The sequence below is a fragment of the Acidobacteriota bacterium genome, assembly GCA_028875575.1.
Taxonomy (GTDB): domain Bacteria; phylum Acidobacteriota; class Terriglobia; order Versatilivoradales; family Versatilivoraceae; genus Versatilivorator.
Genome location: JAPPDF010000005.1, coordinates 1 through 57,671 on the forward strand (window position 1 = coordinate 1; position 57,671 = coordinate 57,671).

The window sequence follows — 57,671 nt, forward strand, 5'->3', positions numbered from 1 at the left end:
GAATCACTCCCCCCTTGAGGGGGAGTCGCAGAAGCCGAGCCGCAGGCGAAGGCTGATGCGGTGGGGGGTAAGGTCGGCTCCGGATCGTGCGACGGCGTCAGAGGATGAAGCCCACCCGCGCTCCCGGGTGGCGCCTCCTTTCATCCCTCCTGCTCCTCCAGGGGGGATTGATTGAGATTCTTGCCCAGGCTGCAACATCCCTCATTCCTGAGCCGGCACATAGGCGCCGTCGCCGCTACGCGCTCCCGGAGCCCCTCCGTCGTTGACTACCCCATAGGCCAGGAACGGGTTCTCCCCGGAGACCTTCAGGATCCGGACATAACCCTGCCGGGTCTCGGGAGCATAGTTTCCCAGGATGCCGTCGAACTGATGCCAGTGCCCGGCCGGAATCGGCCTGGTAACCACGGTCTGCGCCAGCAGCCCCGTCTCGCCGTCGTAGATCTCGATAAGGAAGACGCTCTCACTGTCTCCCACTTCCCCGGTGTTGACCAGAGCCAGGTTGCTACGGTTTTCCTCGTCCTGCTTCAGGCCGTACACCCATGCGGTTTCTTCGAAGCCCTCACCCGCGGGCACCGCCGTGTAGAAGACGCTGTACTGCCCGCCTCCTCCTTGAGATCCCGTCCTGGCCCCGATCACGACGCCGCTCATATCCCCGCCCTCCGCCTCCGCAAACAAAGGCCCCGCGTAGAAGCCTCGAGTCGATCCCAACCCGGCTACACCCTGACGGCGCAACTCATTCACTACATCCGCAATGATCGCCTGTTGGCCGGCATTCAGGGTTATGCCGAAGCCGGTCGTCATGTCGTCAGTCCGAATCCCCTCTGCCACAAAGCGGAAAAAAAGCGTCCTGAGCTCCTCGGAGAAGTTCGTCACCGTCAGCTCGCTGGTGAACTCGCTTGTCTCCACAATTACCGGCAAGGTCTGCCCCGCGGTCCTTTCCAGAGAGCCGGCCGTGACCGGAAAGACGAACGAGCCGTCCGAGTTCGCCTGGTCGTTAATAACCCCGTAGGCGTAGAAGGACGCCGTACCTTCCACACGCTCCACCTTCACGTAGCCGTTGGCGGTACTGCCCAGCACACCCAGCACCTTATTGAACTGGTGGAACTCGCCCGGTGCCAGCCTCACGTCCCTCAGCACGCGGGGTCTCCTGTCGGATACATCCCCCGAATACACCGTGGTTCTCAGGGTGATCGCTCCCTCTTCCGGCGCCCCCATGTTCTGGAAGGCCACATTGGAGCGATCCTGTTGATTCTGACGCAGACCGCACAGATAGACCGCTTCCTCGAATCCCTCCTCCTCCGGGATCCCCAGATAGGCCAGCCCGGCGCGGCCGTCGGGAACATTGGTGGTGGTCCGGACCAGCACGCCTACATTGGATGAAACAGGCACCTCCACTCTCAGCGTCCCGAGACGTTTCCCATGGCGCGGCACGGGAATTCCGAGGTTGTTGAGGTGCTCGAAGGCATCGGGCACAATTTTCTGGCGGCCGGGAGCAATCACCTCGGAAGCCCTCCCGCTGCCTCCTCCCGCATGGGCCGTATACAGGTAATTGAGTGCGACCTGGTCGGACCCGCGGTTGATCAAGGTAATCTCGGAAGTGAAGAACGAGGCATTCACTCCGCCCAGGGACAGTATGACGGGGACGAACACGGCCTTCACCGGACCGGTATCGGTGCGGGCAACCGTTATGGTGTGCACCGAGCCCGTTTCAGGCCGCTCCAGGAGGGTTTCGGATCCGAGGTATGGAGCGTCGGAGCCCGTCCCGTCGGAGCGACGCAACCCGATGTCGGAGAGATTTCCCAGGGTCAGGACGACAGTCTTGTCTTCGATCCCGGCACTGGCTCCAAGGGTCAGGACGATTTCCGTGTCGGTCGATCCGGCGCGAAACAGCAGACCTTCGGAAGGAGAGGGGGACAGGTGGGTGTAGTCGTCGCTGCCGGCGCTGCCGCCCAAGTGATACGGCACGCGCAGGGCCACCGGCAAGGCCCGGCTCAGCCTTACCTTGACCTCCACTGTGGTTCCCGCGCCGGCAGTCTGTGCGGTCGAAGCGAATGCCAGGCTGGCCTTCAGAGAGGAATCCAGCAGGAGTCCCGCGGAACCGGGTGTCGAACCCAGAGTGCCGAGCATGTCGTCGAAGATCCCTGAGGGCAAGCGCGTCAGGGAGTTGCCGTTCAACCACAAGTTTCTTACGTCGCTCAGCCCGCGGAAGAGCCCCGCCGGCAGGGTGTACAGGGAATTGTGATCCAGCAGCAGATTCCGCATGGAACTCAGACCGTTGAAGGTGCCCAGGGGGAGGTCGCTGAGTGCATTGGAGGACAGCACCAGGTTCTGCAGTTTGCTCAGTCCCTGGAAGTCCTGCGGTTGAAGGGTACTGATGCCGGAATCGGATAGTTTCAGTTCCGTCACCTGGTCCAACTGTTCGGCGGTCACCTCCTCGCATTGCGGAGACGCCGTGATCTCCAGCAGCTTGTCCCGTACCTGAGTCGTGCGATCACAAATGCCTCCCTCGGTATCCTGGATGGTGACGACTTGCATGGATCCCTCGGCGGGACGGACGAGCAGCGATTCTCCGTCAAGGTGGGGAGCGTCAGGCCCGGTGCCGTCGGCTCGCCTCAAAGCGATATCGGAGAGTTCTCCCAGGGTCAGGACGAGGGTTTCCTCCTGGTTGTCATCGTTCTCCATCAGTGTGAATGTGATCCCCTTGCTAGTCTCCCCGGCCAGAAACAGGAGTCCGTTCTGCGGAGCAGGAGACAGCCCCTCGTAATCGTCTTCGGTGGCACTGCCGCTGAGACTGTAGGGCACGCGCACGGCTACCGGCAGCTCCCTGCTGAGAGTTGCGGTCACCTGCACGGTTGTTCCTTCGGAAGCAGTCTGTGCAATCGAGTCGAAGGCCAGGCTGGCCATCAGGTGAGGGTTCAGAAGGAGTCCCGTAAGAACGGGTGCCAAACCCAGAGTGTCGAGCACATCGTCAAAGATCCCCGCAGGTAAGCTGTTCAGGGAGGTCGCGGCGAGTTGCAATGATTCGAGCGAGTTCAAGCCGTTGAAAACCGACACGGGTAAGCTGCTCAAGGGGTTGCCATTGAGATCCAGGTTTTCCAGATTGCCCAGACCGCTGAAGATACCCGCGGGCAAGGAATGCAGGGAGTTGCTGCTTAAGTGCAAGTATCTCAGGTTGTTCAGACCACCGAATACTGACTCGGGCAATTGACTCAAGGAGTTGCCAGTCAACCCCAACCGCACGAGGTTCCCCAACCCGCTGAAGATCCCCTCGGACAGACTGCCGAGTCGATTGCCGCCCAGGAACAGAAACTGCAGCGAGCTCAGACCGCTGAAGATCCCATCAGGTAACGTACTCAGCCGGTTTGAGCCCAGATTCAGCTGTTGCAGATTGCTCAGTCCGCTAAACACCCCCAGCGGCAGAGTGCGCAGGGAGTTGACGTTTAACAGCAGGGTTTCCAGCGAAACCAGTTCGTTGAAGACACTCACCGGCAAGCTGCGGAGTTTGGTATTGGTCAGGTCCAGGAACTGCAGGGAGCTGAGGCCACTGAAGATTCCCTCGGGCAAGCTGCCAACTTTATTTTTTTCCAGGTCGAGAACCTGCAGCGAAACCAGTCCCCTGAAGTCTTCCGCCTGAAATGCGGTGATTCCGGATTTCCTGAGATCCAGACCGGTCACCTGGGCCAGTTGCTCTACTGTCATTTCGGTGCAAACAACCACTCCGGTGATCTGCAGCAGCTTGTCCCGCACCTGGGGCGTGCGATCGCAGAACCCTTCAACCAACTCACTATCGGAAATGGTGACGGTGTGCTCGGAGTTCCCAGCGGAGCGGATGAGCAATCGTTCGGTATTCAGGAAAGGAGCGTCCGTCCCGGTGCCGTCGGATCGCCGCAGCCCGATGTCGACGAGTTCGGCCAGGGTCAGGACCAGGGATTCCTCCTGGTCGTCGTCCTCCTCCGACAGGGTGAATGCGATCTCCTTACTGGTCTCCCCGGCCAGAAACAGCAGCCCGCTGTCCGGAGCGGGCGACGGCCCCACGTAATCGTCTTCGGTGGCGCTGCCACCGATGGTGAAGGGCACTCGCACCGCTACCGGTAGTGCACGGCTCAGAGTCGCTCTCACGCGTACGGTTGTTCCTTCGTAACCGGTCGAAGCGGTCGAAGCAAAGGCCAGTTCGGCCCTCAGGGATGAATCCAGTTGGAGTCCGGTGGATCCGGGTGTGGAACCCAGAGTGTCGAGCAGGTCGTCGAAGATCCCCGCGGGCAACCGGGTCAGGGAGTTGTTGTTCAGCCACAGATTCCTTAGGGCATTCAGACCGATGAAAACTCCTGGCGGCAGGGTTTGCAGTGAGTTGTGATCCAGCAGCAGACTCTGCAGGCCGCTCAGTCCGTTGAAGATTCCTGCAGGGAGGCTGCTGAGCGCATTGGAGGACAGGAATAGCGTCTGCAGTTTGCTCAATCCCTGGAAGTCCTGTGGTTTCAGGGAGGCGATGCCGGAGGCGGACAGTTTCAGTTCGGCCACTTCGGCCAGATGATCCTCGCTCACGTCTGCACAGAGCTCTACTCCGGTGACTTCCAGCAACTCGTCCCGTACTTGCGCCGTGCGGTCGCAAATGCCCTCCGTATACCGGGAAATGGTGACCGTGTGGGTGGCACTGGCGGCCGAACGGATGAGAAGACGATGGGTCTCCAGGTGGGGAGCATCGGCCCCGGTTCCGTCGGATCGGCGCAGACCGATGCCGGAGAGTTCGGCCAGGGTCAGAACCAGGGTTTCCTCCTGGTTGTCCCTGTTCTCCAACAGGGTGAAGCCGATCTCCTTGCTCGTCTCCCCCGCCAGAAACAGAAGCCCACTGTCCCCAGCCGGCGACAAGCCCTCGTAATCGTCATCGGCGGCGCTGCCCCCGATGGTGAAGGGCACCCGCACCGCCACCGGCAGCGCGCGGCTCAGAGTCGCGCTTACCCGGACGGCTATCCCCTCGGATGCTGTCTGCCCGGTCGAAGCGAAGCTCAGGGTGGCCTTGAGATCGGCATCCACCTGCAGCCCGTTGAGGCGCGGGTCGGAACCAAGCGTGTTCAGGACGTCGTCGAAGATTCCCTTGGGGAGGGTCCCCAGGGAGTTTCCGCCCATCTGCAACGTTTTCAGTTTGTGGAGCCCCCTGAAGATACCGTCGGGCAGTTGGGTGAGTCCGTTGCTCGCAAGCAACAGGGTTTCCAGATTGCTCAGGCCACTGAAGATGTCCCCAGGCAGGGTTCTGAGGGAGTTGTTGGCACCCAACTCCAGCCGCCGAAGGTTCCCCAGTCCGCTGAAGATTCCCGCGGGCAAGGTGTTGAAGCGGTTGTCACCCAACCTCAGCCACTCCAGTTTGCCCAATCCGCTGAAGGTGTCCTCGGGCAAGGTGCGGAGAGCGTTGCGATGAACACCGATAAACGTCAGGTTGCTCAGACCTCTGAAGATTCCCACGGGCAAGCTGGGCAGGGAGTTGTTCCACAAACTCAGTGATTCCAGGCTGCCCAGCCCTTGAAACATCCCCTGAGAAAGCGCGCTCAGAGAGTTTTCGCTCAACTCCAACAGCTTCAGACGACTCAATCCGCTAAAGAGTCCCTCGGGGAGCATGGTCAGGGAGTTATCGTTGAGCAGCAGTTCTTCCAGTCTGGTCAGCCCACTGAAGTCCTCCGCTTTAAGGGCGCTGATGGAGGAAAGCCCAAGATCCAGCCTGGTGACTCCCTCAAGATGGGTGGAGGTGACCTTCGCGCATCCCGAAACGCCGGTCAGCTCCAGCAGCTTGTCACGCACCTGGGTCGTGCGGTCGCAGATGCCCCCTGCAGGCTCGGGTATGGTGAGGGTGTGCGTGGAGGTGGCCGCCGAGCGGCTGACAAGACTTTCGGTCTTCAGGTGAGGAGCATCCCTCCCGCTGCCGTCCGATCGTCGCAGCCCGATGCCGGAGAGTTGGGCCAGCGTCAGGACCAGGGTCTCCTCCTGGTTGTCATCGTTCTCCGACAGGGTGAAGGCGATCTCCTTGCTCGTCTCGCCCGCCAGAAACAGCAGCCCGCTGTCGGCAGCCGGCGACAATCCCTCGTAGTCGTCATCGTCGGCGCTGCCGCCGATAGTGAAGGGCACCCGCACCGCTACCGGCAGCGCACGGCTCAGAGTTGCACTCACCTGCACGGCTGCACCTTCGGAAGCGGTCTGCGCGGTCGAAGCGAAACCCAGGGTGGCTTTCAGGGAAGAGTCCAGGTAGAGCCCGTCCACGCCGGAATTGCCGCCCAGGGTATCCAGCAAGTCGTCGAAGATCCCGGAGGACAAGCTGCTCAGGGAGTTGGATCGCAGGTCCAGTTCCTGCAGACGGCTCAGCCCGCTGAAGATCCCTGCGGGCAGAGTGGTCAGGGAGTTGTTGTCCAACTTCAGACGGGTCAGTTGAGTCAGTCCGCCGAAGTCCCCTGCCTGAAGGGAACTGATGGAGGAATTGGAAAGATCCAGGCTGGTCACTCCCTCAAGATGGGTGGAGGTGACGTTCGCGCATCCCGAGACGCTGGTCAGCTCCAACAGCTTGTCCCGCACCTCGGAAGTGCGGTCGCAGATGCCCCCTGAAGCCTTGGGAATGGTGACCGTGTGTTCGGAGCTTGTGGCTGAACGACTCAGAACACCTTCGGTCTCCAGGTGGGGAGCATCGCTCCCGCTGCCGTCCGATCGTCGCAGCCCGATGCCGGAGAGTTGGGCCAGCGTCAGGACCAGGGTCTCCTCCCGGTTGTCATCGTTCTCCGACAGGGTGAAGGCGATCTCCTTGCTTGTCTCCCCGGCCAGAAACAGCAGTCCGCTGTCGGCAGCCGGTGACAATCCCTCGTAGTCGCCATCGTCGGCGCTGCCGCCGATGGTGAAGGGCACGCGTACGGCCACCGGCAGCGCACGGCTCAGAGTTGCACTCACCTGAACGGCTGCACCTTCGGAAGCTGTCTGTGCGGTCGAAGCGAAGCTCAAGGTGGCTTTGAGCGAAGAGTCCAGGTAGAGCCCGTCCACGCCGGAATTGCCGCCGAGTGTATCCAGAATGTCGTCGAAGATTCCCGGGGGCAAGGCGCTCAGCGAGTTGGACCGCAGGTCTAGTTCCCGCAGACTATTCAGTCCGCTGAAGATCCCTGCGGGCAGGCCGGTCAGGGAGTTGTCGTCCAACTTGAGACGGGTCAGTTGAGTCAGTCTGCTGAAGTCCCCCGCCTGAAGGGCGCTGATGGAGGAATCGGAAAGATCCAGGCTGGTCACTCCCTCAAGATGGGTCGAAGTGACGTTCGCGCATCCCGAGACGCCGGTCAGTTCCAGCAGCTTGTCCCTCACCTCGGAAGTGCGGTCGCAGATGCCCCCTGAAGGTCTGGGTATGGTGACGGCGTGCGTGGAACTGGTGGCTGAACGGTTGAGAAGGCGATGGGTCTGCAGGTAGGGAGCATCGGCCCCGGTGCCGTCGGACCGGCGCAACCCGATGCCGGAGAGTTGGGCCAGGGTCAGGACCAGGGTCTCCTCCCGGTCGTCATTGTTCTCCGACAGGGTGAAGGTGATCTCCTTGCTCGTCTCCCCCGCCAGAAACAGCAGCCCGCTGTCGGCAGCCGGCGACAGCTCCTCGTAGTCGTCATCGCTGGCGCTGCCGCCGATGGTGAAGGGCACCCTAACCGCTACAGGCAACGAACGGCTCAGAGTTGCGCTCACCTGGACGGCTGCCCCCTCGGAAGCTGTCTGCGTGGTCGAAGCGAAGCTCAGGGTGGCCTTCAAGGAGAGGTCCATGGAGAGCCCGACGACACTCGAATCGGCACCGAGCGTATCCAGGATGTCGTCGAAGATCCCCGCGGGCAAGCTGGTCAGGGAGATGGCACCCATCTGTAGGTTTTCGAGAGAATCAAGTCCGTTGAAGACCGTCACGGGTATTGATGTCAGTGGATTGCCCGAGAAATGCAGACGTTCCAGGTTGCCAAGACCGCTGAAGATCGAAGCCGGCAGGCTGGTCAGGGAGTTGCTGCCTAAATACAGCGTTTGCAGGTTGCTCAGTCCGCTGAAGATCGAAGCCGGCAAGCTCGTCAGGGAGTTGCTGCTCAACCCCACTCGAATCAGGTTGCTCAACCCGCTGAAGATCCCTGCGGGCAAGGTGCTGAGCCGGTTGTTGGTCAGGGACAGAAACTGCAGGGCACTCAGACTGCTGAAGATGCCCGCGGGTACGGCGCTCAGCGAGTTGGATCGCAGGTCCAGTTCCTGCAGGTTGCTCAGCCCGTTGAAGATTCCCACGGGCAAGCTCGTCAGGGAGTTGTTGTCCAACTTCAGATTTATCAGTTGAGTCAGTCCGCTGAAGTCCCCTGCTTTGAGGGAACTGATGGAGGATTGCGAAACAATCAGGCTTGTGACTCCCTCCAGATGGGTCGAGGCGACATTCCCGCATCCCGTGACGCCGGTGAGCTCAAGCAGCTTGTCCCGAATCTCGGCAGTTCGGTTGCAGATGCCCCCCGCAGGCTTGGGTATGGTGACCGTATGGGTGGAACTGGCGGCTGAGCGGCTGAGAAGACTTTCGGTCTTCAGGTGAGGAGCATCGGCACCGGTGCCGTCGGAGCGCCGCAACCCGATGCCCGAGAGCTGGGGCAGCGTCAGGACCAGGGTCTCCACCTGGTTGTCATTGTTCTCCGACAGCGTGAAGGTGATCTCCTTGCTCGTCTCCCCCGCCAGAAACAGCAGCCCACTGTCGGCAGCCGGCGACAACTCCTCGTAGTCGTCATCGCCGGCGCTGCCTCCGATGGTGAAGGGCACCCGCACGGCCACCGGCAGCGCCCGGCTCAGAGTCGCGCTCACCTGCACGGCAGTCCCTTCGGAAGCGGTCTGTGCGGTCGAAGCGAAGCTCAGGGTGGCTTTCAGGGAAGAGTCGACGGAGAGACCATTGCCGCTGGTATTTGAACCAAGCGTATCCACGACGTCATCGAAGATTCCGGCGGGTAGGTTATTGAAACGGTTTCCATTCAGGCGCAACAGTTCCAGGGCGTCCAGGCCGCTAAAGACGGTCGCGGGAAGTTGGGTCAGATCGTTGTCATAGAGTGAGAGTTGTTTCAGGTTGCCCAGTCCGCTAAAGAGGTCCTCGGGGAGAGTGGTGAGGGAGTTCTTGAACAAATTCAAAATACGGAGTTTGGATAGTCCACTGAAGATCTCCTCGGGCAAGCTCGCCAGGGAGTTGTCGTACAAATTCAGCCAGTCCAAATTACCCAATCCGCTGAAGATGTCCTCAGGAAGAGTGGACAGGGAGTTTCCGCCCAAACTCAGATCAGTCAGGTTGGTCAGTCCGCTGAAGATGTCCTCGGGCAAGAATGTCAGGGAGTTGTCAGTTAGAGTCAGATCAGTCAGGTTGGTCAGTCCGCTGAAGATGCCGACAGGCAGGCTGGTGATGGAGTTGTCAAACAATTCCAGCCACTTCAGATTGGTTAGTCCGCTGAAGATGCCGGCGGTCAGGCTGGTCAGGGTGGAGTTGTTGTCCAACCAGAGGTACTCCAGATTAGTCAATCCGCTGAAAACCTTCTCGGGCAAGGTGGTCAGCGAATTCTCGGACAACTCCAGCTCATTCAAGTTGGTCAGCCCGCTGAAATCTCCCTCTTGAAGAGCAGTGATGCCGGCCCCGGTAAGATTCAACTCCGTCACTTCCTTAAGATGCGTCGAGGTGACGTCCTCGCATTCCGAGACCCCGGTGATTTCCAGCAGTTTGTCCCTCACCTGCGAAGTTCGGTCGCAGATGCCTTGCGCGGTTGCGGAGGACTGCGCGATCAGAACCAAGGCGGCGAGCCCCAGAATAAAACCAGAGAGTTTCCTGAAAGGCCGTGTTGGCATGATCGGGAATACCGCTGTCTTTGCTTTCAGCATGCCGCAATGAGACAAGAAACGATGGCTCGGAACACCGTGTCTTACGAATTGTGAACGTGAGCAAACAGGGAAGCCTATCATGCAGAAATACTTACTGGCCAACATCCTGGCCGGTTGTCACAATAATTGTGAAATTTTCACGGTGGCGGCAATTGTTCCTGGAGCTCGGTCTCGAGGGGGAGGGCGGGTTGGCAGAAAAAGGATGCGGGCGGGACGCCCGCGCTCCCGGGGGATGCCATGCGGCTGCACGGAGAAGGCATGTCCGGCCGGCGACTTCTAAAGAATCCGACGTGCACCCGTCGCAGCCACTGGATGATTGCGTGCTAGCATACGAAGCAGCGGAAAAATGACGGACCCTTCATGCCGAACGACTAAGGAATACGCCCATGTCTCAACATCATGTCGAGCTGCAATGGCAGCGTGAATCCGCGGATTTTACCTATCGGAGCTACAACCGGGACCACCGGTGGGTCTTCGACGGAGGGGCCGAGGTGGCGGCTTCGGCCTCCCCGGGCTTTCTGGGGAACCCGGCCTGCGTGGATCCGGAAGAGGCCTTGATAGCCGCCCTTTCCAGTTGCCACCTGTTGACCTTCCTGGCCATCGCGGCCAAGCGGCGCTTCGTCGTGGATTCCTACAGCGACCGGCCGGTCGGCCACCTGGAACGGGATGCGGAGGGGCGCTTCGCACTGACCCGGGTCAGCCTGAGGCCCAAGATCGTCTTCGGGGGCGAGCAGGCACCGTCGCCGGAGCAGTTCCGGCAGATGCACGCCATGGCCCACCGGCAGTGCTTCATCGCCAATTCGGTGAAGACCCGGGTCACGGTCGAGACCGATTAGCGTCGGGCCTCACTCCGCCACCGTCACCAGGGCTTCCGCCACCGGTCCCTGGGAGACACCGTCCAGCGCGATCTCCGCGGTCATCAGGCGTCGCACCCCGTCGGCAGCTTCCGGGGCGGTGGCGGCCAGTTGGATTTCGCCCTTCCCCGCGGCCGGCAGGGTAAGCTCGGTGAACTCGCCGCCGGCGCTCCACCCGTCGGGAGGGAGCAGGCGGGCCTGGAAGGTGGCCTCGGTTTCCAGGTTGTTGCGGAGCAGCAGCCGGTATTCCAGGGACTGGCCGGGCTTGACCTGGGCCAGGTAGGGCAGCATCCGCGCCCAGAACAGGTCGATGTAGCTGTCGCTGGGCTCGGCCACCAGTTTCCGGAAGACCCGCTCCTTGCGGTGAATGAAGTCCGAGTACTCCCGCAGCAGCGAGGGGTCGCACTTCCAGACTCCAATATGACCCGGACAGATCAGGTCGGGGGCCACCTGGTTCATGACCTCGATGCAGCGGTGGTGCATGCCGAGCTGAAAGCTGTTGCGCAGCACCGTGGTCTGAAAGGGTCTGGTCTCCACCTTGCCGCTCACCAGCACTTCCTGCAGGAAATAGTTGTCGCCGGTGAAGGCCACCCACTGGCCGTCGATCTCCCCGCTCAGAACCGAGTGGTACTCGGTCTGGCCGGGTGCGAAGTGGATGTCGAAGGTGTACTCCTCCCAGTCGAAACGCTCCCGGTCGCTCAGGGTCCGGTCGATGCGGATGGGCTTGTGAAAGGTGCAGGGGGTGGAGCTCCAGGCGGCCGGGTCGGCCAGAACCTGGGCCACCGCATCCAGGGCCCAGCAGCGGGTGCCGTAGAACTGCTGCAGGTGCGGGATGCCGCAGGTGTGGTCGTCGTGGATATGGGTGGGAATCACCAGGTCCAGGGTGTGCACGCCGTACTCCTTGCGGAGCTGCTTGAGGTGGTGCTCGATAAACCGCATGACCTCCAGCCCGTTGTGGTCGGCGAAGGTGTGCATGTGGGGATGGAAGGCGTGGCCGTAGTCGACGAACAGCGCCTTCCCCGAATCCGAGAGGATCACGTAGAAGAAGGAACAGGTCCAGGAGCCCCCCCAGAGGAGATGCTTGGACAGCTCCACGAACCTGGGCTCGGGCAGGTAGAGCATTTCGGGAATGCTCTCCCTCCCGCCGACCCGCATTCCACGCCCCAGCGAGACCAGTTGGACCAGGGACTTCTCCAGCCGGTCGATGTCGCCCAGCGGATCTTCGATCGGCCCTCCGTGGGAGGGTAGTCCCAGGGGCGTCCCCGAGACGGCGTGGGAACGCCCTCCCACCACCTCCCCGCTGAGCGCGTCTCTCAGAGCCTGGATGGACTGCAGGGTGAAGAGGGCGCCCGTCATGTCTCCATAGGTGTATTCCATGGCGTGGAGCTGGTAGAGCTTGCCCCCTTCCACCATCAGGTCTCCGCTGAAAACCACCAGCCGCCCGTCGATCTCCGCCAGCAGCACGACCGAGCCCTGGGTATGCCCCTTGGCCGGCAGCACGTAGAAGCGGTAGCTGCGCCAGGCAAACTCCTCGTAGTCGTTCAAGGTGGCGGAGACCGAAAGATCCCGGGCCAGCGTCAGGAAGTTGTTGCGGTCGTCGTAATTGTCGTAGACCCGCCGGGTCTGCCAGAACAGCTCGGCCTTCTCGAAGAGATGGCGCTCGTATTGCGGGACCGCCAGCCTGGCTCCCGCCTCGATGAGCCGGGGATCTCCCCAGCACTGGTCGCGGTGATGGTGGGTGTGGAGCACCCACTCCACCTTGGTGCAGCCGATCTCCGCCAGGGAGTCCAGCACGGCGCCGGAGCCGGCGTCGATCAGCAGCGCCGACTGGCCGTCCTTGACGACATAGACGTTGCAGGTGTCGGTAAAACGGTAGAGGTTCTCGGAAATTCTTTCCATGGTGGCCATGGGCGTCACTCTCCCTGAAGATCAAGATGGAGCCGGCCGGGAGGCCGGCAGGGCCCGCAGAATACCATCTTCTCCCGGAGGCACCAAGGGAGTCTAGGGAGGGGATTGCTGCTGCCGCGTTCGCGGCTCAACTCCCCTATGTGACATCTTCCGATGACTCCCCCCGGGCTCTGGCCCGGGGCATTATTCCAAATAGAAAAGCACGTTTCCCCTCGCAGCGTTGTGGGTTAGGGGAGAGCTGCGAAGCTGCGGTTGACGTGGGTTACCCGGCGAGAGGCCACCCACGGGCCATCCTTATAGAGCTGCGTAGCTGCGGCTCAGGGTAGCCCCGGGTGGCAACCCGGGGTCGTATGGGTTCAGCACCAATCTAGCCGCGAATGCGGCGAATAGGAAGCACCCGTTCGGAAACGCACCGCTTCCCCAAAGAAACACCGCCCCACGCCACGATCACCCGCTGCCGCTGCTTTACTGGATCAGGAAAGATTCAGCGCCCGGGACTGCTCCTCGATGGAAGCGAAGAGCTGCCGCTTCTCGGATTCGCTGGGGGTGCTTCGGTAGGCGTTGAGAAGCTCCTTCATGCTCACCAGGCCCTTGTAGAGACCGGCGTTTTCCAGGGGCGGCGTGAGGTAGGAGACCAGCTCGGCGCTGGTGCGGCGCTTGGCGATGGTGCCTTCGGAAGGATTGTTGACGCTGTAAATGTAGAGGTGGGGCATGGCTCCCAGGAGGCGGTCGGGCCAGCAGCCGGAGGAGAGCCCCACCTGCTTGCCCGGCATGAATTCAGCCGCCCCGTGGGTGCCCACGTGGATGACGGCGTCGGCCCCATAGACCTTCTGCAGGTAGCTGTAGAGGGCCATGAAGCCGTGGTGGGGGGTGCCTCCCTGCGCCGCCAGCATCCGCATGGGATCGCCCTCGTAGCCGAAGCCGGGTTGAACGCCGATGAAAGCGTTTCCGAGACGAGCGCCCAAAATCATCAGGTCCCTGCCGGAAGCGTTGAGGACACCCGGGGCCGGCCCCCACTCCCGCTCGATCTCGGCCACGTGGGGACTCAGGCTCCGATACTCTTCCACCGGCATCCGATAGGCCACGTTGGCCACCGTGCCCCACGCCTGGGAGTTGCCTTCCAGGACCTGGCGGCGAAGTTCCTCCGGACTCTGCAACCCTGGAATGTCATATCCCTCGGCACGGAGCCGGGTCAACACCTCCAGCAGGCTGGCGAAAACGTCCAGGTCGGCGGCGGTGCCCAGGTTCCCCTTGTTGGGGGGAAAGCAGAAGATCACCAGGGCCAGCTTGAGGCTGTGGCGGGGGGCAGTCTGCAGGCGGTTCCAGCCCGCCAGCCTGGCGGCAATGAGCCGGCAGCGCTCGGTCAGCGGTTCAGGCTGGCGGCTCTTGTGGCGCACGCCCCCGAACAGGCGGGACTCGGTGGCTCCGTCCAGCTCGGGGATGGCCACCTGCATGGCGGTCTGCACCGGATTGAGGCCCACCCGGCTCTGCTCCCAGTTCTCGATGGTCTGCAGGTCCAGTGAGACCAGGGAACGGAAGGGAATGCCGAGCTCCTGGAGAAACTCCACCGAGGCCTCGGTGTCGTTCATCACCGGCCCTCCCACGAAGCTGAATCCGGTCAGCGAAACGATCTGGCTGACCCGCGGGCTTGGCCGTGCTTCACCGCCGCTTGCGGCGGGCGTCGGGTCGCCGTTACCGTCCTCCAGGAAGTAGGCGCGGCAGGCTTCCCGGTTGTCCATGAAGGTGGAGATGGCCGCCACCACCGACAGTCCTTCCGACTCGATGGCTCGAATGAGACCGTCGTAGTGCCGCCGGGCCTCCCCTACGATCTGGGGACGCATCAGCAGCAGTCCGACGGTGGTCCGGGGATCCAGGCTGCGCCCGGTGGCCGCCTTGTGCCAGTCCCGGTAGGCGCTGAAACTTTCGAACAGATCGGGAGCCAGCGGGTGATAGAGCCCGGTGGAGGGCCGCACCTCGGGCGGATCGGGGGCCGCCAGAGTGGCGTGGCCCGGCACGTAGTGCTTGACGGCGTGCAGCAGCAGGGAGCGAATGTTCCTGGGAGTGGGTTGCAGAAAGTGGCAGTAGAGGATGAGGTAGTTCTTGATGTCCCTCAGTTTCCCGGCGCCGGGAACGAACTTCAGGATCCTGGGCAGTCGCGCTGCCAGCTTGTGGTAGGCGTGGAAGCGCCCGCCACTGGAGCGGGGGCCGCTCCCCGACCGCGAGGCAGCTCTCCGGGACATCAGCTCCGACATCCAGGTTCCCAGCCGGTGAGCCAGGCTCAGTCCCGAAGCCGGGCGGGAGGCACGGCGGTCCGATCGCTTGAGGCTGGTCATCAGACGGCCCAGATCCAGCTTGCCCATGCGGGTCCGGCCCATCAGATCGGCCAGGCAATTGAACACGATCACGGCGTGGTGGCGATGGCGGAAGCGGTCCAGGGCCTCCAGCAGGCGCCGGCTGTTGTCCGAATCGGTCAGGTGCATGACCAGCACCAGGTCGGCCCCGGCGAGGTCCCCCAGAGCCGCCTCCCATTCGGGCTCCGACCAGGCGGCCCCGCCGTTGTGGGCGGCCAGGCGCAGCTCCAGTCCATGCTCCCGGATCTCGCTTTCGGCCCGGAGCAACGGCGCCAGAATGCTGGAGCCCACGTAGAACACCACCACCTGGACCGGATTCGGGGCTGCATCCTTCACGGGGTAACTCCTTCCAGCGCGTCTTCCAGGCCGGCAAACACTTCCCGCAACCGGCGCAGCACCTCGGGCCTGGCCGACCAGAACCCCCGTCCGGAGGCTTCCAGCAGCCGGCCCACCAGGGTCTGGGCCGAGTGGGGGTTGAGGCTCTGCAACCGCTCGAGCATCTGCGAGTCCAGCACGAAGGTCTCGGCCACCTCGTCGTAGATCCAGTCCTCGACGGCATCGGCCGTGGCCGACCACCCGAAGGTGTTGGTCAGTTGGTGTTCGATCTCGGCCACGCCGCTGAAGCCGTGCTTGAGCATGCCCTCGTACCACTTGGGATTCAGCACCTTGGTGCGGCTCTCCAGTTGCAGCGTTTCCTGAAGGGTGCGAACCCTGGATTGGGGGGTGAGCGAGTCGGACAGGTAGACCCGGGGCCGCTTGCCGGACCGTTCTTCCACGGCCTTGGTCACCCCTCCCAGGTACTCGAAGTAGTGATCCACGTCGGAAATGCCCACCTCGGTGCTGTCGATGTTCTGATAGCTGGCTTCCACCCGCGCGAGGGCGTTGTCCAGCAGCGTCTGGGCCTCCTTCCCCTCCATGGGCCGGCCCCGGGCGTCGCGCCCGTAGGCGAAGCACTTGCGCTTGACAAAGAGGTCTCCCAGCTCCCTGGCGTCCTCCCACTGGCTCTGCAGCACCATGAAGTTGACGTTGGTGCCGTAGTTTCCGGCGGCGTTGGAGAAGACGCGGGTAGCCGCTTCCTGGAAGGTGGACCGGTCCCGGGCCATCTGCTGTTGGACGTGCTTGCGGACGAAGTTCCGCTCCGGGGGCTCCTCCAGGGCGGCCACCCGCTTGACGGCGCGGTCCAGCAACTCCATGGTGGAGGCGAACAGGTCCCGGAAGATGCCCGAGACGGTCATGACCACGTCGATTCTGGGACGTCCCAGTTGCTCCAGGGGAATGGCCTCCACCTCGGTCACCCGGTTGAGTCCGTCGCGCACCGGCCGCACCCCCAGCAGCCAGAGCACCTGGGCCACCGCCTCTCCCTCTTTCTTGATGTTGTCGATGCCCCACAACACCATGGCTATGGACTCGGGGATCCGGTCAGTCTCCCGCTGGTGGCGTTCCAGCAGGGCCCGGGTCAGGGGCTCGGCCCGGCGGAGGGCCAGGGCCGAGGGGATGGCGTAGGGATTGACGGCATGGGTGTTCCTGCCGGTGGGCAGAATGGCGGGGTTCTGCAGCAGGTCCCCCCCGGGTCCGGGCGCGAGGTAGTGCCCTCTCAGGGCGGCTACCAGTCCCTCCAGTTCCCGGTTGGACTGCAGGCGCAGGTTCAGCCTGGACAGGAAGGCCAGGATCTCCAGCGCCGAATCGGCAGGCACCCCCGCACGCTGCTGGAGCCAGAACGCCGTGTCCGGTTCGGTTTGATCTCCCGGCGCCAGCAAGCGACGGACGGTCTCCCGGGTCAGGCTCTCCACCGACTCCCGCTCCCGCATCCGCTCCCCGGAGGCCTGGCTCTCCTCCAGCAAACGGTCATAGGGCGGCAATCCCAGTCCCGAGGCGATGAGATCGGTCAGGGCCGGAAGGCCGAGTTCGGGACGGGGAAAGGAGACCACCATGGCCAGCAGGTGTACGGTCTCGGCCGCGGCGCCGGGATTCCCAAAGGTGTGCAATCCGGTGGGAATGAGGCGCTGCTCGATTTCGAGCACCCTTTCGTAGAGGGCCAATACCCGGCGGTCCCGTTCTTCGCTCGTCATCGATCCCTCGTTCATTACCGAACCGCTCCCGGCTGGGGTCGTCCCTCCGCCTGGCGCAAACACTTTCATCAGCCGACTGCCTGGTGTCCTGTCTCAGAGACAGGGTTGCCATCTCCGAGACAGAACACTAGCCCCGGACGTCCTCGGCCACCGACTTCACCGCCTGAAACAGCGCCCCCTGGTCGGTCCAAGGCAGCCGCAGGTAGCGAGCGCCGGTCCAGTCTGCCAGGGTCCGGCCCTCCTCCCCGGCCAGGAAGGAGGGCCGGGTATCCACCACCACCGCGGTCAAGGCTTCTCGGCGGATCTCGGTTCCCAGCAGCCGCAGTTCCTGCTGCAGGGCGGCCGGGGTCGGCCCCAGCCCCGAGGGAGCGGGACGAGCCGGACGATTGGCCCGACCGTCGGTGAGAATCAGCAGCACCGGTTGGGGAGAACCGCGCAGTCGGGCCGCACGGGCCACCCCGAGGGCCTGCACCAGGCCGGCGGCCAGGGGAGTGGCTCCGGAGGCGGGCAGCGCCTCCACCAGGCGCTTGGCCCGCTGCAGGCTGCGGGTGGGTGGCAGGAGCGTTTCCGCGCCTTCGCCGCCGAAGCGGACCAGCGCCACCTGATCGCGAAAGACGTAGGCCTGCTGGAGGAGCCGGGCCATGGCCCCCTTGGCCTGGGCCATGCGGTTCACGGCCATACTACCACTGGCGTCCACCACGAAGACAAAGAGGATCCCCGCCTTGCCGCGAAAACGGCGGAAGCGCAGGTCCGAGGCCCGAATGATCATAGGGCCGCCCGCCCCGCCCCGCGGTCCGCGCCCGGCGGTGGGACGCCGATCCTTTTCGTCGGCGGAGGCCGCGGCTGCCCTCCGCCGGCGCCAGGACTGCCAGGGAGCCGCCGCCCGCAGGGTTGCAGCCACGGCAATGGAACGCCTGCGGTCCGGCCTCGGGTCGTTGCGAAAGGCCCTGCCCGGCGAACCGGGAAGCCTCTGGGTTCTGGGCCCCGTCCGACGGCCGGCGGCGCGGGCAGCCGGGAGCCCGCCGAACATCTCGTCGGGAAACTCTCCGGGGAGGGGGTCTACCGGCATGGGGGACTCATCCTCGGGTATTGAGCGGTCTTCGGTTCGGGCGCCAGGGTCGGAGTCCGGGGTTTCGACGGCCCCATCGTCCTCGGGTTGAGCCTGCTCATGCCGAGGCCCGGAGCGGGGCTCCTCATCCACCGGCACAGCACGAGGCCACAGGACCAGCTGGGCGGCCATCTCCAGATCCTCCTCGGATACCCGGCTGCGTCCGCACAGGGCTGCATGGGCCCGGGCCGCCAGCATGGCGAACAGGTCCAGCCGGTGTCCTTCCATCCCCAGTCGAGCGGCGGCAGAGATCAGTCGGCGCAGGTCGTCTTCGGGGAAGCTGACCTGGCTCAGAAGGCACCGGGCCTGCCGGATGGATTCGGCCGCGGCCCGGAGTGGGTCGGTTCCCGCGGGCTCGGCAGCGGCGGCGCCGGGTTCCCGACCCCGCTTGCTCTGTTCAAAACCCTGCAGGAGTTCCAGCACCTGTCGCCGCTGATCCAGGTCGGCAGTAGAGGCGCCGTCCACCAGCAGTCCCACCCGGGCCTGAATGATGGCCGCAGGATGGCCTTCAGCGGGGTCGTAGGTTCCCACCAGACAGAACCTGGCGAGGTGGGAGGTGCTCACTCCCTCCCGCTCGACCCTGACCCGGCCTGAATCGAGCGCCGAGGCGATGGCGCGCAGGCAGGATTCCGGCAGCAGATTGATGTGATCGACCTGAAGCACCCCGCGGTCGGCCCGGGCCAGCAGTCCCTCGCGGTAGCGCCAACGCGGGCCGGCAGCCGCCGGCTCGGGACCCAGACCTCCCAGCAGGCGATCCTCGCCCACTCCCAGGGGAGCCCTCACCAGCGCCGCTTCCCGGCCCTCGGGCTTCAATGCTTCCAGAAGGGCGGCAAAGGCCTTCACCAGCCTGCGCTTACCCGTTCCGGAAGGCGAAGCCATCAGCAGGCCGCCCAGACGAGGTTCCACGGCCAGCAACAGAAAGGCCTGCTTCGCCAGCGGTTGACCCACCACGGAAGCGAAAGGATCAACGGGAGCGGTCATTGAAATCCGTCGAAGAGTTGTCCATAAAGGACGGGAAACTGTAGAACCAACCTGGCGTGGTCACCGGCCGCAATCTGGTGGCGCGGCGTTCACCCCCACCGCATCAGCCTTCGCCATCCGGCGCTGCTTTGCGGCGCCGCGTATGCCCCCCACCGCATCAGCCTTCGCCTGCGGCTCGGCTTCTGCGACTCCCCCCTTGAGGGAGAGTCGGTGAGACAAGGGCGCCAGCCCGCCGTCGAACCGGAGGGGGGCAAACGCGGCGTCCCGTGAGTGACGACCAGTGGTCCTAATCCCCTAACCGCCGGCCGCCTGGGCATCCTTGGGCTCCAGCGGAAACACCCGGTCCAGAGCCTGCTCGATCCGGGCAGCCGATTCCAGCGGCTCCAGGGGATCTTTCTGCAGCCGGTGGCGCAGTGACATGACGGCCACCCGCCGGATATCCTCGGGCAGAACGACCTCCCTTCCCTGCCAGGCGGCCAGGGCGCGGGAGGCGCGATAGAGGGTCAACTCCCCCCGGTGGCCGGCCACTTCCAGCCGCAGACAGAGCTCGGCCATGCCCCGCAGCAACCCGGGATCCACACCGACCCGGGAGATTCGGGAAAGGGCCGCCTTCAGCTTGTGCCGCAACTCCTCCTGGAGCAGTTCCGCCTGGGCGCAGAACCCGGCGGGATCCTGTTCGAAGCCTTGACGTCTTCGCACGATCTCGATGCGCTCATCCAGGTCATCCAGGGTCCTGACCTCCACAAACAGGCCGAAGCGATCCAGCAACTGGGGTCGCAACTCCCCTTCCTCGGGATTGCCCGATCCCACCAGCACGAAGCGGGCGGCGTGGCTCACCGAGAGCCCCTCCCGCTCCACCTGGTTGCGACCGCTGGCGGCTGCATCCAGCAGGAGGTCCACCAGGAAGTCTTCGAGCAGATTGACCTCGTCGATGTAGAGAAAACCCTGATGGGCCTGGGCCAGCAGGCCCGGCTGGAACACCTTGGCCCCCCGGTTCAAGGCCTGCTCGATGTCGAGACTGCCGCAGACCCGGTCTTCGGTAGCCCCCAGGGGCAGATCGACCACCGGGACGGCAAAGGTCTCCCGGGGCAGGCGCTTGCCCTTCCCCCGGCGTTGGTGGCACTCCCGGCAAAGATCCCGAACCCGATTCGGATCGCAGTTGAAGGGGCAGTCCTTCACCCGGACTTTGGAAGGCAAGAGGTCGGCCAGAGCTCTCACTGCCGTGGACTTGGCGGTTCCCCGGTGCCCCATGACCACCACGCCTCCAATGTGGGAGTCGAGGACCGTCAGCAGAAGGGCCAGCTTCATGTCCTCCTGGCCGACGATGGCCGAAAAGGGGTAGACGGAGGGCGCAGTTCCACGGGACGCCTTGGTTCTCCGGGGCTTGGTCGCGCGGGGTTCGGGCAGGCTCACGTGTCGAGGGGTGTGACCGGGCCGTCTGGCTCCAGGTGCTTGCGACGGTCCGGGCCGTCCGGGAGGAATCTTCAAGCAGTCGCCGACGCTGCTTGCTGCCTAACCCTAATGGGAGACGGACGGGCTGTCAAGGCTGGGGAGAGGACCCACGAAGGATTGTGGATTGTGGATTTTTGATTTCGGATTTGGATTTGGATTTGAGGCAAAATCAGACCTCATTGCTCCCCAATCAACAATCAACAATTCAAGAGCGGGGATCAAATCAGGTCGTCGACATCCACTCGCAGGGCAGTGGCCAAGCGCTTTAAGGCGTTGATTGAACCGGGCTTTTTCCGGTTCTCTATGGCCGACAGATAAGAGGCCGCAACTCCAGCGGCAGCAGCGAGCTCAACCCCCGTCAAGCCGCGATACTCCCGCCAGGCGCGCACCGGATTCTCCCCCGCCAGCAGCCGGTCCACCAGCTCGATGGGCACGGATTCCTCGTTAGGATCCTCGAGCACCCGTCGCATGGCGGCAGCATCCCGCGCATCCTCGTCAACGGCGTTGCGCAGCTCCTCATATTCGGAAAGGGGAACGACAACATAGGCTTCGCCGGCTAGCGTGATGGTTTGGGGTTTGGTCACGAGTAGGCGCCTCCACGCGGCAAAATATTGGTAATTCTCAGGACTTGTGCAGGGACATCCAACTGGTACAAAACTCGCCAATCGCCCACCCGCAGCCGAAATCCCTCGATTCCACGCAATGGCGTCACATTATTGTGCTGCGCCAGCGGATCCGCTGCCACCGCGGCGATCTCGCCCCGGATGATCTGTGCCGTCTTGGCCGGCATACGCGTCAGGCAACGGCGAGCACTCTTGGAAATCACTACCTCAAACACATTTCAACTATATCCAATTGAGAATATATTGTAATAAGATAATTCTCTATCTGAGATAGACGCAAGACGCCGCCCTGGACAATCCCCCTCCCCAGGAAGCGGCTGAAAATCAACCATCACCAACAAAACGACCTGCCCTGACCCGCAGATTTGGTATTCTCTGCCCGGCGGAGCGGATGCCGCGGGATGGCTGCGGGTGAATGGGCCGGGTGCCCAAGAAGAGGAGAATTGCCGATGACAAAGGACTGGGAACTCAGGGATTGCGACCGGGAGTTCTTTGAGAGAGAACTGCGAAGCTTCGTTCCGGAGAAGATCTTCGACGCCCACGCCCACCTCTACGAGACCTGGCACTGGGGACGCGGCGAAGGGGGGATGCAGGGACCCAGGGTGGCGACCCTGGCCGAGTTTCGCCGCCTGATGGAGTGGATCACGCCCGGCAGCCATACCACGGCGCTGTTCTTCGGAGTGGGCTTCAGCGACGAACGCCTCCGCCCGTCAAACGAATTCGTGGCGGCTGAGGTGAGCCTGGACCCGGAATGCCGCGGGCAGATGGTGATCTCCCCCCGCATGGATCCCGAGGAGGTCCGGCAGGAGGCCAAGCGGCTGGGCTTTACCGGCCTCAAGGTCTACCACACCTTCGTACAGGGAGAAGTCACCTGGCATGCGGATATCTCCAAGTTTCTCACGGAAGAGCACGTGCGGGTAGCCCACCAGGAAGGCTGGACCATCACGCTTCACATGGTCAAGGACCGGGCCATGGCGGATCCCGCCAACCAGGAGCGAATTGTCGAGTTCTGCACCCGTTACCCGGACATGAAGCTCATCCTGGCCCACGCGGCCCGGGGCTTCAATCCCTATCACACGGTGGAGGGCATCCACGCTCTGAAGGGACTGCGCAACGTCTGGTGCGACACCTCGGCGGTCACCGAGGCCGGAGCTTTCGAAGCCATCGTGGACACGCTGGGCCACGACCGCCTGCTGTGGGGGTCCGATTTCCCGGTCAGCCACGGACGCGGGCGCTGCATAGCCATCGGAGACCAGTTCTTCTGGCTGGGAGAGGACAGCCTGGACTGGGACGGCGTGGCTGCCCAAGCCTCCGTTCAACCCGTGCTGACGGGCCTGGAGTCCCTGCGGGTCCTGAAGCTGGCCGCGCGGCACCTGCGGCTGAGCGACAGCCAGGTGGAGGACATCTTCTACTACAACGCCCGGAGGATGCTGGGAATGGATGGGTGAGACCCTGACGACTGACCGCAGAAGCGCCGCCGTTTCTTAAAATCTTCTATCCGGTTGGATCAACCTCAAGATCTGTTTCTTCCGCCCCTTCGTGAATAACGCTTTTCCCTGATTTGCTTCCTGGATTGAGCGCCGACACTGCTTGGAAAGCCGGCCTAAAACAGCGGGCGGCCGACCATGGCCGGATCCGGGGGAAGGCCGAACTCGGCCAGGATGGTGGGAGCAAGGTCGGTCAGGGCCGGCTTTTCCAGTCGGATCTTGCGGTTGCTGATCAGGATCCCGGGGACCGCCTCGGCGTGAATCAGGTGGTCCCCGCTCCACTTGTCGAGGTTGTCCTCCAGCACCGCCTCGGGAAACCTGCCCAGGGTGGTCTCCCAGGACGCCCGGTAGCCGCGGTGGTAGCCGACAACCAGGTCGGGGCTCTCCCGCAGCAGTGGGCCGCTGTAGATCGAGTCCGGCCTGTGCACCCGGGCCACCACCGCCTCTCCGGATTCCGGATCGCGCAACTCCAGCAGCCGGGTCGTGATCTCCTGGAGAAGCGCCTCCTCTTCCGCTCCTTTCTGGACGATTCCCCTGGGTTCCCTTCCGTAGAGGTTGAGGTAGAGGCCGTTGAAGCCGAATCCGTAGGCCCGGGTCCGGCTCCAGTCGACGTTTCTCAGCATGCCTTCCTCGAAGCCCTGTATCAGGGTAATGTAGCCCTGTTGCCGGAGCCAGCTGTTCAGATGAAAGGCGCGGTAGAAGGGGGCAAATCCGTGGTCGGACATCACCAGCAGGGTGGTGCGATCGTCGACCTCCTCCAGGATCCGACCCAGGACCCGGTCCATCTCGAGGTAAGTGTCGCGGATCGTCCCGGCATGAGGTGAATCCGGCTGGAAGCCCGGATGCCGGGGATCCATGGCGCTCCAGAACATGTGGCAGATCTGGTCCAGCCGGCCCACATAAAAGAAGAACAAGCCCTCCCGGAAGTCGCTCAAACCGTTCTCCAGCATCCGCAGCTCTTCCTCGAAGACCGAGTCCGCCTGCTGCAGGAACTCTTCCTCGTCCAGGACCCCTGAGGAAAGGGCCTTGGTGTCTTCGGGGATGCCCAGCGTGGAATAGAGGCCGATCTGCTCGCACAATCGATGGCTGTAGTCGGCCGGATGGGAGATGGGAAGGGCGGGATGGGAGGGATGGATGTTGACCGGAGTGACGTAGATCTGCAAGTGAGGAGCTGCCTGCTTCAGATAGAAGCGGCAGATCCCCCGTACGCTGTGAAGCAAGGGCACCAGTTCGAATTCGATCTCGACCCACTGGCTCCAACTCCCTTCCTGAAGCAGAAACCGGCGGCCTCCGAGCTCGATCCGCACCACCCGGGCCTCGGGATCGACAGTTCCCTGAAAGCTCGTCCAGGCCTGGTCGACATCCGTCCTGAAGGGATTGGGCGGCCCCGTTATTCGGGCCTGGAATCTCTGGTTGCGAACCGTCAGAGGAATGACCTCACCGCCGGAGATCTCTCCGGAGTGAAGCTCGGGATCCTGTGTGTAAAAGGAAAAGGTGCCGTAGGTCCCCTGAAGATCGGGGGTTCCCATACCCGAGAGCTGTCGGGCGGCCTCGCCGGCAGGCGGAAAGTTGGCGGGCGCCCGCAGTATGGTGGAGGGCGTTCCGTGGCGGCCGAGGATTTCCCAGAAGGCCTTGCCCTTGCGCAGGAGCGTCACCCGGCCCGCCGAGAGCGGCACTCTCCAGGATCCCAGAGACAGGGCATAAGCGCCTTCCTCGCTGCGGGAGGTGGACAGATAGGGGGACAGGGTGTCCGGGTCCCGGTGAATGAAGTCGAAGATTCCGTGCCCGCCCGGATCCATGCCCGTGATGAAGCTGGACCAGGCAACGGGGCTCTGAGGAGGCATGCTGGTCCGCAAGGGGCGGAAATGGTCTCCGTCCATGAAGCGGGCGAAGTTGGGCATCCGGCCTTCCTCCACAAACTGAGCCAACAGGACCGGGTCCATGCCGTCGATGCCCAGCACGATTACCCTTTTGTTGTCGGCAGTTCCGGCGGGAGGGCCGGACTGGCAGCAGGTCAGCGCCAGGGGCAGGAACAGACCGGGCAGCCATGCCCATCGTCGCCGCCGACCGTCGGGCAGCCTGCCGCATCCGGATGAAGCCATGGTGCTCCTCGTTGGGGTGCCCGGTCGCTTGAGTTATACTACCCGTCACGACGCCGGGGGCCAGTTAGCGTGACCGATCCAACCGAATTCTTCGACCTGACCCAATTCGAGCACCGGGATCTCTGGCGCCGGGGCGATAGGGTGTGGGACGCGTTGAAGCGGCTACAGGCCTGCCTCGAAGCCCTGGTTCCGTCCGGGACCATGGATATCCAGGGAGAAATCTCCCCGGGCGCCACCCTCCATGGAACCGGGATCCGCATCGGCCCCGGCACCGTGGTGGAAGACGGCGCCTACATCGCCGGACCGGCCGTTATCGGCAGTGACTGCCGGATCCGGCACGCCGCCTGCATCCGCGGCGGGGTGATCGCCGGAGACGGCTGCGTCGTCGGCCACAGCAGCGAGGTGAAGGGCGCCATTCTGCTGAACCAGAGCAAGGCCCCCCATTTTGCTTACGTGGGAGACAGCATCCTGGGACAGCGAGCCAACCTGGGAGCCGGCACCAAGCTCTCCAATCTCACCCTTGTCAGCGCCAGGAACCCCGAGACGGGCCGGCGGCCCACGCTGCAGATCCGGATCGACGACCGGACCTACGACACCGGCCTCACCAAGCTGGGCGCCATACTGGGGGACGACGTCCAGACCGGCTGCAACTGCGTCACGCACCCGGGCTGCCTGGTGGGTCCACGCACTCTCATTTACGCCAACGTGGCGCTCCGCAAGGGCTACACCCCGGCCGACAGCCTGGTCAAGCTCAACCAGACCACCACCGTGGTGACCCGGCGCCCGACGGACTGAGTCTCAGCCACCTACAAGTAGATCTCGCGGGCGTGCCCCCGAAGGTCCATTTCATAGTCGATGTCGACCACGGGCGGGCGGGCATAGTGCCACTGCAGGCCGCGCAGACTGGCAGGCCCCATCCGGGAATGAATTTCCGCCTCGATGAAGGGGTGAATGTCGAACACGGTATAGACCGTGACCCCGGTCACCTGAGACCAGTCCTTCTCCAGATCCACCAGACGCTGATCCAATATCTGCATCACGGCTGCGTTCTTTTCCCGGATCGCCTCCGCCGAGGTGTCTCCCCGGCGGACGATGGTGCTTTGCCCTTCGGGTGAGACGGTAATTTCGCCGGCCCCGGCAGCCACGAAGGTGGACCGTTGCAGACCGGGTGCCGGAGCGGTGAAGGCGAAGGCAAACAGCGAGGTCTCGGTGGGAGGACCCACCACCGGGGCTACGTTGGTTCTGGCCATGGGGTTGACCCCGTCCACCAGGATCTGCCAATCGGTCACCAGGGATCGGTACCCCTGATTGAATTCGCTGAAGCCCTCGGCTGTGAAGGGGCGGGCGCAACGCAGCTCAATGGCGCAGAGCGCCTGGCGCGGCCTCCTCTGCTCCTTCAGAAACGCATCGATGAGATCGAAACCCTGCCGCCAGGGCAGCAACTCCTTCAGCGTGACGCGCACGATCTCGTAGCCCGGCGCGGAAACCACTCCGTCCGAAAAGGCTTCTCCTCCCGGCGCAAAGAGATAGTTCCCTCCAGGATGATTGACAAGCATGGCCACCTCCCTCAGTTGGATTGAATACGCAAGCCTTGACCGCCGCCCTCCTGCAGGGCGGGCAATATCTCCAGAATTTCTGCAAGTGTTTCCTCTTGAAGACTTCGAAGCAGGTTGAGCCGCCCGTAGAGAAGGCTTCCCGGGGACGGCCCCCGCAGCGCCCGGCTGATCGGACCGTCGGCTGCGACTCGAATGAACGCCTGGGGGCGGCTTTGGTGCGCCAGCCGGTGATGGTGGAGAATGGCCCCCAGGGGCCTGTGTCCTTGCAGGATCTCCTCTCTTGCCGGGAGGGGGAAAGCATCCAGGTGAATCCGAATGGCCCCGAACACCACCGGAGTCTCCTCCCGGTCCAGCACCAGCAGAACCTGGCGTGTCAGCAGCTCCCCGGATATCCACTGTTGCATGACGCGCAGTTGGATCGGCCGGCCAAATGCCGCCTCCAGGGTCGGAGTCATATCCCGGTCGTGAACCAGTAGCCTCCGGTAGGGCTGAGGCATCTCCTCAACGTCGAGGCAGGAGATCGAAGGCGGTTCCACCCCCATTCGCTCGTAGCACTCTCTGAGCGGGTAAAGCAGGTCAGCGCGATAATCCATTGCAGAGGCCCGATGCGCCGAACAGCCCGATCGCGGTTCCGCGGAACCGCCGCCTTCGATTCAGCCTGTGGGAGTCCTGCGACCAAAAGGAATTGGGGCGGCGCCTGGCAGAGATGAGGTCCGACTCAAGCAGGCCGCCGCCACAGGGCTATCCTAGCATAAAAAAAGTCCCCGGGCGGGGCCCGGGGACCGTTGAATGCGCGCGGATTCAGGGAAGGGTGGCGGCCAGGTAGAGAGTGACCGTCTCCCCGGTGGCAGGTTGGCCCCGTTTCACCAGAAACAGGACATCCGTGCCCGGCTGGAGCTCTCCAGCCAGCTTCGCAAGCCGTCCGGGAGTGGAAACGACTGCCTTGTTGAGCTCCACCAGGACGTCCCCCGGCCTCAGGCCGGCATCGTCGGCGACGCTCCCGGGCTCCACCTGCACGACCATCACCCCCTCGGCCCCAGCGCCAAGGTGGCGCTTCCATTGAGGGGAAAGGCTCTGGACAAGCAGGCCCAGCTTCAGGCTGTCGGACTCCAGGCCCGATCCCGACTCGGCCACCTGCTCCTCGGCAAAGACTTCGGCCCGGTCGCCCACGGTCAGCCTGGCCGTCCGCTTGCTGCCGTCCCGGATGTATTCGACCTCCACCGTCTCTCCGGGGGAGGTTTCGGACAGCAAGGGATAGATGTCGGCCGGCTCACCGATTTTCCGTCCCTTGAATCCGACGATGACATCGCCGGGCTGCAGCCCCGCCCGATCGGCAGGGCCGTCCTCGGGCCGGACCTGCTGGACGATGACGCCTTTGCCGTCGCTAGCTCCAAGGGCCTTGAGGGCCTGGGAGCTGGCCTCGGTTTGCATGCTGATTCCCAGGGCTCCCCGGGTGACCCGGCCATGCTCGATGAGCTGATTGTAGACCCGAATGGCCGTGTTGGAGGGAACGGCAAAGCCGACTCCCGAGTTGTCGCCGGAGGCGCTCAGGATGGCCGTGTTGACCCCGATCACTTCTCCGGCCAGGTTCACCAGCGGCCCGCCGGAATTGCCGCGGTTGATGGCGGCGTCAGTCTGCAGAAAGCGCTGCCAGTGGGATCGGCCCGGCCGAGCGGTAGCGCTGATGATCCCGGCGGTGACGGTACGCTCCAGGCCGTAGGGGCTGCCGATGGCCAGGACCCAGTCTCCCCGTCTCATGCCGTCAGAATTGCCCAGCCTGGCGACTTCCAGCGGTTCCCCGGCATCGATCTCGATCACTGCCAGGTCGGTGAAGTTGTCACCGCCTACGACCTTGGCGGGAAACTCTTCGCCCGAGGTCAGTTCCACCCGAATCTCATCGGCGCCGTTGACGACATGATAGTTGGTGAGGATATACCCCCTGGGGTCGACCACGAACCCCGAGCCCAGGGACTCGCGCTTCTGGCTTCGACTCGGCGGCAGTTCGCCCCCGAAGAAGCGGTTGAAGAAGTCGAAGGGATCCTGGAACTGTCGTCCCCCTCCGCCTCCCCGGCGTGGCAGCCGGAAGCGGTGCTTCACCACGGTGTTGATGTTGACCACGGCCCGGTCGACCGCGTCCGAGACTTCGGAAAAGCGGGAAGACAGCTCGGCGGCCGTCGGGACATTGAGGGTGGCGGCCGGCGGCGCCGGGCCGGCGCCGAGAGGCTGATGCATCAACCTCCCGGCAACCTGCCCGACGACCAGGGCAGCTGCTATCACTCCAGCGGCGATGAACTTGTTGGCTTTCATTGATCCTTGTCCCCTTTCTCCAGGTTTTTCCTGAATTTCGGATTGGCTCTCAGGGAGCCATTCACACTCCGGCCGGGTTTAGAGCAAACGGCGTGCCAAAGCCTTCCAGAAAATTTCAGGGAGAATAAACTGTTTATTATTATGGTGTTATGGAGATGATTCCCCGATAGCACGGAATGGACGGGTCCGGCCAAACGCGCCGTTTTGGCACGATGGGAGCCGCCATTTGCGCCGATTCTGCAGACGAGGATTGCTGTCGCCGCATTCGCGGCCCAACTCCCGTAAGCGAGGTTTGCCCACGGCTCGACTGGAATCTCCGGCTTGCCGCCGGGGGGAATATTCCAATTAACAAGCACGTTTCCCCTTGCAGTGTCGTGAGTTGGGTGAGAGCTGCGAAGCTGCGGTTGACGTGGTTATCCACGGAAGCGTTTACTACAGGCCATCCTTATAGAGCAGCGAAGCTGCGGCTCAGGGTAGCCCCGGGTGGAAGCCCGGGGGCGTTCCGGTTTTGCGCCAACTTAGCCGCGAAGGCGGCGAATAGAAAGCGCCCTCCCGAAACGCACGGCTTTTCCAGAACGACGCCGCCCACCTAGCCGCGAAGGCGGCGATTTAGAAGCACCCGTCCCGAAACGCAATGTCTCTCCAAAAGGACGCTACCCGCGCCCCGGGCGTCAGCCCCGGGGTCGTATGGGTTTTGCGTTAACCTAGCCGCGAAGGCGGCGAATAGAGAGCACCCGTCCCGAAACGCACGGCTTTTCCGGAACGACGCCGCCCACGTAGCCGCGTATGCGGCGATTTAGAAGCGCCATCCCGGCCCGCTGCCCCTGGCGCTTTCAGCGCCCAAAACCCTGTAAATTTCGATGCCCATTGACAGCGACGTGGGGCGGTGTCGTTCTGGAGAGGTTGTGCGTTCGGGGACGCGGCTTCTAATTCGCCGCCTTCGCGGCTGGGTTGGCGCAGACCCCATACGACCCCGGGTTGACACCCGGGGCTACCCTGAGTCGCAGCTACGCAGCTCTTTAAGGATGGCCCGTAGGAGGCGTCTCGCCGGGTAACCCACGTCAACCGCAGCATTCGCAGCTCTCCCCTAACCCACGACACTGCGGGGGGACAGGAAATTTTGTCTAATTGGATTACCAGGCGACGGGCCGGGGATTCCAGTAGAGCCGCGAACGCGACGATTTGGAAACACCCGTCACGAAACGCACCACCGCTCCAAAATGACGCTCAAACCCACCCTCACTCCTTCCACCCGTCTCACCGGTGCAACCCTTTGTCAGAAATCCGAGCTGGTGGCTGCCGTCCCGTCCCCTGTGATATAAGGCCTCGGAGGAGGCCGGTCATGGACGTAGTGGTGCAGAAATACGGCGGAAGCTCGGTGGCGGACCTCCCCAGGCTGGAAGGCGTGGCCGACCGGATTGCCCGGAGCGCAGCCAGGGGCGATCGGATCTGCACGGTGGTGTCGGCCATGGGCCGAACCACCGACGACCTGCTGTCCCTGGCCCGGCAGGTAACGGAGACGCCCCCGCGGCGCGAGCTGGACATGCTGGTCTCGACCGGGGAGCGCATCGCCATGGCGCTGCTGGCCATGGCCATTCAGAAGCGGGGGCTGGAAGCCATCTCCTTTACCGGCTCCCAATCGGGAATCATCACCAACGACCGGCACTCGGACGCCCAGATCATCGAGGTGCGCCCGGTGCGCATCCAGGACGAGCTCTCTCGAGGCAAGGTGGTTATCGTGGCCGGCTTTCAGGGGATGTCCTACCGGCGGGAGATCACCACCCTGGGCCGCGGGGGCTCCGACGCCACCGCCGTCGCTCTGGCTTCGGCCCTGGGCGCCTCCTACTGCGAGATCTGCTCGGACGTGGACGGCGTCTACACGGCCGATCCGCGACGGGTGCCGGAAGCCTTTCTGCTGGAGAAAATCTCCTACGAAGAAATGCTGGAACTGGCCACCCACGGAGCCCAGGTTCTCAACGTTCAGGCCGTCGAGTGGGCCCGCAAGACCGGCGTCACCATCCTCACCAGCGCAGCCCACCGGGAGGGAGGCCACTCCCGGGTTTCCAGTGAGGGAACCGGCTTGCCGGCCTGCGGTGTGACGGTTGCGGAGAATCTGGCCCGGCTGGGTCTCCTGGGGACCGAAGGGGAGTTGCAGACCCGGCTCGGGCAGTTGGGGTTGCCCTTCCGGCCCTGCCGGGGAGGCGCGGAAACGGAGACCATCTGCGTGGTCGCCGCCAACGAGTTTCCCGAATGGCCGTCGCTTCGAAGCGAGCTGACCCGCGGGCTGGGCTCGCGCCTGACTCTCCAGGAAGGGATATCCGGATTGTCGGTGGTCGGAGAAGGCCTGCACTCCGACGCCGCCGGGCGGGCGCTGGAGACGGCCAGGCGCTCGGGGATGGAAGTACTGGGCGTGGAAACCTCGCCTCAGCGAATCACGCTGCTGGTGACGGGGGACAAGACTACCCCCCTCACCGCCGCCTTGCACCGGACCTTTATCGAGACCCTCGGCCGTCCACCAAGAGATCTTCCAGAGTGATTGTGGAAGCGTGTCCGGATTTGGAGGTCTTCAGGAAACTGACCAGGTCCAGCAACTGCTTCAAGGTGTAGCGTTGACCGTAGGTTTCAGGCATGGGGGAACCGGGCTGGGGCTCCAGGGACTGAACCTGATCTCGCTTCATGCTCCTCCGAACTGGCGGCAGCTCGGTGATGTCGTAGAACCGGATCCGCTGCTTCCCCTCGCCAGCCTTCAGGACGGTCAGATGTTCCCCGGCCACGGTGGTGAGCTTGAAGACGGCTGGTTGGCTTGAAGGCCGGGACGCCGGCAGGACGATGTCCCGCAGAATCTCGTTGGCGGGGCGATCCGCCAGCCCGCTGAGATCAGGACCGACTGTAGCCCCCATCCCCTGTATGCGGTGGCATTGAGCACAGTTGAAATCGTCGGCCGCATCGAAGAACAGCTCCCGCCCCTTGTCGGGCTCGCCCGTCAGTCCAACCAATGCCTTCCCGGCTTCAGGCTCCGGCTCCGGCAGACTTGGGGTCTCTTGCAACCCCCCTGCCTGCGCGTCCGGTGCGGGCAGGGCCGCGGCGGCCACCTCGGCGGCGCCGGACTGCTCCGGATCGGAGAGTGACATCACGTAGGCCACCACCGACCAGATCTCGTCCTGGCTGAGCTTCTCTTTCCATCCCGGCATGGAGGACCGGGGGATGCCCTCCGCGGTCACCCGATAGAGGTAGCCCGGCTCCCACGGTTTGCCGCGCAGGCGAGGGCCGCCGCCGGCCCGACCCTCGGCTCCATGGCAGTAGCCGACCGAACAACTCCGGGCGAACAGGGTCCGGCCGGCTCCGATCACCGCCGGGTCCTTGAGATCGACACTGGGCTGTTGGGGCCAGGGCGCCCACAGAGGAGCACCCGCCAGCACCAGGATTCCGACAAACCCGACCATCTCTTCGCTCCCGCGGGGGCCTGCCTCAAACTGCCGAAGAAGGAAGCCGCCGCCTCAATCGCACGAGTTTAGCTTGCTGCCTGCTGGGGGAGTAGGGGACGTCCCCAGCGCTGCGAGTTCTCGGATACCCTTTCCCCTTCCCGACCTTCGGCGGATTCCTCTGGAGACTTCTCCAACCCCTTAGTGTCCCTTCGTGGAAAACTCCTTTTCCTTTCGTGCTCTTACTGGAGCCCCCTTACCCCCGGCCGGCCCCTATTCGGGCAGGGCAAACACGATCAGGGCGCTTCCGCCCGGGAAGTCCTCCACCTCGGGCCAGAGTTGGGGCATCAGTCCGGCCACCGCCGATCCCCAGCCTGCCGGGACCGCGATGTACTGCCGCCCGTTCACCGCATAGCTGATGGGAGACCCGCGGTGGCCGGAACCGGTGTTGAAGCTCCACAGCTTCTTGCCGGTTTCAGCATCCAGGGCGAAGAATTCTCCCTCGGGATCGCCGGTGAAGACCAGGTTGCCGCCGGTCGCCACCGCCGAGGCCAGCAAGGGGTACTTGGAGTAGTAGCTCCATTTCTTCTCCCCGGTCACAGGATCCAGGGCGTCGAGATGGCTGCCCTGGTCTCCCTTGGGAGTAGGCTTGAGCTCGAACACCCCTCCGAAAAAGGTCTCGCCCGGCCTGGGGTCCTCCTTCTGCACGGTGAGGGTCTGACACCACTCGATGCCGGTGTTGTAGAACAGCCCCGTCTTGGGGCTGTAGGCCCCGTGGTTCCAGCTTCGGGCCCCGCCGATGGCCGGGCAGACCAGGGTGGGCTTCCCCACCTCGGGCTCCATCCGTCCCAGCAGCTTCCCGGTGGAATCGATCCCTTCGATCCAGTTGAGGTTTTCGACGAAGCGCCAGGCGCCGATGAACTCGCCGTTGGTCCGGTCCAGGACCCAGGTGTACCCGCCCTTGTTGGGATTGATCAGGAGCTTGCGCTTCTTGCCGTTGACCGGCAGGTCGACCAACAAGCATTCGTAGGCGGTATCCCAGTCCCAGACGTCGTGGGGAATCTGCTGGTAATACCACTTCAACTCCCCGCTGTCGGCATCCAGGGCTACGATGGAATCGGTATAGAGGTTGTCCCCGGTCCGGTCTCCGCCGTAGAAGTCGGCGGCCGGATTCCCCACCCCCCAGTAGATCAGGTTCAACTCCGGATCGTAGGAGCCGGTCATCCAGGTGGCCCCGCCGCCATACTTCCAACTGTCTCCCTTCCAGGTTTCGTGGCCCTTTTCTCCCGGCCCGGGAATGGTCCAGAACCTCCAGGCCCGCCGGCCGGTCCTGGCGTCGAAGGCGTTCAGATAGCCGCGATGGGCCGAATCGCCCCCGGTGACCCCGACCACGACCTTGTCCTTGACCACCAGGGGTGCGCCGGTGATGTTGCACCCGCACTGCTGCATGTTCTCGATCTCGACGTTCCAGACTTCCTCCCCGGTCTTGGCGTCCAGCGCCACCAGGCGGTTGTCGATGGTCCCCATGAAGACCAGTCCGTGGCCCAGGGCCGCCCCCCGGTTCCAGGGACCGTAGAGGAGGCCGAAGTCCTTGGGCTCGGGATGGTAGTAGTGCCAGATCTCCTTGCCGGTGACGGCATCCAGCGCAAAGACCCGGTTCCAGGGGGTGGTGATGTACATGACTCCGTCCGCCACCAGGGGAGTGCAGGAGAAACCGCCGTCCACCTTGCCCGTCTGAAAGATCCAGACCGGCGCCAGCCGTTTCACGTTCTCCCGATTGATCTGATCCAGCGGACTGTAGCGCCAGGCGTCATAAGTCCCGGAATAGATCAGCCAGTTCTGCGGCTCCTTGGCCGCCTCGATCAGGCGCTTGGAATCGACGGTTTCGGCCGATGCGATCGGAAGCAATGCTATTGACAACAGCATGAGGATTGAGGCGGCGAGCGCCCAAGCGGGTTTGGCGGGCATGGGGGTCTCCAGTTTCCGGACGTTGAACGGGTGTTGGTCCACCCGGTGACCTGATCTCGGGAGCTATCACTAACACTTCCGGGTCGAAGCTGTCAATGAACGGGGGGGGATGTGGAGAGGTTGCGGGCTGTACTTCTCATATTCACTCATGGGACGCCGCGTTGGCCCCCCTCCGGCTCGACTGCGGGCGGTGCCCTTGTCTCACCGACTCCCCCTCAAGGGGGGAGTGATTCTTGAGGCTTGCATCAGACTTCTTGCCCATTTCCCATCTCGTGGTAGCATGCTGGGCTTGGGCCGCATCCGCGACCGACCGAAGGAGCAACGACTCATGGTCGAATTGGGCAGTTATCTGATCCTGCTGCTTGCCGGCTTCATTGCCGGCATGCTGAACGTGGTGGCCGGAGGGGGGTCCTTCCTGACGCTTCCGGTCCTGATCTTCCTGGGACTGCCGGCCACCGTGGCCAACGGGACCAACCGGGTAGCGGTCCTGACCCAGAACGTAGGGGCCGTCTGGAGCTTTCATCAACACGGGGTGATGGACTGGCGAACCAGCCTCCAGTCGGCGGCTCTGCCGGCGATGATTGGTGCCTGGCTGGGTGCCGAGGTTGCTATTTGGGTCGGGGATGAGGCCTTCAAGGACACTCTGGCATTCCTGATGGTGGCGGTGACGCTCTGGACCCTTTGGGACCCGCTCAAGGGAAAGCTGGACTCGTCTCCCGGTGGACGGCCCTGGTGGATGATTGCCGCCGCCTTCTTTGTGGTCGGCGTTTACAGCGGATTCGTCCAGGCCGGAGTGGGATTCCTCATCCTGGCGGCCACTACCCTGGGGGGCTTGGACCTGGTCAAGGGAAACGCGGTGAAGGTGCTGGTGATCCTGGCAACCATGGTCGTCTCCCTGTGGGTCTTTGCGAGCCAGGGAAAGGTCGATTGGCTTCTGGGGTTCGTCCTGGGCGCCGGAAACCTGGCAGGAGGATTGGTGGGGGTCAGGCTCACCGTCCTCAAGGGACACGGGTGGATCAAAAAGGTGGTGACGGTCACCGTCATCCTGTTTGCCCTGCGGCTGTGGTTTCTGGAGTAAAGGGCCGAATTTCTGGCACAGCCGCAGCCGGACTCATCGGAGAAAGCCGCCGTGAAAACTTCCCATGACACTTCATCCCGCCGCAAAGTGACGCCGGGAAGAGTTCTACTTGCGGCCATCCTGCTGTCTTTGGCGGTGGTGGCGGTCCTGTTGGTTCTTACCTACCTGAAGCTGACCGACCTGAGCCGGGAAATGGCCGGGCTCAGACGGGTGAGCAGAACCGTGGCCGAAACCGCCGAGAGCGCCAGGCGCCAGGCCGGACGGGCCGAGGAAAACGCTCTCAAGGCGGCTCTGGGGCGAGCCCAGGCCGAGGAAGAGGCCTCGGAGGCGCGGGCGGCCGCCGCCAAGTCGAAGGCCGAAATGAGGGAGGCCAGGCAGGAAGCCGAGCGGGCGCGACAGGAGGCCGCCCGGATACGCAAGGAGCGCGACGAGAAGCTGGACGCCATGCAGCAAGCGCTCAGCCAACTGGTGGAAACCCGGCGCACGGCTCTGGGTCTTATCATGAACCTGGACAGCGAGGCCATCCAGTTCGAATTCGACAAGGCCGACCTGAAGCCCCACAACAAGGAACTGCTCAGCAAGATCGCCGGAATCCTGCTGACCTCGAAGGGGCATCACATCTTTGTCTACGGCCACACCGACGACGTGGGCACCCAAGCTTACAACCAGCAACTCTCGGAGCGGCGGGCCAAGGCCGTGCGGGACTACCTGGTGGCCTCCTTCATCGATCCGGACATCGTCACGGCCGAGGGCTTCGGCAAGTCCAGCCCCCTGGTGGAGGGCACTTCGACGGAAGCCCGAGCCCGGAACCGGCGGGTCGAGATCGCCATCGTGGACACCGTGCTGGACTACCAGCAAAGGACTCGCCAGTAGATATTTCTGGATTGTGGAACCTTTTGCAAAATTCGGCAGGGGACGCATCCCGGGAATGGCCACAAAAGGCACAAGAACACAAATTGTGACGTTTGCGCCTAGACAGCGTTTTTCACCGGTTCGCACCGGATATTGAAAAGGACAGAACCTCAGGTTCGCAGGCAAGTTGATCTGCCACGCTGCGAATATTGCAAAAGCTCTGTGGATTGTAGATTTTGGACTTGGGGCAAAACCAGTCGGCATAGATCCCCAATCAACAATGAGTCCGTCCCTTCCCGCCTCTTCCCTGATATCTCTTCAGGAAGCTCGGGTTAGCCCTCCTTGCCTTCGATCAGGGTAAAGACAGTGCGATTTTTCCAGTAGTTGTCGAAGTGAATTTCCCGGATGCGGGCGCCCCTCTGTCGGAGGTAATCGCCCCCGAACTCCCAGATGACCGGGAATTCTCGGTCGCAGCCGTGAAAGCTGGGAGGCAGGTGGGACACCAGCCTTCCGGAGGCGTCCTGGGACATCCGTTGCCGGGTGACCCGGGAGAGGAGCAGCGGAATGGTGTAGATCTGGAGCCCGCCGGGCTTCAACACCCGCCGAACCTCATCCAGGGCTTGGCCGTAGTCCAGCAGATGTTCCAGCGTTTCGGAGTGAACGGCCAAGTCGAACGTATCGTCCTCGAAGGACAACCGGGACATGTCCTCATTGGACCTGCCGTCGATTTGGGACCCGAGGGGCTTGTCGGGTCGATGGACGGTTTCGGTGACGCTGCCGAGGCTCTGCAAGGCCGGCGCCAGGGCGTTGACCTGGTTCAGGTGCAAAATCCTCAGCCGCGAGCCGGGCCGACACCGGCGCCTGATGCTCCACAGCAGCATGCGGACCCGTTTGGACATGCCGCAATTGCGGCAGCGATCGCCTTCCCGCAGGTCCAGCCAGCGCCGTTCGCGACCCGAGAGCCCCCAGGCGGCGGCCAAGGGGTCGTCGATAACAACCTCCTGCTCGAAGTCACGGCAGCCGCAAAGGATGCATCCGCGGCGGTCGATTCGACAGCACCGGTAGGTCTTGCCCATCATTTACCCGCCGCCCGTCGGAAATCCCAACTACAGCCTGGATCGGAAGAGGGCCAGTTGCTTCTCGAAGAGAGCAAGCGTGGCCGAATCGTAGAGGCAGAAAACGACCTGCCGGAGCCGACTCTTTCCTGAAAGATAATTGCAGGTCACTTCCAGCATGATTCGGGCGCATCTGTCGGCGGGAAAGCCGAAAATCCCGGTGCTGATGGCCGGAAAGGCGATGCTCTTCAGGCCTTTCGAGTCGGCCAGGACCAGGCTGGTCCGGGTCGCCCGGCCGAGCTTTTCGTCCTCTTCCCCCTCGCCCATGCGCGGCCCCACCGCGTGGATGACGTGGCGGGCCTTGAGATTCCCCCCGCCGGTCATGACGGCCCCGCCGACTTCGGTGCCGCCGATTCGGTGGCATTCTCTCTGAATCGAGTCTCCCCCTTTGCGTCGGATGGCCCCGGCCACACCCGCTCCCAGGATCAGCTCCCGATTGGCGGCATTGACGATGGCATCGGTATCCTGCTCGGTGATGTCCCCCTGAAGCAACAGAAGCTCTGTGTCCTTGATTTTCACTCGCATGCCGCGACTTCCCCGACAACTGTTGCGCTCAACTATGCCGTTGACTCATTCGAGTCGGATTGATTCCATCTTGGGCGGCATCAATGCCATCCTGCCTTGAAGCGGTTTATTTCAGGAATTTGGCAGGTCTATCGGCCAAGACGTGATCGAAGAGGCGAACCGGCTGGGGCGGCGCACATTCGGTCCAGCCCGTTACTTCTGCTGCTCTACCAACTCGCCCCGGGTGAATCCTTCAAACAGCCCTTCCAGCCGGGCCATGCGTTCCCGGAGATCGGCGACGTCTCCACGGACATCGGCCACATCTCCTCGGACATTGGCGACGTCCTCTCGGACATGTTGAATTTCCAGTCTGAACTCCTGTCGGATATCGGATGAGACCTTCCATCCGAGGCTGACCAATGCCACGCCGAGAATGCCGATGGCAATCAACTCCGCGCTGAGAATCATTGCTGATGCTCCTTCCACTTCGACGAGCCCGCCGAGAGGGAGAACAGACCAGGCAAGGGGTTCATTTGCTGACGGATCACTCGGTTAGTGTACCACGCAAGACAGGCTTGAAAGAACAGAGCCCGCGGCGGGACCTGCGGTCCCTGAGAGGGAAATCGGTGCAGGAGGCGTTCCGGGGTGTTCTGGTATGCCAGGGGCCTGGAAATCGCAGCCTGCCCGGCAAGGCTCGCGGATTCCGGGTGCAGGACACCGTCGAACGCCATGGCGGCTTCGATGCCGTCATGGAGAAGGTCGTCCAACAGGAACAGGAAAACCCGGCCTCCAACGGCCGCGAAATGATCGACGATTTCCGCCTCTGGGGGTCAAGGCGGTGTCGATAGACTAACCCGGTGTTCCTCTTCCGGGAGGATTTCCGGCGCTGCACCGACAGCGCGGGCTATTCCCTCAACCTGATGGTGTTCACCGGTCTTCCGGAAATGGGTTCGGAAGTTAGTTGGTTTACCTCGATCGAAGAACTCCCGGATCTGGACAAGGCACTGGCCCGATGGTTGAGCCGGGCGTAGTGTTGCGTTTTCAAATGCGACCCTCGTTCCTGTTGAAGATCCGCGTCTTGTTGTTCAGGTGTATAGGTACCGTGGCGACGACCGGTTTACCCGCGCGCTTTGCGTGGATAACGCCGCACGCGGATCCTATGGATGCATTCCACATGCTGACGAGTAATCCATCTGCAGATTCGAATCCGAGGCGATTTGTTTCGACGATTGTGCGAGGGTTTGTTGCTTATTGGGCCGTATTAGGATTGATTTGCAGCTCCTGGTTCAACTTGCAGATAGAGGGGAATCGATCTGAGGGCATTAGTTGGCCCGAGACGATGGCCTTCTCGAAGGGGTAGACCAGTTGCCGGTAAAGCGAGAGGCCCGTTCGAACCGGCCGCCCACTGGTACAGCCACGCCATGATGCCGGGTCCGGTAACTTTCAAATGCCTGTGAATCAACCATAACCCGGACCGACTGAGAGGCCATCAGACCAACCGAAGTACCACCACGACAACCAGGAGAACAAGTAATCCCACACGCAGAATCCAGACATCAAACCGAAGGAACTTCCGAACAAACTGCCGTCGATGTTCCGCACTTCCCCTCGTTCTCCAGAGCAACGGAAGAAGCAACACAGACAAGAGAAAGAACCACCACACCGGGTCAGGGACATGTTGAAGGGTTGTCCACCATTCCCACCGTCCTTGGAAATCGCTGCCGCGATTCCCACATCCTACCGCCTCGAACCCGATCCTCTTTTCCCGCTCAAGGGGAGACATCTATCTAGGCTTGACACAGCGCTTGCTGAAAGGTAAACCCCTACTGTGATACGGTTTTCTGTAGGGACAGGATCGCGCGAATCCAAGCGTCCGCCACGTCTGCCGTCGGGAATCCAACTCACAGCAGCAGTGAATCGTTAGAATGGACCGGGGCGGCGGAGGCACGCGCCGAAACGTGGAGGTTCTCACTTGCTTATCCACACCGTAGCACAACTGTGTGGCTTGGCCGCCGTGGTCTTCGCCACCGCATCGCGGGGCCGTCGCGGGGTTGCCGCACTCTCTGCGGGCTTCTTGTGCGGGCTTGGATTGCCGGTTCCATCTCCCGGATGGACAGGCGCGCTTGTCGCGGCCATGGCAGTGCTGGTGCTCATTGATTCGCGCTCCCCGACGACCGCGCTCGCAGGCCCGCTGGCGTCCGGGCTGACTGGTGGAATGTGCGCACAGATGCTGGTCGGCCAAGGGATGGCAACGTGGCTGGCCTGGCCGCTCGCGGCGGGCTTTGTCGCGGCATCGGCCTTTGCGTCCCAGCGCAACCCTCGATTCGCTCGACGGGAAATCCGCGAGGACGCGCTGGCAGCGCTCGCAGCGCTGGGCTTGGCCGTCGCGGCTGCGCCAAGCGTGGCAGCGGGTTGGCGCACGGCGGGAGTAATGAACCTTGCGGCCAATGACTTGGCTCGACCGGGGCCGAACTCGGGTCTACTATTGGGCGTCGCGGCTGTCGTTGTGCTCGGAGGCCTGCATAGGTTGCGGAGGCGTGCATGAACTTTCTCGGAATTCTTGAGAACGGCCTGTTCGCCTTGGCCCAAGTGCTCCGCCTACCCGTGATCGCCATGCTCTGGGTTGCGGTTGGCACCGTATTCTTCATGACCGGTGCGTGTGTCATGGATTGCTTGGCGCGGCGGCGAGAGCGCGACGGCTTCGATCTCAGCGCGTGGCTCGATGCAGGTCCGCTGCTTGGCATCGATGGCGCGCGGCTGGAGGCATTGCCGACGCCGCTTCGCGGGATGCTGCGCGATGTCGAGACTGAGCGAAAGAGGCTGGGGCTTGGCGACGGCGGCTTGGAGCACCTCGTTCTCGAACGGGAGGAGCGAGTGCGCCGCACACTGAACCGGTCGCGCTTGCTGGTCAGGGTTGGTCCGAGCTTGGGCTTGCTGGGCACCCTCATCCCGATGGGGGCGGCCTTGGCGTCGCTGACGGCCGGCAACCTCGAGGCGATGGCGGGACAAATGGTCGTCGCCTTCACCACCACCATCGTCGGTCTCGCGACGGGGACGGTAGCCTACGTCATTCAGAGCGTGCGCCAAAGATGGGTTAGCGAGACCGTGCGCGAGCAGCGATTCCTAGCCGAGCGTCTCGCCGCGGAACTGACACACGATGCGCGCGGCACCCCCGCGCCGGAGGATTAGGATGGCACGTTTCCTGCACCTGAATTCAACAGCCGACGCGGAGGCCGAGGACCCTCTCTCGGGAATTACGAACATCTTCGACATCTCGGTGGTCTTCATCGTCGGCCTGATGATGACTCTCTTCTCCGTGTATCGTATCGGCGACCTCGTCGATCCGGAAAGCCAGGTGACGCTGGTCAAGACCAACGCAAACGGCTTGCGAGAGATCATCGTCAAGCGCGGCACCGAGATTACCGCCTACGAGCTCACAGGCGAGACACTCGGCGGGCAGGGCGAGCGCCTCGGCACCGCCTATCGGCTGGCCGACGGGCAGATCATCTACGTCCCGGACTGAGCGGATCGCTGCTTGGACCGACCGTCTGTACTGGAACCATCAAGCGAAGCCGACGGCACCGTAGCGGTGCCAGCTTCGGGTGGGTCGGCAGTACCGATTGCTCGACTCCGGGTGATGGAATTGGCTTCGATCCAGGTTCTGTGCTCTCCCGCCGTCACCCGGCCCGTCCGACGTCCGCAGCGCGAGGCCAGCACTCAAGCGACGCCCCCGAGGGACAGGGAGCATCAACCTGACGGTCCGTCCCTCGGAACTGAAGGCCGCGGACGGCCGCTTTCGGTCCGGCCGGTTGCCTGTGGTGGCTCATGATCGCCCCCTGTGAAGCCGCCGCTGCCTGCGCCAAGCGGCGAGCAGCCCCAGGAGCGGAAGGCCCACCCAAAGCGGAGACCATTCATCGGGCTCCGGACTTGCTGCCGGCAGGTTCGGGGCCGGACCGCTCGCGCTTGCAGTCTCCTGCATGCGATAGCCCCTGATGCCGGTCAGCGCCGGTGCGGCTGTCCCCGCCTCGTTGCGGCGGACGAACTCCTCTACTGCAGCCGCTGCTTCCTCGATGTCGACACCGAGCGCCTCCTGCATCGCCTCTCGGTACGCCTGAAGAGCGGGACCGGGAATGTTCAGCGCCGCGCCTCGCTCCAGCACGTAGCGCAAGAGTCTCGGATTGCCGCAAGTGTGGGATGCACAGCCGACGCCGTGCCTGGCGACGCTCTCGACATGTTCATGGAGCAAGCGCTCGGCTGTCGCGTCATCGGCCGCCCAATAGTCCTTGCGGATCGTCTCAACCATCCGGCCGGTGATGTCTTGGTACGCGTGGGGCGAATGCTCCTCAAAGAAGGTCTTCAGGTCCAGTCCGTGCCTGTCCTCGACGTACACGGCGAATGACTCGTTCCACATCGCATCGTCGACTGTCTCGGGCACAGCGGCGTCCCAGCCCCACAGGTACTCGACGAACGCGCGCATCTCGCCGGCACCGGCGTAGCCCTCGCTCTGCATCCCTTCGATCCAAGTGGGGTTGACGTAGCGAGTCCGGAACTCCGAGCCGATGAACTCGTGGATCCCGGTCATCTCGGGTCGGCTGGGGTCGCGGGTGTTGGCGACGACCATCTGCGGGCTCTCACCGTCAATGCTCCTGACGGCGGCCGCGAGCCCGCCCATGTACATGAAGAAATCGTCGTTGTCCAATGCGCCGTAGAGCATCGTGGAGCTACTGTGCACCACCTTGGCGGTGCCGGAGAGCGCCAGGCGAAACGCATCCTCCATCGGTTCGCCCCAAAACCCGTTGCCGTAGCCGTGCCCCATCTTCGACAAGTACTCGTCCGCCATTGGCCGGTCGCTGTCCCAAGTGCCGCTCGCAGCGGCGATGCGCGATGTGTTCAAATTGAAGGTGCCGGGCGGCTCCTGGAAGATGCGGACGCCGGCGCGCCGGTCGGCTTCCTCGTCCGCGTAACCGCGCCCGATCAGCGCCGCCTTCGTCGCCAGGTAGTGGCGCCGCACGTAGTTGTCCGCCTCCTCCATAACCTTGACCCGCTGGACCGCCTCGTCCATCAGCCGGGTCACATTGCTGAACATTCCCGTCGCGGTCGAGGCGATGACGACGTCCACGCGGGGCCGGCCGAGCTGGCTCGACGGAACGACATCCACTCCTACCACCTTCCCGCGGGCATCCCAGACCGGGCGCGTTCCGAGCAAGTGAAAGATCTGCGATTCCAGAATTCCTTCGTGCCGCAGAGTTTCGTCGGCCCAGATCACGAAAGACACCTTCTCGGGATAGCCTCCGTGCTCTGCGACATGGTCTGCCAGCATCTGCTCGGCCAAGTCGACGCCGAGCTTCCAGGCAGCCGGCTTCGGCACCTTCTCAGGGTCGATGCCGTAGAAGTTCTTGCCGGTAGGATAGGAATCCGGGTTGCGGATCGGCTCCCCGCCGCCGCCCACGGGAATGTAACCGCCGTCGAGAGCACGCACCAAGTGATCGAGTTCCCGAGGCCCGGACTCGACGATGCGCCGCTCCATCTCCGACGCCCGGACCGTGGCGTCGTTCGGCAGGAGGCTCCGATCCACGGAGACAATCGCCTCGACCGTGCTCGCTCGCATCTCCGGCTCCGGGACCCGACCGAAGGCATGCAGTCCGTACGGCATGTTCTGCCCCCGCAGCTCGATCAGGTAGTCCTCGATGGCATGAACCGACTCGTGCGGGATCTCCGGGCCGCTTCCGAGGTCGATTCCGAGGTCCTTGACCATTCCCAGGTCCGTCGCCTGGCGCCGGATCTGATCGGCGTACGCCTCGGTCATTTGCACGCTCTTGTGGACGTTGGTGTGATAGTCATCGACGCTCTCTCCGAGGGCGGCCAGCGCGGGCAGCAACTCGCTGGTTCTGAACGGCGGCACCATGTGATCCACCAGAGCCGCCATGCCGCGGCGACGCGCTACCAGCCCTTCGCCCACGACGTCTACGTTGTACACGTACAGGTTGGGCAGGTCGCCGATCAGTGCATCCGGAGCGTCGTTCTCCGAGAGACCCAGGTCCTTGCCTTCAAGCCACTCGAGCGTCCCGTGCGTGCCGAGGTGAATCAACGCGTCCGCGCCGAACCCGGCGGGCTGATCCGCTTTCAGCCAAGAATAGGCGGCAACGTACTGGTGGTGCGGCGCGAGAGCCGTCGCGTGGTACAGCTTCTCAGCGTCCTCGGACCAACCCCGCGCGGGCTGCGGCATTAAGACGATGTTGCCGTAGCGCACCGCCGGTATGACGAAGGCACCGTCCCGCACCATCACACCGGAGTCCGCAGGGTCGCCCCAGTCGGCTGCAACCTTGGCGCGGAAGGCCGGCGGGTAACCGCTAAACCAACGCAAGTAATCGCTCAACGGCACCCGAGCCGCCCCACCCTTCTCGATCAGCGCATCCAGTTCGCCCGGCGCGTACCCTGCGACATTGCGGGCGCGGTCCGAGATCGCCGCCATCACCGCTCCCGGCGACAGATCGACCCCGGAGCCTCCGACATCGTAGCCGGCCATGAGCATCCGCCGCAGGATGTTCGAGATCGACTCCGCGACATTCAGGTAGCTGGCTCCGATGGTGGCTTTGCCCGGAGGGTAGTTGTAAAAGAGCAGCGCGACGCGCTTGTTGGCGTTGGGCGTCGCCGCCAGCGACGCATAGGCAATGGCCCGCTGGACTGCCGTCGTCACGCGGGCAGCCAGCGGCTGGGAGACTACGACAGCCATCCCGGTGCCCGGGTCTGTACGGCGCTCCCGGCTGCCGACCACGGTCGGCGCCACCAGCCCGGACAGTTCCGGCACGAATACTTGAAAGGTCCCTTCGAACAACGACAGCCCCTGCGGTGAGGCACGCCACTCGGCCTCGCTTCGCCCGTAGAGCGAAATCAGACTGAGCACCGGTATGCCCAACTGGCCGAGTGATTCGCTCGCCTTCGGGTCGGCGAAGCGGAACATAAACGTCAGCGCGACGTCGGCCCGCGCGACGCCGTCGGCTCCGCGCAGCAAGGAATTGAAAGTCTCCCCTGCCGGATAACCGAAGACCGGAATTGCTTCGGCTCCCTGCCGCTCGATTTCGGCGATCACCGAGTCAATGAGAACGGTGTCGCCATGGTGGAGTTTCGCCCCGTAGAAACCGATCGCGACGCGCGGTGCTCCGGGACGGAGTTTGCCCGCACGCCGCCGCCAGCGGTCGAACGCCTCCCAGGTGGCGAAGGCGCGGCCGCTCGACACTCCCCGGTCTTCGTTCTCCGCCCCGGGATGGTAGTAGCCAGCCTCAAGGCTCGGCCGCGGGTCGGCCGCAGAGAGATCCGGAATACCCGCCGCGGAAAGAACGTGCTTGAGCAGCCCCGCCTGGTTTGCGACGCCAGCGTGGCGCCAGAACTCGCGGGCGCGCTCGTCCCATGTCGCACCAAGCGCGACGTAGTGCTCGCGGGGCAGCAGCCCGTCGTCAACGGGCAGAACCAAGCCGTTCGCGGCGACACGGCCAATGAGGTCGACGCCGTGCTCCTCGTCGAACCGTTCCAGCGCCAGGTGATCCAGAGTGTTGACGATCAGCACATCGCTCGCCAGAACATCCTCGGGATCGACCTCGTCGAGCAGCGACTCAGTCAGCAGCGTCACCGCGACGCGGTCGCGGAGATCTGGACGCTCGTTGACCACCGCCCGCCAGGCGCTCAGTATGCCCGGCACGGTGGCATCGAGCGTGACATAACAGATCCGAACAGTTTGTGCGCGAGCTGGGCTGGAGGCCGCGCCGACCGCCAACCAAAGGAGCGAGACAGCTATGCCGCCTATGAGACAGCGGATGCAGGTCGATGGAGAACGGGCCAAAGCTCCTACCCCTGTGCCTCCCGATGCAGGACGTTATAGTGTGCAGCCAGGGCGGCAATCAGGCAGGCTTAGCCTACTGCCCGTGCCTCCAACCCCGGGCGGACCCTGGAAGGCATGTGGACTCCGCGTCGACTCGCGGCCGTCAAGGAAGCGGCAGCATTGCACGGACATCCGCAGCACATGACTGCTCAATGATATTGGAGGCTTTCGAGCCCTTTGCAAGATTCTCGAGGCAACGGGTCTTTGGTGAGATGCCAGGCTGGGTAGAAACAAGTTCACTCGCCGTTAAATGATGGAAATTACCGAACAAGCCATCTTGGCAACGGAAAGCGGACTTGTCGCTGAAGAACACCGTATCACATTATAGGTTCACCTTCCAGTAAGCGGTGTTCCCGTCGCGGGTCGAGTGAGGGGGCCCCATTTATTGGTCCACTCAGTCAGTGAAATTCTGACGTTCGTTGGACCCAAAGGGCATTGAATTGCTGGGGGCGAACGATCACAAGATCTGTCCGCCAACGTCCTGGAAGGTCCAGTGGATTCCTTTTCAATAGGAGGGATTCAATGAGGGAACCGCAACTGGTTTATCCTTAGTAAGCCTATTATAATTAGCAGTTTAAATTTGACAGGTTTCAGGTCGTGCAGCCGCTTCCCAAATTGGTTTTCCTGTGCACCCAGTCGATCGATGTTTCTTGAATCACATCGATGCACAGGAAATACAGGACTTGATTTTCAGGGATTTGGCAGGTCTATCTGCCAGGGCATGATCGATGGGGCGAACCGGCCGGGACAATAGGCGTTAAAGGCAGTCCGTTACTTTTTTTGCTCTGCCAACTCGCCCCGGGTGAATCCTTCAAACAGCCCTTCCAGCCGGGCCATGCGTTCCCGGAGATCGGCGACGTCTCCACGGAGATCGGACACATCCCCTCGGACACGGGCCACGTCCCCACGGACATGGGCCACGTCCTCTCGAACATGTTGAATTTCCAGCCTGAACTCCTGTCGGATATCGGATGAGACCTTCCATCCGAAGCTGACCAAGGCCACGCAGAAAATGCCGATGGCAATCAACTCCGCGCTGATAATCATTGCTGATGCTCCTTCCACTCTGACGAACCTGCCGAGAGGGAGATCAGGCAAGGCAAGGGGTTCATGTGCTGACGGATCACCCCGTTAGTGTACCACGCTGGCCGGTCGTGAAATGGGTGGATTCCTTTGGCTCCTGCCGACCCTTGGCCGAACCCTCTTGAGCCTTCTCCAACCCCTTGGTGGTCCTTCGTAGTCCTTCGTGGCCCTTTGTGGATAACTCTTTTCCCTCGGTGGATTTCTTTTTCGCACGACGCGACAGCCGTGCATCCCGCTGCTGCTTCCGATCCCGGCGGTAACGTGTCACAATGGCGCCTCGAGTCGACTTCGGCGCGGCCCTTCGACTGATTTCTCCCCGAAACGATGATATTTCCAATCCCGTCGATATCCCGGAGAAGCTTCCTGGCCCGCCTGGCCCCTGTTGCCGCCGCGCCCCTTCTCGCGGACGGATGGGGCGCCGCACGCACGGTGGTTCCGGGGATCGAGGTGCTGCTGAACCGGCGAAAGTCCCTGATCCGCGGCCGGCGAGTCGGACTGATCACCAACCACACCGGGGTCGACCGCCGACTGCGTCACGATATCGATCTGCTGCAGGCCCAGCCTGAGGTGGAGCTGGCGGCCCTCTTCGCTCCCGAGCACGGCATCGCCGGGATGGCCACGGCGGGAGCCAGAATCGAGAGCCGTCCGAACAGCCGGTGGGGCATCCCGGTGCACAGTCTCTACGGCGCCACTACCCAACCGACAGAGGAGATGGTCCGCGGCCTGGACCTGCTGATCTACGACATGCAGGACGTGGGATCGCGCTATTACACCTACCTGGCGACCCTCAGGAACTGCTTGCAGGCCGCCGACCGCTTCCGGATTCCCCTGATTGTGCTGGACCGCCCCAATCCGCTCGGTGGCTTGAGCATCGAGGGCCGAGTGCTGGATGCTCGACTGCAATCGCTGGTGGGGCCCGCGCCCATACCGGCTCGATACGGTCTGACCCCGGGAGAGCTGGCCGGTTGGATGAAGTCCCGCCTGCGCCTGAAATGTTCCCTGACCGTTGTCAGAATGGACCATTGGGAGCGCCCTCACTGGTTCGCCGATACCGGCCTGGTCTGGGTACCCCCGTCGCCCAATATTCCCGGCGCCATGACGGCCCTGGTCTACGCCGGCATGTGCCTCGTGGAGGGAACCAACCTGTCGGAGGGCCGAGGCACCACCACACCCTTTGAAATCGCCGGAGCCCCCTGGGTGGACGGACCGCGGGCAGTTGAGGCCATGAACCGGCTCGACCTGCCCGGGGTCGCCTTCAGGCACACACGGTTCCGGCCCAGCGCTTCCAAATTCTCGGGGCAGGTCTGCGAGGGCATCCAACTGCACGTCCTCCACCCCCGACGATTCCAGCCGTTGCGAACGGCCCTCAGTCTCATCGCTCATTTTCGCAGGATCCATTCCGGCCACTTCCAGTGGGCGGAGCGCCATTTCGATCGCCTGGCGGGATCGGAGGAGGTCCGCAGCGGCATCGATCGGGACCGGCCGGTGGAGGAAATGCTGGAAGGTTGGGAGGAAGAACTGGCCGCCTTCGAGAAGGAACGGCGCGATTTTTTTCTGTATTGAACGGGGGGAAAGTTGACTGGCAGCGGAAAACGAGACAGGCAAGGAAAGCGAGTGAAACCGGCAGTGGTCCCGTCGACAACCGGGCCGCGCCAAGAGCCGTCGCAGTTGGTGCCCCTGATTGCCGAGAAGACTATCCGGGAGAAGGTGGAGGAGCTCGGCCGCCGCATCTCGGAAGACTACCGGGGCACGCATCTCCACCTGGTGAGCCTCCTGAAGGGCGCCTGGGTATTCACGGCCGACCTGGCGAGACAGCTCCGGTTGGAGACCTCGATTGATTTCATGGAAGTCTCCAGCTACGCTGCGGCCGCACGGTCCAGCGGGCGGATCAAGATCGTCCAGGACCTGCAAGCCAGTGTCCGGGGGCTGCACGTCCTGGTAGTGGAAGATATCTGCGACACCGGCTTGACGCTGAGTCGCATCTGCAGGGAAATTCGGGGGCGGGAACCCGAATCGCTTAAAGTGGTTTCCCTACTGAACAAACCCTCCGGTCGGGTGGAATCCGTCGGCCTGGACTATGTCGGGTTCGAGATTCCCGACAAATTCGTGGTGGGTTATGGTTTAGACTATCGGCAGAGATACCGGAACCTCCCCTCCATATCGGCTATTACGCCCCATGAAACGGACCTTCCTGACCGAAAAGGAACTTAGGAACATCGCTCCGGGGTCGCCCTGTTACGTGGTCAAGGGAACCTGTCTCACTCCCCTTGCACTGGAATTTGCCGCTCAGCGCGGCAATACCATTATCGAGTGCGACACTCCTGAAGAAATCCAGCGCCTCAAGGCTTTCGACAAGCGGCTGGCGCTGGGGGCCGCCGCGTCGCAGCGGGAACTGGGACAGAAAATCCGGAGCCTGCTCCAGGAGAACGGATATCTGGTCTGCGAGTGCGTTGCAAACAACTCTCAGGACGAACCTGGCAACGTCCTGGGGGTGGCCCAAATGGTTCAGAGCGGCCAGGTGTGCAGCGGCATCTGGCTGGATGAGGATGGAATCGGATCCACCATCCTGGCCAACAAGTGCCCCGGCATACGGGCGGTCCACTGCTGCGATCGACAGACCGCCAGGGTCAGCCGGGAGCGGCACGGGGCCAACCTGCTGGTGCTGGCGGATCCCGGTCTGAACGTCGACCTGGCCGCCATGGTGGTGACCACCTGGCTGAGCGCCGCCTCTACCAGGGCTCGGCACAGCCCGGAGATCTTGCTGCTGGAAGAAGTGGAAAGGAAATATCTCCGGGAGACGATCGTGGCCGTTCCCGGAGACTGCAGTTGCGCGCTATAGGGACAGCCCAACGTCGCGGAACAGGACTACTTGAAACAAAAAATCCCGGGCGCCAACCCGGGTTTACAGTAAGCCGCGAGTGCGGCGGCAGGTAGTCGTGGGCGTGACCCATGGGGGTGAAAGCCCGGGGTCAGGAGGCTTCTTTCTCGGTAGGTTTCTGCAGGTCCTTGTCTTCGTCTTTCTTCATGGCGCCGCGGAAATTCTTGATCCCCTCGCCGATGCCTTTACCGATTTCGGGAAGGCGCTTGGCGCCAAAGAGAAGGAAGACGATCACCAGAATGATGACCCACTCCGCAAGACCCATGGTTGGAATTCCAATCCCCAGCACCATAATGACCTCCCCATCTCTTGAGAACCGGCGTGGCCGGCGCCGTCATTAAAGGATCTTAGTGGATTTGCGGACGGATGGCAAACGGATAGTCCGCCCCGGAAAGGCCCGATCTGCCCCCGGCCCGTCCGATCGACTCAGTCGCCGGAACCCTGACAGTAACGATCGAAGGCCGTCGTCAGGGTGTCGGCGATCTCGGACGCATCGCGGTATTCGATCTGATGGCGGTGCAACATGAATACCGGCTGGCCTTGCCGGAACAGGGCAACCGAAGGAGAGGAAGGCGGGTATTCCTGAAGATATTCCCTCACCCGCGCCGTAGCTTCCAAGTCGCCTCCCGCGAATACGGTCGCGACCTTGGCCGGCACCACCGCATGCTTCAGCGCCAGGGCGATTCCGGGACGTGCCCGGCCGGCGGCACAGCCGCACATCGAGTTGATCACCATCATGACCGTGCCGTCTTCATTTCGGAGAAGCTCGTCCACCTCTTCGGGGGACCGAGTCTCATGCACCCCCAGCCGGGTGAGCTCTTCCCGCATGGGTCCGATGAATTCTTCCGGATATCTCACTGTCCTAGTCTCCCTTCGAGCCGCCCTCCAGCCAACCCGACTCTGCAACCGGTGCAGGCTGACGGCAATAGAATTGCAGGCGCCGGGATTCTAGCAAGGCCGGCGTGGAAAGTAAAACGCGGAGGCTGCATGAAGGGCTGCAAAAGAGTTATCCACGAAGAGACACGAAGGACCACTGAGAAAACCAAAAGAACATGGATGGACCGGATTAACGGGAGGAGCTTTTTGCAAAATTAGCAGCGGAACAGGTCATTTTGCCGGCAAACGTCATGTTCTGCCTCTTTCAATATGGGGTGGGACATGATGAAAACTGCTGTCTAACCACAAAAAGCACAAGAGTCACAAAACGATTTTCCTGATTTCGAGTCTTGACGATCCGAAGTTGATCAGCATGGCGTCGCGTTGACCGGATGCACACAGAGCAGGTCGAAGGCCGTCTGCCGGATCTGATCACACAAAGCCGGCATGCCTTGGTCGTTTCCAATTGTTCTGCTCTTTTTGTGCCTTTTGTGGCCATTCACAATCCCTGGGGAGCACTTCCAACCCCTCAGTGGCCCTTCGTAGACAACTCTTCTAACCCCGTGACGGATCTTCGTGGATCCCGTTCGTGGACAACTCCTTGTATGCTATTCTTTTGGAAACTCCACTGGATTCCCGCCTCCGCATGAAACGAAATCCCAAGGCCGCGGTTGTCGCTGAACCGGAAACCGAACAACGGGCCGGCTCAGAAAGGGCCGGGCTCTACCAGGTGATTCTGCTGGACGATGACGATCACAGCTACAACTACGTCATCGAGATGCTGCAGAGAATTTTCTATTTCTCGGTGCGGCAAGCTCTCCAGCACGCCCGGGAGGTAGACCTCACCGGACGGACGGTGTTGATCACCTGCGGGCGCCAGGAGGCGGAGTACTCCCGGGACCAGATCCAGGCCTGGGGTCCCGACCCGCTTATCCCGCGCTGCCGCGGGTCCATGTCGGCCCTGGTTGAGCCCGCAACCGGGGCATAGCCCCCAAAAAACAACGGCCGGCGGACAGGATGCCCGCCGGCCGGAACAGAAGAGCTTCAGATTTTATCGGATGGAGGCTTGCGCCTCGGGGACGGGTTCGATTGGGCGGCCGCGCCGGACCGTCCTATTCCTCCGCGACGATGCCGATGGCCGCGGCTGCCGATTCTTCCTCGACCTTGCGCTTGATCTCCATGGCCTGGTCGTAGTGATCGTCGGCAAGCTTCTGATAGGACACGTACTCCTCGTAGCGGTCGGGCCCGTGCCTCTTCACCAGGGGTTCCAGGGCATTGACGTCTTGCCCGGCCAGAATGAATTCGTTCTCCGAGGAAGGTTTCTGCTCGATGATCTCGTCAACGATGACCCTGGCCTTTTCCCGATTGAGCAGGTTGATGTAGAAGTGGGCATTGAAGTAATCGGGATCGTTGACCAGGCACTTCTCCAGATATTCCAGGCCCTCTTCCGACAGTTCCCACCGCTCCTGAGCAGGGCGGGGATTCAACTTGTCGTAGGCCATGGTCCAGTTGACGTTCCCGACGCTGTAAAAGGGATCGGCCCCTTCCGGCTCCAGCTCACAGTTCTTCAGGTAGTACTCCTTGGCCTTCTGGAATTCTCCCATGTTGAAGTAAATGCCGGCAATTCCCTTGACCGAGTAGAGGTTCTCCGGGTCCTTCTCCAGCACGTCCATATAGGCGCCGATGGCTTCTTCACCGACCCTGATGTTTTCCTCCGACTGGCCGTTGGGGATGTAGAGGGAAGCGTAGGAGGTGGCCAGGTAGATCTGAGCGTTCAGGAACTCCGGATCCAGCTCGATCGCCTGCTTGAAGCGCTCCACCGCCCTTTCGTACTCGCCTTCCCGGAAAGCCCGAACGCCCTTGTTGAGGCGGTCCCGGGCCTTCAGCTTGTCAATGACGCCACACCCAACCATCCCAAAGGCCAGAGGCAGCAAGACAAGCCCGGCCATCGCTCTCCTTCGACACTTCATCGGCTTCCTCCACAGACGGCAAATATCCTGTTTATCGCTTTCGGGAATGACAGCCAGGGGAGATCACTGACCGGACTGGATCTTCTCGGTGATCAATCCGATCTTGTCCACTCCCGCATTGTGGGCGATGTCGATGACTTCCACCACCGAGTTGAAGAACAGCGACTCGTGACCCTGCACGAACATCGTCCTCTGATTTCGGGTCTTGAAGATATCGGTGAGCCGCTCCTCCAGATTCCGAAGATCCACATTCTCCTGGTTGATCTTCAATCGCCGCTCGGCGTCAATGGACACCACGATGGTGCGGTTGGACACATCCTGGGGAGGGGGGTCCCCCGGAGGAGGCGGCTGGGGGATTTGAGCATCCAGCCCCCTGGGAATCAAGGGCGTGATTACCATAAAGATAATCAGCAGCACCAGCAACACGTCGATCAGCGGAGTTACGTTGATGTCGGCTTTAGGACCCGCATCGGCCCCAACTGACATTGCCATTTCCAAACCTCCCTTAGATACCCGGTACTTTCTTCTTGTCAACCTTGTCCGTCAGCAATCCGAGCGTATCCACGCCGGCGGACCGGACGGTATCCACCACGTCGACCACTCCTCCATACTTGGCCCGCCGGTCGCTCTTTACGTAGACGGTCTTGTCCACTTTGGCGGCCAGAAGATCCTGGATGCGTTCGGACAGTCGCTCCACCAGCAACTGGTCCGACCCCAGGTAAATCTTGCCGTCGCGGGACACCGCCACCACCACGGCGTCGTCCTGGTCGGCTTCCCGCATCTCCCGGGGATTGGTGGCCTTGGCCATGTCCACGCTCACTCCCTTCTGCAACATGGGGGTGATCACCATGAAGATAATGAGCAGCACCAGCATGATGTCCACCATGGGCGTGACATTGATGTCGGACACCGGGGCGTTTTTGTCCTTCTTGTCAACATCGACCGACATTGCCATCAGATTATCTCCGTTTCAGAAAGTAATCGATCAACTCAGAGGCAGAGTTGTCCATCTCGACGCCGAAGGCTTCCATCTTGCCATTGAAGTAATTGAACATCCAGATGGCGGGAATCGCCACAAAGAGCCCCAGCGCGGTTGCGATGAGCGCTTCGGAAATTCCGCCGGCCACCGCGGAAAGACCCGTGGTCTTGGCCGTGGACATCCCCTGGAAGGCGTTGATGATACCCACCACCGTGCCGAACAACCCCACGAAGGGAGCCGTGCTTCCGATGGTGGCCAGTCCGGGGACACCTCGCTTCAACTCGGCGTTGGTGATGGCGGTAGCTCGATCCAGGGCGCGCTTGGAAGCTTCAATGGTTTCCGTCGAAGTCGTGCTCCCCGACGATTGATACTCCTGCAATCCGGCGATCACCACTTTTGCCAGATGGCTCTTCTGGTTCTGCTCGGACACGTCGATGGCTTCGCCGATCTTGCCTTCCTGCAGACAGCCGGCAACCAGCGGAGCAAACTCGCGAGACTGCTTGCGGGCCGCGTTGAAGGCCAGATACCGGTCAATCATGACCCCGATCGACCAGGCCGACATGATGGCCAGAATGATCAGGGTCGCCTTGGCCGTCGGGCCGGAAGCGTTCCACATATCCATGAAGGAAAAGCCCACTTCACCCTGAAGCAGGGATACCGCCAACAAGTTCAAAGGAACGGACATCATGGGATTGCTACCTCCTCGGTTCTCTCAGAATTTGGATCTTGCCGATGGGCAAAGGTCACCCTCTCAAGTTGAAGTTCACCGTAATGCGGGTGATGACTTCAACCGGCACGCCATTCAGCACGGTCGGCTTGTAGCGCCACTGCTTGACAGCGTTCAGCGCCGACTGAATCAACAGCGGGTGTCCCTTGACAACCCGCAAATTTTCCACGGAACCCTGCTTGCTGATGATCGCCTCCAGAATGACCGTGCCCTGGATGCGAGCCTGCTTGGCCAGTGCCGGGTAGCGCGGGCGCACCTGACGGATCAGGTTGGCGCGTTGCACGTTGCCACCCACCCGAATGCGTTGGGGAGGTTTGGGCGGAGGCGGCGGGGGGGGCGGGGGCGGGGGCGCCAGAGAAGTTGGAGCGCCGCCGATTACACCACCGACCACGCCTCCAAGGACACCGCCCGGAACCCCTCCGGGAACTCCGCCGACCACACCCGCAACCATGGCTTCGGGAGCGGGTCCCTCATCCACGACCATGAGGATGTCCTGGGGAATTTCCACCGGAGCGGTGAAGTCGGTCGTCGGGGTTGTCCTGACGACTCGCCGGACGGCTTCCGAGGGCGGAGGCGGCGGGGGCGGCGGGGGCGGGGGTGGCGGGGGCGCCACCAGAAAAGTGAGCTGTGTACCGACCCCTCCCAGGGTTTCAGGAAAAAGCATCGGCAGGATGATCGCGAACACAATCAGCACCACGTGAAAAACCACCGAAACGGTGAGGACAACAGACTTTTTCTTGGTTGTGCCGGATTCCTGCGCATCGGTCAACTGTTCAAACATGGTTGAACCTCCCTTCCCAAGTCGAACCGGCGATGCCGGAAAACCTTTCCCGACTTGAGATCGACTTCCAACGACGAAGAAAGAGGATAATGCCTCCGCGTAACGATACCGCAATTGGGTGGATTGAAGTCAAGACTCTAACACAAAAAAACAGGCTGGTCCATTGCAACGAAATTCAAGCCCTGGCAGGCCGGGCCACCGCCTTTCTCCGGGTCCGAAAATCATACCAGATAACCAGCAGCTGACTGGCCACTCCGATGGAGGAATAGGTTCCCACGGCAACCCCGACCACCAGGCAGAAAGCGAAGCCGTTGATCACCTGGCCCCCGAAATAATAGAGCGAGAGCACGGTAAGAAAAGTGGAGCCTGAAGTCAACAGCGTGCGGCTCAGCGTCTGATTGATGCTCCGATTGACAATCGAGGAAATCGACTCGCGCCGGCGCAGCCTCAGATTCTCCCTGATTCTATCAAAGACCACAATGGTATCGTTCATGGAATAACCGACCAGGGTCAACAGGGCCGCTACCACCGGTATGGAAAGCTCGCGATCGGCAGCCGAAAAGAATCCCAGGGTGATGATGACGTCGTGGAAGACCGCCACAACGGCCGCCGCCCCGTAGACGGTGCCCTTGAACCTGAAGGCGATATAAACCAGCATTCCCAGCAAGGCATAGAGAGTGGCGTTGATGGCCTGGCGCTGCAGCCTGCGCCCCACCTTGGGACCGACGAACTCCGTCTGGAACACCGCGAAATCGCCCAGATAGGCCTGCTCCCGCACGGCGGCCAGCAAGGAGCGGCTCATTCCTTCCACCGATTCCAGATCCTGAAAGGCACTGATGATTCCCCCGTTCCGGGCCCGGTAGTCGGTCACTGCCCGCGCCAGTTCTCCGGGAGTCTTGAATGCCGGGCTCTCGTCGGACTCGAGCAGAGAGGTGAGCCCGGCAACACCGCTCAGGCGACCTTCCAGTTCATCGGGCGCCGCGTTGTTGAGGTCGATCTTGCCCTCCTGCCCCGCAGACGATCCAAACGTGCTTTGCAGCCCCTCGAGAATGAGCACCCGCCCGGCATCGGTGTCGGGCCCCACCTCGCCCTCTCGCTGACCCAGGCCGATGATGACCTCGTTCCTTTCCGGGACGTCGTAGCGCTGGATGGTGCTGCCGCTCAAGCCCTGTTCGGAGAGAGCCGACCGAATCCTGCCCAGGTCGGGGGAATCCTTGAACTTGACGTAGACGAGGGTGCCGCCGCGAAAATCGATTCCGTAGCGGGGGCCGCCCTTGAGATAGAGGGTGGTCAGGCTGGCCGCGATCAGCAGCACGGACAGGCTCAACCAGAGCCGTTTCCGACCGATCCAGTCAACGTTGACGTCTTTCAGCAACTGCATGGGTTACGTTTTCTCCCGGAGTCCGGGGGACTCGAACGCTATTGCCGTCTTTCCATTGGACACCCTGCTTCCCCTCAATGTTCCCGAAAGATTGGACCGGTGCCGTCTTCGTCGTCGCTCCTCCTCGCAATGAATGAGCATTGGCTCGTCCTCGCTCCTGGAATCCGACGCCGTTGCGCTCCGAAAGATGACAACCCTATTTCTGGGACAGAACACTAGATGCTGAGGCTCGCCCTCCGGCGGCGGCTCAGGATGAACTCGAAGATGAATCGAGAGACAAAGATCGCGGTAAACAGATTGGCCAGCAGGCCCCAGAAGAGGACCACGGCAAAGCCCTTCACCGGACCGGTCCCGAACAGGAACAGGAACAAGACGGCGACCACCGTGGTCACGTTGGCGTCCACGATGGTGAGGATGGCCTTGCTGAAGCCCGTGCCGACCGATGAGACCACGGTCTTTCCGGCCCACATCTCCTCCTTTATGCGCTCGAAGATCAGCACATTGGAGTCCACGGCCATGCCTATCAACAGCACCACTCCCGCGATTCCGGGGAGCGTCAGGGTGGCCGAGATGTAGACCATGGCCGCCAGCAGAATGACCAGGTTGAGGAGAAGCGCGTTAATGGCGATAAAACCGGAGAGGCGGTAGTAGGTCACCATGAACAGGGCCACCCCGAACAACCCGATCAGGGAGGCCATGATTCCCTGCCGAATGGAGTCGACCCCCAGGGAAGCGCCCACGGTGCGCTCCTCCATGTAGTCCATGGAGGCCGGCAGTGCGCCCGACCGCAGCACCAGCGCCAGGTCGTTGGCCTCCTGGCTGGTAAAACTCCCGGTGATCTCGCCCGAATCGCTGATTCTGTCCTGGATGACGGGCGCCGATTGCACCCGGCCGTCGAGCACGATCGCCAGATGCTTCCCGATGTTCTCGGAAGTAACTCTCTCGAAACGCCGGGCGCCGTCGTTGGTCAGACTGAAGCCCACCGCGGGGCGGCCGAACTGGTCGTTCTGGGGGCGGGCCATGCGCAGGTCTCTCCCGGTGATGGCCGCCGATCTGTTGGCGACATACCAGGACTGGGTGGCCTGGGAGCCGTCTCGGAACTGGGGAACCCCCTGAAGCAGCTCCTTGCCTGCGGGGATGACGCCGTTGTACTGCTCCAGGGCCGCGGCCCGCGAGGGATAAATGTCCTGCGGCTCCACGATCTTCAGCTCGAGCAGGGCGGTGGACTTGATGATTTCGCGCACCCGCACCGAGTCGTCCACCCCTGGAAGCTGAACCAGGATCTGATACTCGGTAACGGGGCCGTGGTTCTGGATGACCGGCTCGGTGACCCCCAACTCGTCCACCCGGTTGCGAATTCTCTGGATCGCTTCCTGCACGGCGCTTTGCCGGATCTGGCCCTCCACCTCCGGCCGCAGGCTCAGCAGGAAGGAATCGGACGAGCCGGCCAGATTGCTGCGTAGCCAGGCCGGATACCCCTCGTCAATCAAGGCTCGCCCATCGACCAGGCGATCCGGAT

Annotated in this window: 42 protein-coding genes (1 of these 42 running past the window's edge); 14 read left to right on the plus strand and 28 right to left on the minus strand. The window is 62.7% G+C overall.

Features of this window, described 5'->3' with window-relative positions; genetic code table 11:
- Positions 1-201: 201 nt before the first annotated feature.
- Positions 202-9,717 (minus strand): leucine-rich repeat protein, encoded by a 9,516-nt coding sequence (locus tag OXI69_01085; GenBank protein ID MDE2664724.1) that lies wholly within the window; start codon positions 9,715-9,717, stop codon positions 202-204.
- Positions 9,718-10,250: 533 nt separating this feature from the next.
- Between OXI69_01085 and OXI69_01090 the strand changes: the two genes are divergently transcribed.
- Positions 10,251-10,700 carry an OsmC family protein gene (locus OXI69_01090; GenBank protein ID MDE2664725.1) on the plus strand — a complete coding sequence of 150 codons (450 nt, stop codon included), beginning with the start codon at positions 10,251-10,253 and terminating at the stop codon, positions 10,698-10,700.
- Between the two features lie 9 nt (positions 10,701-10,709).
- On the opposite strand, the gene OXI69_01095 is transcribed toward OXI69_01090, so the two are convergent.
- The 7 genes from OXI69_01095 to OXI69_01125 all read right to left on the minus strand — a co-directional run bounded on the left by OXI69_01095 (position 10,710) and on the right by OXI69_01125 (position 21,425).
- Positions 10,710-12,626 carry an MBL fold metallo-hydrolase gene (locus OXI69_01095; protein ID MDE2664726.1) on the minus strand — a complete coding sequence of 639 codons (1,917 nt, stop codon included), beginning with the start codon at positions 12,624-12,626 and terminating at the stop codon, positions 10,710-10,712.
- 473 nt (positions 12,627-13,099) lie between these two features.
- The gene (locus OXI69_01100) at positions 13,100-15,313 is read right to left on the minus strand and encodes a cobaltochelatase subunit CobN (protein MDE2664727.1); all 2,214 of its coding nucleotides are present in this window, start codon (positions 15,311-15,313) and stop codon (positions 13,100-13,102) included.
- Entirely contained in the window at positions 15,310-17,061 is a 1,752-nt protein-coding gene (locus OXI69_01105) for a cobaltochelatase subunit CobN (protein ID MDE2664728.1), read from the minus strand. Before OXI69_01105 ends, OXI69_01100 begins: the two co-directional genes overlap by 4 nt.
- Positions 17,062-17,173: 112 nt before the next feature.
- Positions 17,174-19,135: a VWA domain-containing protein gene (locus OXI69_01110; protein MDE2664729.1), complete on the minus strand. Its 1,962-nt coding sequence runs from the start codon at positions 19,133-19,135 to the stop codon at positions 17,174-17,176.
- Between the two features lie 294 nt (positions 19,136-19,429).
- A complete protein-coding gene (gene bchI, locus OXI69_01115; GenBank protein ID MDE2664730.1) occupies positions 19,430-20,548 on the minus strand; it encodes a magnesium chelatase ATPase subunit I in 1,119 nt (372 codons plus the stop codon).
- 257 nt (positions 20,549-20,805) lie between these two features.
- The gene (locus tag OXI69_01120) at positions 20,806-21,171 is read right to left on the minus strand and encodes a helix-turn-helix transcriptional regulator (protein MDE2664731.1); all 366 of its coding nucleotides are present in this window, start codon (positions 21,169-21,171) and stop codon (positions 20,806-20,808) included.
- A complete protein-coding gene (locus OXI69_01125) occupies positions 21,168-21,425 on the minus strand; it encodes a type II toxin-antitoxin system RelE/ParE family toxin (GenBank protein ID MDE2664732.1) in 258 nt (85 codons plus the stop codon). The genes OXI69_01120 and OXI69_01125 overlap by 4 nt, the downstream gene beginning before the upstream one ends.
- Before the next feature lie 234 nt (positions 21,426-21,659).
- On the opposite strand from OXI69_01125, the gene OXI69_01130 reads away from it, so the two are divergent.
- A complete protein-coding gene (locus OXI69_01130; protein ID MDE2664733.1) occupies positions 21,660-22,658 on the plus strand; it encodes an amidohydrolase family protein in 999 nt (332 codons plus the stop codon).
- 155 nt (positions 22,659-22,813) lie between these two features.
- Here the strand turns inward: OXI69_01130 and OXI69_01135 are convergent, their stop codons facing one another.
- Positions 22,814-24,799, minus strand: coding sequence for an alkaline phosphatase family protein (locus OXI69_01135; protein ID MDE2664734.1), 1,986 nt, complete (start codon positions 24,797-24,799; stop codon positions 22,814-22,816).
- 69 nt (positions 24,800-24,868) lie between these two features.
- Here OXI69_01135 and OXI69_01140 point away from each other — a divergent pair, with 69 nt between their 5' ends.
- Complete coding sequence (locus tag OXI69_01140) at positions 24,869-25,594, plus strand: glucose-1-phosphate thymidylyltransferase (protein MDE2664735.1); 726 nt, start codon at positions 24,869-24,871, stop codon at positions 25,592-25,594.
- Positions 25,595-25,605: 11 nt separating this feature from the next.
- Here the strand turns inward: OXI69_01140 and OXI69_01145 are convergent, their stop codons facing one another.
- The 3 genes from OXI69_01145 to OXI69_01155 form a co-directional block, all read right to left on the minus strand.
- Positions 25,606-26,355, minus strand: coding sequence for a RidA family protein (locus OXI69_01145; protein ID MDE2664736.1), 750 nt, complete (start codon positions 26,353-26,355; stop codon positions 25,606-25,608).
- Between the two features lie 11 nt (positions 26,356-26,366).
- Positions 26,367-26,948, minus strand: a complete 582-nt coding sequence (locus OXI69_01150) for a hypothetical protein (GenBank protein ID MDE2664737.1) — start codon at positions 26,946-26,948, stop codon at positions 26,367-26,369.
- A gap of 208 nt (positions 26,949-27,156) precedes the next feature.
- Positions 27,157-28,662, minus strand: a complete 1,506-nt coding sequence (locus OXI69_01155) for a Do family serine endopeptidase (protein MDE2664738.1) — start codon at positions 28,660-28,662, stop codon at positions 27,157-27,159.
- A gap of 1,342 nt (positions 28,663-30,004) precedes the next feature.
- Here OXI69_01155 and OXI69_01160 point away from each other — a divergent pair.
- The gene (locus OXI69_01160) at positions 30,005-31,198 is read left to right on the plus strand and encodes an aspartate kinase (protein ID MDE2664739.1); all 1,194 of its coding nucleotides are present in this window, start codon (positions 30,005-30,007) and stop codon (positions 31,196-31,198) included.
- On the opposite strand, the gene OXI69_01165 is transcribed toward OXI69_01160, so the two are convergent.
- Together OXI69_01165 and OXI69_01170 are read right to left on the minus strand one after the other, a co-directional pair.
- Positions 31,155-32,105 carry a c-type cytochrome gene (locus OXI69_01165; protein ID MDE2664740.1) on the minus strand — a complete coding sequence of 317 codons (951 nt, stop codon included), beginning with the start codon at positions 32,103-32,105 and terminating at the stop codon, positions 31,155-31,157. The two genes, OXI69_01160 and OXI69_01165, sit on opposite strands and share 44 nt — an antisense overlap.
- A gap of 252 nt (positions 32,106-32,357) precedes the next feature.
- Positions 32,358-34,052 carry a PQQ-dependent dehydrogenase, methanol/ethanol family gene (locus OXI69_01170; GenBank protein ID MDE2664741.1) on the minus strand — a complete coding sequence of 565 codons (1,695 nt, stop codon included), beginning with the start codon at positions 34,050-34,052 and terminating at the stop codon, positions 32,358-32,360.
- A gap of 328 nt (positions 34,053-34,380) precedes the next feature.
- Between OXI69_01170 and OXI69_01175 the strand changes: the two genes are divergently transcribed.
- The gene (locus tag OXI69_01175) at positions 34,381-35,130 is read left to right on the plus strand and encodes a sulfite exporter TauE/SafE family protein (protein ID MDE2664742.1); all 750 of its coding nucleotides are present in this window, start codon (positions 34,381-34,383) and stop codon (positions 35,128-35,130) included.
- 51 nt (positions 35,131-35,181) lie between these two features.
- Positions 35,182-36,003 (plus strand): OmpA family protein, encoded by an 822-nt coding sequence (locus OXI69_01180; protein MDE2664743.1) that lies wholly within the window; start codon positions 35,182-35,184, stop codon positions 36,001-36,003.
- A 311-nt stretch (positions 36,004-36,314) separates the two neighbouring features.
- On the opposite strand, the gene OXI69_01185 is transcribed toward OXI69_01180, so the two are convergent.
- From OXI69_01185 to OXI69_01195, 3 genes are all read right to left on the minus strand, one after another.
- Positions 36,315-37,061 carry a class I SAM-dependent methyltransferase gene (locus tag OXI69_01185; GenBank protein ID MDE2664744.1) on the minus strand — a complete coding sequence of 249 codons (747 nt, stop codon included), beginning with the start codon at positions 37,059-37,061 and terminating at the stop codon, positions 36,315-36,317.
- Positions 37,062-37,088: 27 nt separating this feature from the next.
- On the minus strand, positions 37,089-37,622 hold the full coding sequence (locus tag OXI69_01190) for a macro domain-containing protein (GenBank protein MDE2664745.1): 534 nt from the start codon (positions 37,620-37,622) through the stop codon (positions 37,089-37,091).
- Between the two features lie 192 nt (positions 37,623-37,814).
- Positions 37,815-38,069 (minus strand): hypothetical protein, encoded by a 255-nt coding sequence (locus tag OXI69_01195; GenBank protein ID MDE2664746.1) that lies wholly within the window; start codon positions 38,067-38,069, stop codon positions 37,815-37,817.
- A 107-nt stretch (positions 38,070-38,176) separates the two neighbouring features.
- Between OXI69_01195 and OXI69_01200 the strand changes: the two genes are divergently transcribed.
- The 4 genes from OXI69_01200 (at position 38,177) to OXI69_01215 (ending at position 41,124) form a co-directional block, all read left to right on the plus strand.
- A complete protein-coding gene (locus tag OXI69_01200) occupies positions 38,177-38,449 on the plus strand; it encodes a hypothetical protein (protein MDE2664747.1) in 273 nt (90 codons plus the stop codon).
- Positions 38,450-38,458: 9 nt separating this feature from the next.
- Positions 38,459-38,632: a hypothetical protein gene (locus tag OXI69_01205; protein ID MDE2664748.1), complete on the plus strand. Its 174-nt coding sequence runs from the start codon at positions 38,459-38,461 to the stop codon at positions 38,630-38,632.
- 1,510 nt (positions 38,633-40,142) lie between these two features.
- Entirely contained in the window at positions 40,143-40,790 is a 648-nt protein-coding gene (locus tag OXI69_01210) for a MotA/TolQ/ExbB proton channel family protein (GenBank protein MDE2664749.1), read from the plus strand.
- Between the two features lies 1 nt (position 40,791).
- Positions 40,792-41,124 carry a DUF2149 domain-containing protein gene (locus OXI69_01215; GenBank protein ID MDE2664750.1) on the plus strand — a complete coding sequence of 111 codons (333 nt, stop codon included), beginning with the start codon at positions 40,792-40,794 and terminating at the stop codon, positions 41,122-41,124.
- 300 nt (positions 41,125-41,424) lie between these two features.
- Here OXI69_01215 and OXI69_01220 read toward each other — a convergent pair whose 3' ends face one another.
- Positions 41,425-45,297 carry a cobaltochelatase subunit CobN gene (locus tag OXI69_01220; protein ID MDE2664751.1) on the minus strand — a complete coding sequence of 1,291 codons (3,873 nt, stop codon included), beginning with the start codon at positions 45,295-45,297 and terminating at the stop codon, positions 41,425-41,427.
- Between the two features lie 951 nt (positions 45,298-46,248).
- Positions 46,249-46,524 (minus strand): hypothetical protein, encoded by a 276-nt coding sequence (locus OXI69_01225; protein ID MDE2664752.1) that lies wholly within the window; start codon positions 46,522-46,524, stop codon positions 46,249-46,251.
- A gap of 360 nt (positions 46,525-46,884) precedes the next feature.
- Between OXI69_01225 and OXI69_01230 the strand changes: the two genes are divergently transcribed.
- The 3 genes from OXI69_01230 to OXI69_01240 all read left to right on the plus strand — a co-directional run bounded on the left by OXI69_01230 (position 46,885) and on the right by OXI69_01240 (position 49,399).
- Positions 46,885-48,123 carry a DUF1343 domain-containing protein gene (locus OXI69_01230; GenBank protein MDE2664753.1) on the plus strand — a complete coding sequence of 413 codons (1,239 nt, stop codon included), beginning with the start codon at positions 46,885-46,887 and terminating at the stop codon, positions 48,121-48,123.
- A 105-nt stretch (positions 48,124-48,228) separates the two neighbouring features.
- Positions 48,229-48,771 (plus strand): hypoxanthine phosphoribosyltransferase, encoded by a 543-nt coding sequence (hpt, locus tag OXI69_01235; protein MDE2664754.1) that lies wholly within the window; start codon positions 48,229-48,231, stop codon positions 48,769-48,771.
- Positions 48,737-49,399, plus strand: coding sequence for an RpiB/LacA/LacB family sugar-phosphate isomerase (locus OXI69_01240; protein MDE2664755.1), 663 nt, complete (start codon positions 48,737-48,739; stop codon positions 49,397-49,399). The genes hpt and OXI69_01240 overlap by 35 nt, the downstream gene beginning before the upstream one ends.
- Before the next feature lie 130 nt (positions 49,400-49,529).
- Here OXI69_01240 and tatA read toward each other — a convergent pair whose 3' ends face one another.
- Entirely contained in the window at positions 49,530-49,730 is a 201-nt protein-coding gene (gene tatA / locus OXI69_01245) for a twin-arginine translocase TatA/TatE family subunit (protein MDE2664756.1), read from the minus strand.
- 134 nt (positions 49,731-49,864) lie between these two features.
- Positions 49,865-50,296 carry a BrxA/BrxB family bacilliredoxin gene (locus OXI69_01250; GenBank protein ID MDE2664757.1) on the minus strand — a complete coding sequence of 144 codons (432 nt, stop codon included), beginning with the start codon at positions 50,294-50,296 and terminating at the stop codon, positions 49,865-49,867.
- 664 nt (positions 50,297-50,960) lie between these two features.
- Here OXI69_01250 and OXI69_01255 point away from each other — a divergent pair.
- Positions 50,961-51,302 (plus strand): ATP-dependent Clp protease adaptor ClpS, encoded by a 342-nt coding sequence (locus OXI69_01255; protein MDE2664758.1) that lies wholly within the window; start codon positions 50,961-50,963, stop codon positions 51,300-51,302.
- A 124-nt stretch (positions 51,303-51,426) separates the two neighbouring features.
- On the opposite strand, the gene OXI69_01260 is transcribed toward OXI69_01255, so the two are convergent.
- From OXI69_01260 to secD, 7 genes are all read right to left on the minus strand, one after another.
- The gene (locus tag OXI69_01260) at positions 51,427-52,284 is read right to left on the minus strand and encodes a hypothetical protein (GenBank protein ID MDE2664759.1); all 858 of its coding nucleotides are present in this window, start codon (positions 52,282-52,284) and stop codon (positions 51,427-51,429) included.
- Between the two features lie 63 nt (positions 52,285-52,347).
- Positions 52,348-52,776, minus strand: coding sequence for a biopolymer transporter ExbD (locus OXI69_01265; GenBank protein MDE2664760.1), 429 nt, complete (start codon positions 52,774-52,776; stop codon positions 52,348-52,350).
- Positions 52,777-52,789: 13 nt separating this feature from the next.
- A complete protein-coding gene (locus OXI69_01270) occupies positions 52,790-53,239 on the minus strand; it encodes a biopolymer transporter ExbD (GenBank protein ID MDE2664761.1) in 450 nt (149 codons plus the stop codon).
- Positions 53,240-53,243: 4 nt separating this feature from the next.
- Positions 53,244-53,948, minus strand: coding sequence for a MotA/TolQ/ExbB proton channel family protein (locus tag OXI69_01275; GenBank protein ID MDE2664762.1), 705 nt, complete (start codon positions 53,946-53,948; stop codon positions 53,244-53,246).
- A 58-nt stretch (positions 53,949-54,006) separates the two neighbouring features.
- Positions 54,007-54,771 (minus strand): energy transducer TonB, encoded by a 765-nt coding sequence (locus tag OXI69_01280; protein ID MDE2664763.1) that lies wholly within the window; start codon positions 54,769-54,771, stop codon positions 54,007-54,009.
- A gap of 175 nt (positions 54,772-54,946) precedes the next feature.
- Positions 54,947-56,152, minus strand: coding sequence for a protein translocase subunit SecF (secF, locus tag OXI69_01285; protein MDE2664764.1), 1,206 nt, complete (start codon positions 56,150-56,152; stop codon positions 54,947-54,949).
- Positions 56,153-56,367: 215 nt separating this feature from the next.
- Positions 56,368-57,671, minus strand: partial view of a protein translocase subunit SecD gene (gene secD, locus OXI69_01290; protein ID MDE2664765.1) — the 3' portion only. Its footprint extends 304 nt past the window's final position; only the last 1,304 of its 1,608 coding nucleotides appear in the window; its start codon lies beyond the right edge, outside the window — the gene reads right to left on this strand; the stop codon is at positions 56,368-56,370.

Bases quoted from the DNA above. Each gene is read 5' to 3' on its own strand.
- OXI69_01210 (MDE2664749.1), top strand. From the start codon at position 40,143: ATGAACTTTCTCGGAATTCTTGAGAACGGCCTGTTCGCCTTGGCCCAA.
- tatA (MDE2664756.1), bottom strand. From the start codon at position 49,730: ATGGTGCTGGGGATTGGAATTCCAACCATGGGTCTTGCGGAGTGGGTC.
- OXI69_01095 (MDE2664726.1), bottom strand. From the start codon at position 12,626: ATGGCCACCATGGAAAGAATTTCCGAGAACCTCTACCGTTTTACCGAC.
- OXI69_01175 (MDE2664742.1), top strand. From the start codon at position 34,381: ATGGTCGAATTGGGCAGTTATCTGATCCTGCTGCTTGCCGGCTTCATT.
- OXI69_01160 (MDE2664739.1), top strand. From the start codon at position 30,005: ATGGACGTAGTGGTGCAGAAATACGGCGGAAGCTCGGTGGCGGACCTC.
- OXI69_01110 (MDE2664729.1), bottom strand. From the start codon at position 19,135: ATGACCGCTCCCGTTGATCCTTTCGCTTCCGTGGTGGGTCAACCGCTG.
- OXI69_01165 (MDE2664740.1), bottom strand. From the start codon at position 32,105: ATGGTCGGGTTTGTCGGAATCCTGGTGCTGGCGGGTGCTCCTCTGTGG.
- OXI69_01130 (MDE2664733.1), top strand. From the start codon at position 21,660: ATGACAAAGGACTGGGAACTCAGGGATTGCGACCGGGAGTTCTTTGAG.
- OXI69_01145 (MDE2664736.1), bottom strand. From the start codon at position 26,355: ATGCTTGTCAATCATCCTGGAGGGAACTATCTCTTTGCGCCGGGAGGA.
- OXI69_01255 (MDE2664758.1), top strand. From the start codon at position 50,961: ATGAAACGAAATCCCAAGGCCGCGGTTGTCGCTGAACCGGAAACCGAA.
- OXI69_01135 (MDE2664734.1), bottom strand. From the start codon at position 24,799: ATGGCTTCATCCGGATGCGGCAGGCTGCCCGACGGTCGGCGGCGACGA.
- OXI69_01190 (MDE2664745.1), bottom strand. From the start codon at position 37,622: ATGCGAGTGAAAATCAAGGACACAGAGCTTCTGTTGCTTCAGGGGGAC.
- OXI69_01225 (MDE2664752.1), bottom strand. From the start codon at position 46,524: ATGATTATCAGCGCGGAGTTGATTGCCATCGGCATTTTCTGCGTGGCC.
- OXI69_01090 (MDE2664725.1), top strand. From the start codon at position 10,251: ATGTCTCAACATCATGTCGAGCTGCAATGGCAGCGTGAATCCGCGGAT.
- OXI69_01280 (MDE2664763.1), bottom strand. From the start codon at position 54,771: ATGTTTGAACAGTTGACCGATGCGCAGGAATCCGGCACAACCAAGAAA.
- OXI69_01170 (MDE2664741.1), bottom strand. From the start codon at position 34,052: ATGCCCGCCAAACCCGCTTGGGCGCTCGCCGCCTCAATCCTCATGCTG.
- OXI69_01215 (MDE2664750.1), top strand. From the start codon at position 40,792: ATGGCACGTTTCCTGCACCTGAATTCAACAGCCGACGCGGAGGCCGAG.
- OXI69_01195 (MDE2664746.1), bottom strand. From the start codon at position 38,069: ATGATTCTCAGCGCGGAGTTGATTGCCATCGGCATTCTCGGCGTGGCA.
- OXI69_01240 (MDE2664755.1), top strand. From the start codon at position 48,737: ATGAAACGGACCTTCCTGACCGAAAAGGAACTTAGGAACATCGCTCCG.
- OXI69_01265 (MDE2664760.1), bottom strand. From the start codon at position 52,776: ATGGCAATGTCAGTTGGGGCCGATGCGGGTCCTAAAGCCGACATCAAC.
- OXI69_01185 (MDE2664744.1), bottom strand. From the start codon at position 37,061: ATGATGGGCAAGACCTACCGGTGCTGTCGAATCGACCGCCGCGGATGC.
- OXI69_01270 (MDE2664761.1), bottom strand. From the start codon at position 53,239: ATGGCAATGTCGGTCGATGTTGACAAGAAGGACAAAAACGCCCCGGTG.
- secF (MDE2664764.1), bottom strand. From the start codon at position 56,152: ATGCAGTTGCTGAAAGACGTCAACGTTGACTGGATCGGTCGGAAACGG.
- OXI69_01275 (MDE2664762.1), bottom strand. From the start codon at position 53,948: ATGTCCGTTCCTTTGAACTTGTTGGCGGTATCCCTGCTTCAGGGTGAA.
- OXI69_01150 (MDE2664737.1), bottom strand. From the start codon at position 26,948: ATGGATTATCGCGCTGACCTGCTTTACCCGCTCAGAGAGTGCTACGAG.
- OXI69_01155 (MDE2664738.1), bottom strand. From the start codon at position 28,662: ATGAAAGCCAACAAGTTCATCGCCGCTGGAGTGATAGCAGCTGCCCTG.
- OXI69_01260 (MDE2664759.1), bottom strand. From the start codon at position 52,284: ATGAAGTGTCGAAGGAGAGCGATGGCCGGGCTTGTCTTGCTGCCTCTG.
- OXI69_01105 (MDE2664728.1), bottom strand. From the start codon at position 17,061: ATGAACGAGGGATCGATGACGAGCGAAGAACGGGACCGCCGGGTATTG.
- OXI69_01230 (MDE2664753.1), top strand. From the start codon at position 46,885: ATGATATTTCCAATCCCGTCGATATCCCGGAGAAGCTTCCTGGCCCGC.